The 57671-nt window shown below is 68.4% G+C and carries 46 protein-coding genes (2 of these 46 running past the window's edge); 30 read left to right on the top strand and 16 right to left on the bottom strand.

The features are described 5' to 3' along the window. Together NRB56_RS02800 and NRB56_RS40000 are read right to left on the bottom strand one after the other, a co-directional pair. Positions 1-1909: the 5' portion of an Hsp70 family protein gene (locus tag NRB56_RS02800; RefSeq protein ID WP_194290700.1), read on the bottom strand. The gene continues 377 nt to the left of window position 1, outside the view; only the first 1909 of its 2286 coding nucleotides appear in the window; its start codon is at positions 1907-1909; its stop codon lies beyond the left edge, outside the window. Between the two features lie 16 nt (positions 1910-1925). Continuing rightward, positions 1926-3812 (bottom strand): hypothetical protein, encoded by a 1887-nt coding sequence (locus NRB56_RS40000; RefSeq protein WP_153338847.1) that lies wholly within the window; start codon positions 3810-3812, stop codon positions 1926-1928. 386 nt (positions 3813-4198) lie between these two features. Here NRB56_RS40000 and NRB56_RS02810 point away from each other — a divergent pair, with 386 nt between their 5' ends. The 10 genes from NRB56_RS02810 (at position 4199) to eccB (NRB56_RS02855) (ending at position 11223) form a co-directional block, all read left to right on the top strand. Continuing rightward, positions 4199-4498: a hypothetical protein gene (locus NRB56_RS02810; protein ID WP_319942456.1), complete on the top strand. Its 300-nt coding sequence runs from the start codon at positions 4199-4201 to the stop codon at positions 4496-4498. 30 nt (positions 4499-4528) lie between these two features. Beyond that, the gene (locus NRB56_RS02815) at positions 4529-4828 is read left to right on the top strand and encodes a YbaB/EbfC family nucleoid-associated protein (protein WP_227837075.1); all 300 of its coding nucleotides are present in this window, start codon (positions 4529-4531) and stop codon (positions 4826-4828) included. 84 nt (positions 4829-4912) lie between these two features. Then, the gene (locus NRB56_RS02820; protein ID WP_153338850.1) at positions 4913-5233 is read left to right on the top strand and encodes a type VII secretion target; all 321 of its coding nucleotides are present in this window, start codon (positions 4913-4915) and stop codon (positions 5231-5233) included. Continuing rightward, positions 5230-6615, top strand: coding sequence for a hypothetical protein (locus NRB56_RS02825; protein ID WP_153338851.1), 1386 nt, complete (start codon positions 5230-5232; stop codon positions 6613-6615). The genes NRB56_RS02820 and NRB56_RS02825 overlap by 4 nt, the downstream gene beginning before the upstream one ends. 27 nt (positions 6616-6642) lie before the next feature. Then, positions 6643-6969: a PE domain-containing protein gene (locus tag NRB56_RS02830; protein WP_153338852.1), complete on the top strand. Its 327-nt coding sequence runs from the start codon at positions 6643-6645 to the stop codon at positions 6967-6969. Between the two features lie 12 nt (positions 6970-6981). After that, positions 6982-8052: a PPE domain-containing protein gene (locus tag NRB56_RS02835; protein WP_153338853.1), complete on the top strand. Its 1071-nt coding sequence runs from the start codon at positions 6982-6984 to the stop codon at positions 8050-8052. Further along, positions 8049-8867, top strand: a complete 819-nt coding sequence (locus NRB56_RS02840; protein ID WP_153338854.1) for an ESX secretion-associated protein EspG — start codon at positions 8049-8051, stop codon at positions 8865-8867. The genes NRB56_RS02835 and NRB56_RS02840 overlap by 4 nt, the downstream gene beginning before the upstream one ends. A gap of 71 nt (positions 8868-8938) precedes the next feature. Further along, positions 8939-9244, top strand: coding sequence for a WXG100 family type VII secretion target (locus NRB56_RS02845; protein ID WP_227837141.1), 306 nt, complete (start codon positions 8939-8941; stop codon positions 9242-9244). Between the two features lie 43 nt (positions 9245-9287). Next, entirely contained in the window at positions 9288-9584 is a 297-nt protein-coding gene (locus NRB56_RS02850; RefSeq protein ID WP_153338856.1) for a WXG100 family type VII secretion target, read from the top strand. Positions 9585-9720: 136 nt separating this feature from the next. Further along, positions 9721-11223, top strand: a complete 1503-nt coding sequence (eccB, locus tag NRB56_RS02855; RefSeq protein WP_319942457.1) for a type VII secretion protein EccB — start codon at positions 9721-9723, stop codon at positions 11221-11223. A gap of 84 nt (positions 11224-11307) precedes the next feature. Here eccB (NRB56_RS02855) and eccE (NRB56_RS02860) read toward each other — a convergent pair whose 3' ends face one another. Continuing rightward, a complete protein-coding gene (gene eccE, locus NRB56_RS02860) occupies positions 11308-13047 on the bottom strand; it encodes a type VII secretion protein EccE (protein WP_319942458.1) in 1740 nt (579 codons plus the stop codon). Positions 13048-13077: 30 nt separating this feature from the next. Further along, positions 13078-14901 (bottom strand): type VII secretion AAA-ATPase EccA, encoded by a 1824-nt coding sequence (gene eccA / locus NRB56_RS02865; protein ID WP_153338858.1) that lies wholly within the window; start codon positions 14899-14901, stop codon positions 13078-13080. A gap of 152 nt (positions 14902-15053) precedes the next feature. On the opposite strand from eccA, the gene eccD (NRB56_RS02870) reads away from it, so the two are divergent. The 4 genes from eccD (NRB56_RS02870) to NRB56_RS02885 all read left to right on the top strand — a co-directional run bounded on the left by eccD (NRB56_RS02870) (position 15054) and on the right by NRB56_RS02885 (position 25865). Beyond that, positions 15054-16529: a type VII secretion integral membrane protein EccD gene (gene eccD / locus NRB56_RS02870; protein WP_319942459.1), complete on the top strand. Its 1476-nt coding sequence runs from the start codon at positions 15054-15056 to the stop codon at positions 16527-16529. After that, on the top strand, positions 16526-17950 hold the full coding sequence (gene mycP, locus NRB56_RS02875; RefSeq protein ID WP_153338859.1) for a type VII secretion-associated serine protease mycosin: 1425 nt from the start codon (positions 16526-16528) through the stop codon (positions 17948-17950). Before eccD (NRB56_RS02870) ends, mycP (NRB56_RS02875) begins: the two co-directional genes overlap by 4 nt. A 21-nt stretch (positions 17951-17971) precedes the next feature. Further along, positions 17972-22000 carry a type VII secretion protein EccCa gene (gene eccCa, locus NRB56_RS02880; RefSeq protein ID WP_153338860.1) on the top strand — a complete coding sequence of 1343 codons (4029 nt, stop codon included), beginning with the start codon at positions 17972-17974 and terminating at the stop codon, positions 21998-22000. Positions 22001-22070: 70 nt separating this feature from the next. Continuing rightward, positions 22071-25865 (top strand): hypothetical protein, encoded by a 3795-nt coding sequence (locus tag NRB56_RS02885; protein WP_153338861.1) that lies wholly within the window; start codon positions 22071-22073, stop codon positions 25863-25865. Here NRB56_RS02885 and NRB56_RS02890 read toward each other — a convergent pair. Together NRB56_RS02890 and NRB56_RS02895 are read right to left on the bottom strand one after the other, a co-directional pair. After that, positions 25848-26492, bottom strand: a complete 645-nt coding sequence (locus tag NRB56_RS02890; protein WP_153338862.1) for a GNAT family N-acetyltransferase — start codon at positions 26490-26492, stop codon at positions 25848-25850. The two genes, NRB56_RS02885 and NRB56_RS02890, sit on opposite strands and share 18 nt — an antisense overlap. Continuing rightward, positions 26489-27328, bottom strand: coding sequence for a GntR family transcriptional regulator (locus NRB56_RS02895; protein ID WP_153338863.1), 840 nt, complete (start codon positions 27326-27328; stop codon positions 26489-26491). The genes NRB56_RS02890 and NRB56_RS02895 overlap by 4 nt, the downstream gene beginning before the upstream one ends. Before the next feature lie 188 nt (positions 27329-27516). On the opposite strand from NRB56_RS02895, the gene NRB56_RS02900 reads away from it, so the two are divergent. Further along, positions 27517-28017, top strand: coding sequence for a DUF4254 domain-containing protein (locus NRB56_RS02900; protein WP_319942460.1), 501 nt, complete (start codon positions 27517-27519; stop codon positions 28015-28017). 22 nt (positions 28018-28039) lie between these two features. On the opposite strand, the gene NRB56_RS02905 is transcribed toward NRB56_RS02900, so the two are convergent. Next, positions 28040-28885 (bottom strand): class I SAM-dependent methyltransferase, encoded by an 846-nt coding sequence (locus tag NRB56_RS02905; protein ID WP_153338864.1) that lies wholly within the window; start codon positions 28883-28885, stop codon positions 28040-28042. Between the two features lie 70 nt (positions 28886-28955). Between NRB56_RS02905 and NRB56_RS02910 the strand changes: the two genes are divergently transcribed. Next, positions 28956-29450 carry a helix-turn-helix domain-containing protein gene (locus NRB56_RS02910; RefSeq protein ID WP_153338865.1) on the top strand — a complete coding sequence of 165 codons (495 nt, stop codon included), beginning with the start codon at positions 28956-28958 and terminating at the stop codon, positions 29448-29450. Positions 29451-29463: 13 nt separating this feature from the next. Here NRB56_RS02910 and NRB56_RS40005 read toward each other — a convergent pair whose 3' ends face one another. Then, the gene (locus tag NRB56_RS40005; protein WP_319942461.1) at positions 29464-32166 is read right to left on the bottom strand and encodes a nucleotide-binding protein; all 2703 of its coding nucleotides are present in this window, start codon (positions 32164-32166) and stop codon (positions 29464-29466) included. 2228 nt (positions 32167-34394) lie between these two features. Between NRB56_RS40005 and infA the strand changes: the two genes are divergently transcribed. From infA to NRB56_RS02960, 9 genes are all read left to right on the top strand, one after another. After that, positions 34395-34616 (top strand): translation initiation factor IF-1, encoded by a 222-nt coding sequence (gene infA, locus NRB56_RS02920; protein WP_003886926.1) that lies wholly within the window; start codon positions 34395-34397, stop codon positions 34614-34616. A gap of 129 nt (positions 34617-34745) precedes the next feature. After that, positions 34746-34859: a 50S ribosomal protein L36 gene (gene rpmJ, locus NRB56_RS02925; protein ID WP_319942462.1), complete on the top strand. Its 114-nt coding sequence runs from the start codon at positions 34746-34748 to the stop codon at positions 34857-34859. 206 nt (positions 34860-35065) lie between these two features. Further along, the gene (rpsM, locus tag NRB56_RS02930; protein WP_019929498.1) at positions 35066-35437 is read left to right on the top strand and encodes a 30S ribosomal protein S13; all 372 of its coding nucleotides are present in this window, start codon (positions 35066-35068) and stop codon (positions 35435-35437) included. Between the two features lie 6 nt (positions 35438-35443). Then, the gene (gene rpsK / locus NRB56_RS02935) at positions 35444-35857 is read left to right on the top strand and encodes a 30S ribosomal protein S11 (RefSeq protein ID WP_153338868.1); all 414 of its coding nucleotides are present in this window, start codon (positions 35444-35446) and stop codon (positions 35855-35857) included. Between the two features lie 21 nt (positions 35858-35878). Further along, positions 35879-36484 (top strand): 30S ribosomal protein S4, encoded by a 606-nt coding sequence (rpsD, locus tag NRB56_RS02940; RefSeq protein ID WP_019929496.1) that lies wholly within the window; start codon positions 35879-35881, stop codon positions 36482-36484. Positions 36485-36613: 129 nt separating this feature from the next. Beyond that, entirely contained in the window at positions 36614-37672 is a 1059-nt protein-coding gene (locus NRB56_RS02945; RefSeq protein WP_019929495.1) for a DNA-directed RNA polymerase subunit alpha, read from the top strand. Positions 37673-37723: 51 nt separating this feature from the next. Then, entirely contained in the window at positions 37724-38245 is a 522-nt protein-coding gene (gene rplQ, locus NRB56_RS02950; RefSeq protein WP_153338869.1) for a 50S ribosomal protein L17, read from the top strand. Positions 38246-38329: 84 nt separating this feature from the next. Continuing rightward, positions 38330-39235, top strand: a complete 906-nt coding sequence (truA, locus tag NRB56_RS02955; protein WP_153339050.1) for a tRNA pseudouridine(38-40) synthase TruA — start codon at positions 38330-38332, stop codon at positions 39233-39235. 27 nt (positions 39236-39262) lie between these two features. Continuing rightward, positions 39263-39856 (top strand): DUF4291 domain-containing protein, encoded by a 594-nt coding sequence (locus tag NRB56_RS02960; RefSeq protein WP_153338870.1) that lies wholly within the window; start codon positions 39263-39265, stop codon positions 39854-39856. Between the two features lie 11 nt (positions 39857-39867). Here NRB56_RS02960 and NRB56_RS02965 read toward each other — a convergent pair whose 3' ends face one another. The 4 genes from NRB56_RS02965 to NRB56_RS02980 all read right to left on the bottom strand — a co-directional run bounded on the left by NRB56_RS02965 (position 39868) and on the right by NRB56_RS02980 (position 47409). Continuing rightward, positions 39868-40383 carry a HEAT repeat domain-containing protein gene (locus NRB56_RS02965; protein ID WP_153338871.1) on the bottom strand — a complete coding sequence of 172 codons (516 nt, stop codon included), beginning with the start codon at positions 40381-40383 and terminating at the stop codon, positions 39868-39870. 340 nt (positions 40384-40723) lie between these two features. Beyond that, entirely contained in the window at positions 40724-46402 is a 5679-nt protein-coding gene (locus tag NRB56_RS39600; RefSeq protein WP_153338872.1) for a putative T7SS-secreted protein, read from the bottom strand. Between the two features lie 24 nt (positions 46403-46426). Beyond that, positions 46427-47017 carry a WXG100 family type VII secretion target gene (locus NRB56_RS02975; RefSeq protein ID WP_319942464.1) on the bottom strand — a complete coding sequence of 197 codons (591 nt, stop codon included), beginning with the start codon at positions 47015-47017 and terminating at the stop codon, positions 46427-46429. Continuing rightward, positions 47017-47409 carry an SseB family protein gene (locus tag NRB56_RS02980; protein ID WP_194290701.1) on the bottom strand — a complete coding sequence of 131 codons (393 nt, stop codon included), beginning with the start codon at positions 47407-47409 and terminating at the stop codon, positions 47017-47019. Before NRB56_RS02980 ends, NRB56_RS02975 begins: the two co-directional genes overlap by 1 nt. A 225-nt stretch (positions 47410-47634) precedes the next feature. Between NRB56_RS02980 and NRB56_RS02985 the strand changes: the two genes are divergently transcribed. Next, a complete protein-coding gene (locus NRB56_RS02985) occupies positions 47635-48033 on the top strand; it encodes a hypothetical protein (RefSeq protein ID WP_153338874.1) in 399 nt (132 codons plus the stop codon). 52 nt (positions 48034-48085) lie between these two features. Then, on the top strand, positions 48086-48910 hold the full coding sequence (locus NRB56_RS02990; RefSeq protein ID WP_153338875.1) for an LLM class F420-dependent oxidoreductase: 825 nt from the start codon (positions 48086-48088) through the stop codon (positions 48908-48910). A gap of 100 nt (positions 48911-49010) precedes the next feature. Here NRB56_RS02990 and NRB56_RS02995 read toward each other — a convergent pair whose 3' ends face one another. Further along, positions 49011-49334, bottom strand: coding sequence for a metal-sensitive transcriptional regulator (locus tag NRB56_RS02995; RefSeq protein WP_319942465.1), 324 nt, complete (start codon positions 49332-49334; stop codon positions 49011-49013). A gap of 116 nt (positions 49335-49450) precedes the next feature. Between NRB56_RS02995 and NRB56_RS03000 the strand changes: the two genes are divergently transcribed. After that, positions 49451-50257: an S-methyl-5'-thioadenosine phosphorylase gene (locus NRB56_RS03000; protein ID WP_153338876.1), complete on the top strand. Its 807-nt coding sequence runs from the start codon at positions 49451-49453 to the stop codon at positions 50255-50257. 139 nt (positions 50258-50396) lie between these two features. After that, complete coding sequence (locus NRB56_RS03005) at positions 50397-50957, top strand: NADPH-dependent FMN reductase (protein WP_319942466.1); 561 nt, start codon at positions 50397-50399, stop codon at positions 50955-50957. A gap of 5 nt (positions 50958-50962) precedes the next feature. Here NRB56_RS03005 and eccE (NRB56_RS03010) read toward each other — a convergent pair whose 3' ends face one another. After that, on the bottom strand, positions 50963-52606 hold the full coding sequence (eccE, locus tag NRB56_RS03010; protein WP_153338877.1) for a type VII secretion protein EccE: 1644 nt from the start codon (positions 52604-52606) through the stop codon (positions 50963-50965). Between the two features lie 113 nt (positions 52607-52719). Here eccE (NRB56_RS03010) and eccB (NRB56_RS03015) point away from each other — a divergent pair, with 113 nt between their 5' ends. Continuing rightward, on the top strand, positions 52720-54216 hold the full coding sequence (gene eccB, locus NRB56_RS03015) for a type VII secretion protein EccB (RefSeq protein WP_153338878.1): 1497 nt from the start codon (positions 52720-52722) through the stop codon (positions 54214-54216). A 1073-nt stretch (positions 54217-55289) separates the two neighbouring features. Here the strand turns inward: eccB (NRB56_RS03015) and mycP (NRB56_RS03020) are convergent. Both mycP (NRB56_RS03020) and eccD (NRB56_RS03025) read right to left on the bottom strand, forming a co-directional pair. Next, positions 55290-56678, bottom strand: a complete 1389-nt coding sequence (gene mycP, locus NRB56_RS03020; RefSeq protein ID WP_153338879.1) for a type VII secretion-associated serine protease mycosin — start codon at positions 56676-56678, stop codon at positions 55290-55292. A 47-nt stretch (positions 56679-56725) separates the two neighbouring features. Then, positions 56726-57671, bottom strand: partial view of a type VII secretion integral membrane protein EccD gene (gene eccD, locus NRB56_RS03025; RefSeq protein WP_227837076.1) — the 3' portion only. The gene runs 629 nt beyond the window's last position; the window shows 946 of its 1575 coding nt (coding positions 630-1575); its start codon lies beyond the right edge, outside the window — the gene reads right to left on this strand; it ends in the stop codon at positions 56726-56728.

Raw genomic sequence — 57671 nt, forward strand, 5'->3', positions numbered from 1 at the left:
TCTGATAAACGGTGCCGGCGAATGGAATGCTCGAGCCGTCCGCCTGTCCGTTCCGGGCCATCGGAACGATGTTGTGGCCGCTCAGCGCGAATAGTCTGTGGCTCCCGGAATCGACTGCCAGCCTGGTGATCTGATAGCTCGTCGGCGTGTTCGAAACGATCGCATGCGTGGAAGTGTCCACCGCCACAATCGTCGCCGGGCCGCCGACTCCCCTGACCACATCTTCCACGGCGCAGTAGAGCACATGATCGGCCGCGTCGAGCGACATGGTGGTCAGCCAATGGCCCAGAGGTATCGTCGCGACTATCGTGTTCGATCGAGTATCGATCGTCTCGAGTGCGCTGTCGCTTTCGCCCGTGCTCACACCGACGAAGATCAAGGAATTGGCCCGATCGGCGACCAGTCCCAGAATGCGCTTGCCGACGGTGATCACTGTCGAAACCTTCTCGGTCGTCGGGTCGACCACCCAGATGGTTCGGTCGTCGCCTGCGATATAGACGCCTTGATCGGCCAGCGCGATGTAGTTGGGGTTGTTGCCGATCGGCAGGGTCGATCGCGCGGCCAACTTGGCGAGCGCCGAATCGGATTGTCCCCGCTCGCTCGAAAACCACGCGGCTGCGGCCGCCGCGCCGGCCACCAGCGCCAGCGCGATCACACAGCCGATGACGATCAGAGGTGTACGCCGGCGGGGCTTCCGAGGATCCTGCCATGGCGACCGCACATGTGCCTGTGGCGCGGATCGGATCCGGGGAGGCCGCTGCTCCCGCCCCCGGTCCGGGTCTCTGGAGTGCTCGGTAGGCCGAACTTCATCGGGCGCTCGAAGGATTTCGGCTACCGAAGTGACCAGCGCACCGCGGGCGGCTGCCCCCGGCTCGTCCGCTGTTACGGCCGGGCACAGCTCTCGCACAGCGCGTTGTACCGCAGGTATGAACGTGCAACCACCGGCCAGATGAATTACTCCGATATCGCCGGCATGCGTTGCTCCTGCGGATAGCAACGTGGCCCTCGCGAAGTCGACCGCGCGTGCGACGTCCGCGAGAATGATCGACTCGAATTGCTCTCGGGTAAGCCCGATCTCCCGGCGCGAATCTGCGAAGACGAGACCGATTGTTGCCGGCGCGTCGGTCGACAATGCCTCCTTGGCGGCATGGGCCGACGCCATCAGATCTCGGAACTCGTCTCCATTCCGATCGGTAAGGCGCGTAACGACTTCAGGCGCGGATTCGGCGAATTGTGTTTCCGCCCAACGTCTGATCGCATCATCGAACCCGCGGCCGTTGATCTCACCGGTACTCTGTGCAGCCGACGATCTCGGGTATCCGTACTCGTCGACCGTGAACACCGCTACATCGAGGCTTCCCGCACCGAGATCGAACACCGCGGCGCGGGTGCCGGACGGAGCTCGATCGAGCGAACGATGCAGTTGCAGGACCGCACGGGCGGAGTCGATCGTCCGGATCAGCTCGGGAGAATAGCCGAGAATACGCGCCGACTCGGCCAGAAGTGTGATCTGCGCCGGCTGCCAGAAAGGCGGGTGAACCAGCACGATACCTTCGGGCCGTTCTCCGCCCGCGTCGAGTTGTGCGCGACGCGTCACATAGCCGAGGACCGCGGCGAGCAGGGAAACGACCGATACATCGCCGTGGACCGTCCGCACGGTCGTGTGCCCCATGGTTATCCACCGGCCCGGTGCGGCGATCAACCCCTGCGGATCTGTCAGGCCCGAGAGCTGCGCGTCTTCGCCGACGACTATCTGCGCGGGGGACCGGACATGGACAACCGATGGCAGCCGGCTCGAGCCGGAGTCCGTGAGGGCGAGCAAACGTGGCGGGCCTCCCCCACTATCGGAACGACCTGCCACGATGTTTTCGGTGCCGATGTCGACACTCAACCAATAGCGCTGGCTCATGTGTGGTTTCTCCGCATCATCGCCCTGGCAGGACCAGCACCTTGTCGAAATCGCAGGCGACATAGACGGCGGCTGATCCGCCACTCGAAGCCAGGCCGTGGCAGGCGGCGTCGGCGCCGATCTCGATCGTATCGACAACGGATCGTTTCGATGTGTCCAGTACTGCTATCGACTCGTTCTCCGCGGTGCCACGGGTGGCATATGCGAGATGTTTGGTCTGATCGACGATGACGGCCTCGGTGAGGGAGCCGGGATTCGGTACGGTTGCTACCGATCCGGCCGTGGATGTATCGATGAAATAAATGACGTCCTTGGCGGTGGCGAGGACCATTTTGTCCGTGACATCGACTGCGACATCGAACGCTCCGTTCGGTAACGCGATATTACTGGATACCGTGGTGGTATCCAGATTTACGAGCACCAGGCCCGCGGTGGGCGTCGCTTTCGATGGTTCCAGATAGTCGCCGGCGATATATGCGATTCGACTCTGGGGATCGAGTGCGATTTTCGACGCGTTGTAGCCGATCGGGACAGCGGACTTCACGGTGAGGGATTGGGCGTCTATCACCATCAGTTTGCTGGAGGCGTTCGGTTGATTGTCGCCGGATCTCGTATTGGCGACGTACACGTTGTGGTTCGCCGGGTCGACGGCTACTGCTCGTGACGCCAGGCCCGTCGGAATCTGTGTGACGACACGATTGGTGATCGTGTCGATGACGGATAGAAGCGACTTCTGGTTCTCCGGCGGGACCGATTTTCCCCACCCGACGCTGTAAACCCGGTGAAGCGCAGGATCGATCGCGATGCCGACTGGTCCCTCGGACACCGAAACGGTGGCCGTGACTGTGCGTGTTCTACCGTCTATGACGGAGACCGTATTGTCATGCCGATTGTTCACATAGATGTTGCCGGACGTGGGGTCCACCGCGATTTCGTTGTAGTCGTCGGACATTCCGACCCGAATCGTCTGAAATCGGCCGGTACCGTCGTCGATCGCTTCCTTCTTGCCGTGCGACGAGAGGTAGACGGCGGATGCGGCAACCACCGCCAGCAGTGTCAGGGCGGCGCCGACCCAGGCCGTTGCGGTCACCGCACGCCGCCGTGGTCGTCGCTGCGCTGATCGCGGCGGGTGGCCCGACGTGCCCTGGCGGTCCGGTGCGATCGGCGGATCGACCGTCGATGATCCGTTGGCCGCGGTCGACGGCCCGACCACCGCCCCTACGGCGGCTGTGGATTCCGGCTCGTCGGAGACCGTGAGCGGCGCGATCTCTGCGAGCAGGGAACGCAGTGACGGTGTCGCGGACAGTTCGCCGGCCGGGTACAGGGTCACCAGTTCCGATTCGCCGCTGATACCGGCTTGTTCGATGGTGGCGGCGGTGAATCGGGCGATCCGTGAGGCGTCGACCGGTGCACCGCCGAATTGCGAATCTCGTTGCGATGTGACGGTGTGCAGTACACCGTTCGCCGCGGCGACGAGGACGGTCACCTCGACCCCGTCGTCGCCGGCGTCGACCACTACCAGGCGAGAACCCGAGGCGATGCGACCGTGGCCGTGGACGACTGCCGCGGGCTCGGGGATGATCCGGATTCGGTCGGGTGTGAATCCGATCTGCCGCGCTGCCCCGACGAGAATCGAAATGCGGCCGGGATCCCAGGATTGAGGGTGCGTGAGAACCAGGCCGGTCGGCGCGCCGCCGGCGCCGCGTGCGCGCCGCATCACCTCGAACAGGACTGCCGCAATGACATTCGTTGCGGGCACCGAGATCCCGTTCGGAAAACGAAAGTCATTCTGCCCCAGTGCAATCCATCGTCTCGGCTGGATGATCAGGCCGGGATGCGCGGTATGCAGGCGAGCTGCGGCCGAATCACCCGCGTGAATCACCGAATTCGATTCGACCACCACTGCGGACGACATCGACGATCCGTGGTCCGACAAACGGACGGGTTGTGGTTCGCCGTAGTCGTCGACCAGGACCGCGGTTACCGAGTCGACACCGAGGACGATTCCAAGCCGGCCCGGTGTTGCCACCCCCTGCATGCAGACCCCCTTCTTTCTGGTGCGGCGCCAATAGTACTGCGACCCGGTCGGTTCGGTGTGCGGGCCGTGTGGACGCACGGCCGGGGAAGAGCGTGCCCGCAGCCGAATACCGCTGGCGCACATGAGCCGTGGGTGCTATACCTGTTGTGCTACACAGGAGGGGAGTTAGAAGCATGGGTGATCCAGATCCGCCGGGCGAGGACTGCGCCGGTGAAGACTCGGATCGATGGCCTACATACACCGCTGCCTCGGTGACCGGTTCGATCGTGGTGCGGACCACGGAACAGGGTCTGCCGCTGGGGATTCGGATCGAGGCGTCCGAGTTGTACGGCAAGGATCCGATGCAGTTGGCCGGTGAGGTGCTTCGGTTGTGTCAGCGGTCCGCCAATCGGGCGGGGCTCGCTCGGCGGAAGCAGTTGGAGGCGGCCGGGATCGGTGCTGCGAGTCTCGCGCACAGTGGGCTGCCTACGGAGGCCGAGCTGGCTCGGCAGGAGATCGTCGAGGAGCAGGACTACGACACGGAGCCGCAGAGCTGGCTTCGGTCGATCTGACGTATCGAGGGGTGGGCAATGATCGAATCGATGGACGACCTGGAGGGTCTGGTTCGTCGGCAGTTGTATCGGATGCAGGGGTTCTCGGAGGATGTGGCGCGTGTGCGGGCGCGCGAGGTCTCCGAGGACGGTGCCATCGCGGTCGAGGTCGACGGTAACGGGGCTTTACGGAATCTCGAGTTCTCGGGTGACATTTCGCGTATGTCGCCGGAGGAGTTCGAGCGGGTCCTCGTGGATACCGCGAATGCGGCTGCGCAGCAGGCTTTTGCTCGCCTCTCCGAGTTGATCACCGACTTCAACGGCGAGCGCTCGGAGCAGGTCGGCGGATAAGCCGTCGATTCGCGAAGAGATTCTGGCGCAACCACTTTCATTTCTGTAACGTCATACGATCGACACTTCCGGGAGGGAAATCCAATGGGCGATCTGAAAGCAGATCCCGCGGCCATTGCGGCATTCGGTAGTCAGCACGCCGGGATGGCGGGGCAGGTGGCGGGTTCCGCCGCGGCGGATGTCGTGGGGTCGCTGGCCGCCGCGGTGCCGGTGTTCGGGCTGATCGGGCAGGACTTCCTGGCCGCGTTCGCGCAGGCGCAGTTCAGCTTCCTGCAGTCCAGTGCCGAGATCGCCGCTGTGCACGCCGGTATCGCCACGGGCGCGCTCGAGGGTGCGGCCTCGTACACGGGTACCGAACTCGGCAACGCGAATTCGTTCGTCTCGAGTATCGCCGGCCTGTTGTGACCACTCCGGCCGTGGGGGCGGTGGGCGGCCACCTCGATCCGACGGTGCTGGATGTGCTGCGCGGCAGTCCGATCGGGCCCATGCTGGATCGTCCGGTGTCGGATATGTTGCGGGATGCGGGATTACCGCAACTGCCGGCCATGCCGCAGTTGCCGCCGCTGCCGCAGTTGCCGCCGCTGCCCAGCATCGATCCCTCGGCGCTGATCCAGCCGGCGCTGCAACTGTTGCAGGCCTTCGGATCCGGCAAACTCGGTGGCGGGGGCCTGGATCCGACGCAGTTGCTGTCGTCGGTCGCGAACGCGCTGATGTCGACGGCGACGCAGGGGGCGCACGCGAACGCCGCGGTCGCGCCGAACTGGAACAGCGACGCCTCCGACAAGGCGCAGCACAAGAGCGATCAGGCGCAGCAGGACAGCGTGAAGGTCGCCGATCAGGGACAGCAGCAGAAGGGGATCCTGTTGCAGGCGCAGCAGGTGGTGGCGGAGGGAGCCGCCGAACTCACGGCCGTGATCCAGAAGTTCATCGCCGAAGTGGTTGCGGGCGGGGTCTTCCTGTTCACGCCGGTGGGGATCCCGTTGCTGATGGGGATGGCGACCGAGGCCGTCGGGGAGGCGACCACGATCGCGGCCAAGACCCGTGGCGAACTGACCGTGCAGACGGCGCAGATGGCCGCGGCCGGGATGAAGATCTTCATCGACGGCGTGCCCGACCTCGGTGAGGTCTCCGGCCTGGCCTCGCAGGCGGTGAATCTCGTGCAGCCGTATCTGGAGCAGGGCGCGCAGGCCGCCACACAGGTCGCGTCGGTCGGCGAACAGGCGGTGAGTCAGGCGGTCTCGGCGGGGCAGCAGGCGATCAGTCAAGGCGCGCAGGCATTGTCGAGCGCGGCGAGTTCGGCCCTCGGACCGGCGGAGCAGGCGTTGAGCGGGGCGTCGACCCAGGCGGTCTCGGCCGCCGAGAACGCGGCGCAGCTCGGTAGCGCCGCCGCCGGCGAGACGGCCGGTGGTGGCGTGGCGGGCATCGGCGGGATGCCGCTGGGCGGGACGGGTGGTGGCGGCGGTGGCTGGCAGGGCGGTGGCCCGCGGGCCGGGTTGCCCTCGCTGGGGCAGCCGCACGCACCGCGCACCGGCCAGACCGAGGAAACCGAGACCGAGACAACGACAACCACGACGACGACCGCGGCTCCCGGCATGATGCCCGGCGCCGGCCTGGCCGGGGCCGCGCGCCCGGGCGAGGGTGGATCCAACGACGAACACCGCCCGAATCTCGTCACCAGCGCTCACGGCGACGAGGTCGTGGGCACGATCGAGGGGGTCTCGCTGCCGGTGGTCGGCGCGGCCGAACCGATGCCCGAGCCACCGCCCGACAAAGAGCTCACGCTCTGAATTTCCGCTAGGAACAGGAGAATTGCCATGGTCACGAGCGATTTCGGCGGCGTGCAGTTCGATCCGGCCGCCGCGGCGAACGCGGCGGCACAGCTGGACGGGCTGGCCGGCCGGTTGGCCGGAGACCTGCAGAACGAGCAGATGAAGCTGACGGCCGCACCGGCCGGGGCCGACGAGGTGTCGGTGCGGGCGGCGCAGACCCTCGACGCCGTCGCGGAGTCCTTCCGCAACAGCGCCGACGCCGGTGTGCTCGAGGTACGCAAGCTGGCCGCCACGCTGCGGGTGCAGTCGAGCCGGCTCGGACAGCTGGACACCGACAACGCCGCCGATTTCGGTGGCGCCGCGACGGTCTGATCGAGGTTCGAGATGGTGGTGGAGCCGATGGCACCGGGATTCACCGGGCAGGTATGGGAAGCCAAACCGCCCGAGCAACTGGCGCGCGACCTCGTGACCGGCGCCGGTGCGGCGCCGACCGCGGAGGCCGGGCTCGCCTGGGCCCGGCTCGGCGCCGGCTTCGCCGCGGCGGCAATTGATTACGAGCACATTCTCGGTCTCATCGACTCCGCCTGGCAGTCGCAGGCGAGTCGCGATGTGCTGGAACGGATTCGAGCGCTGCGTAACTGGCTGGCGGAGGCGGCCGCGGCCGCCGCGGCCAACGCGGCACAGGCCGAGGCGCACGCCGCCGCCTACGAGATCGCCCGGCTGGCCATGCCGGATGCCGGTGAGGTCGAGGCGATCCACTCGATGCAGCAGAACCTCGAACAGGTCGGTACCGCGCTGGGCGCGCCGATGCTCGGCGCCCTCGCGCAGCTCGACGGGCAGGCCGATGCGGCGAAAGCCGTTGCGGCCCGGGTGATGCGCACCTACGAGGCGGCCACCGAACCGCTCGCGACGCCGTGGGAACACCAGGCCCCACCGGTCGTGGTGTCCGACGCGGCGCTCGCGGCCGAGAGCGGTACGGCGGTCGCGACCCCGGAGGCCGCGCCGGTGTCGCTGCCCACCGGTTACCCGGGGCTCGGGACCATCGACTTCGCTCCGGTCCTGACCTCGTACCGTTCTCGCAACGTCAACCGGGTCACGTCCGAGTCGACCGTGGAAAAGGTGACCACGCAACAGGTTTCGGTGCAGCCGATCGGATCGATGCCGATGGCGCCGCCGCCGCCGGTCACCGCCCCGCCGCAGTCCCGGCAGCATTTCCCGCGGGCCGCGCTTCCCGGCGAATCCGCCGCTGCCGCAGCGGAACTCGAGATGGACACCGGAATGCAGGCCGCGCCCGCGGTGCTCGGTGGTCTCGACCCCACGGCACAACGGGTTCCGACCGGCATCGAGGTCGTCAGCGCGCAGAGCGGACGGGCCGAGACGCCGGCCACGGCCGGGCAGGCCGCACCGGAGCGGGCCACCGAGGCCCGCCCCGCGGCGGGGGAGGCGCCCGCATGACCACGGTGACCAACGACGGCCTGCTGGCGCTGGCGGCCCATCTCGGCGTGCAGACCCTGCCGCTGGTGCTGGCGGCGTCGCCGCGGCACGAGCGGTACGACGACTGGGCCGCCGCCCAGGACGAGGCGCTGGCCGGGTTGCGGGCCGATCGCCTCATCGACCGGCACGGTGACGTCGAACCCGGGATCGCCACCGCGCTGTTCGTGCTGGCGCAGCCGGATCGTGAGCTCGTCGCCCGAATCATCGCCGACGACAAGCAGATTCGGATCTGCCTGGCGCGGCGTGGGGCCGAGCACGCGCTCGCGGTGCGCCGCGGCGACAGCTACGACCTCCGCACGGTGTGGGCCGACGGTTCCAGCGAGTCGCTGGCCCGGCCGATCCTCGACGTGCTGGGTCCGGCGCCGGCCGCCGAGGTGGTGAACGTCAGCGCCCCGGCCACGGAATTCCGGGACCGGCTCGACGGCGCCGGCTCGTCCGCCGACTACGCCGACGCCGTCTACGGGCTCGGTGTCGCCGACCGGGACGCCACCGCGTACGGGCTGGCGCTCGAAACCTGCCACCGGTACACGGAACTGGTGGCTTACGCGCACGCCGACGGCGTGCTGGACCGATCGCCGGGGGCCGTCGTCGTGTACGACACGGCGCGCGGCCGGATCGTCGCCACGCCCGGGGTCGCCGCGGATCAGCAGGTCTGGTCGACGCTGGCACCGGGTACCGATCGCCGGATCGGGGATGCGATTCGGGGGCTGATCGAGTCGCTGCCGGGGGGGAGGTGGCCGGCGGATCAGTCCGACGTGCACGACGTGAATCGATGAACATCGGGGGGTGCCGCTTTCGAAACGCACTTTCCGGCAACCGAAATCCACAGTGAAAGGTGAACGGCACAATGGCCGGTAATGTAAAGGCTGATTCCGCTGCCGCTGGTAAAGCGGAGCAGGGAATGGCGGCGGCAGTGGACAACATGCGTGCCACGCTGAAGCAGATCGATGGTGAGGTCACCGCCGCGGCCGGTTGGTCCGGCGATGCCCGCGACGCGTTCAATGCGGCCGCGGCCGAATGGGGCGCCGCCTCGGTGAAGATCAACGGTCTGCTCGATCGGATCACCCAGCAGGTGGGCCACGGTACCAAGCAGTACCTGAGCGCGGAGGCCGACAACCACACGGAATTCCAGCACCTGAGCGGTCTGTCCTGATCGCCTCGGACAATCCATCGGCTCGACGACTCCGGAGTAATTCATGACCAGTTTCGAATATCAGTCCGGCCCCATGACCCAGCTGGCCGGTGATCTCAACAAGTTCCACACGGATCTGCACACCTTCGGTGGCGACGTTTCCGATATGGGGAACGTCCTGGCCGCCGCCTGGGAGGGCAACGAGGGCCACGCGGACTTCCAGGCCGTCCACCAGCAGTGGGACGGCGCCTACCACGACGGGCTCGTCGCCCTGCAGAAGGTGGCCGCGGCCGTGGAGAACGCACTGCACCGCGCGCTGAGCACCGATCACTCGGTCGGCCAGGGCTTCAGCTCGCTCTGATCCCGGCGAATCGGCCGGATCAGCGGACGATGCCATTCGATCGTGCACCCCGCCCGGAGCGATATCCGGTCGGGGTGTACGGCTGTGTACAGGTGCCGATCGACGCACCACCGGACAGACAGATGAGGGAGGACCCGTGCCGGCCCAGCTGAGCACCCGCGCCCAGGTCAACGGATATCGCTTCCTGCTGCGCCGCCTGGACCACGCCATGGTCCGCCGCGATATCCGGATGCTGCACGATCCGATGCGGTCACAGATGCGTTCGCTGATCGTCGGCGCCGTGCTCGCGGTGCTGCTGGTGGCCGGGTGCTCGATTCTGGCGTTCATCCGTCCGCAGGGCACGATCGGCGACAAGGCGAAGATCGTGATGGGCAAGGACAGCGGCGCCCTGTACATCGTCGACCGCGACCAGAACGACGCGAGCCGGATGACGTTGCATCCGGTGCTGAATCTCGCCTCGGCGCGGCTGATCACCGGCAGCAACGAGACCCCGAAATCGGTGAAGGACGCCAAGCTGAACACCGTGCCGCGCGGGCCTCTGCAGGGCATCCCCGGCGCGCCCGCCGCGTTGCTCGGATCCACCCAGGGGGACCATTCGAATTGGACTCTCTGCGACACCGCGCGCGCCGGCGGGGCGAGTGGCGTGAAAACCACTGCCGTCGTGGGCAAACTCGATCTGAGCTCCCGGATCCGGGCGGCGGATCGCGATGCCGCCCTGCTGGCGCGCAGTGGCGACCGGACGTACCTGCTCTACGACGGCAAACGCGCTCAGGTGGACACGCAGAATTCGGTGATGGCCCGGACCCTGAACCTTTCGGCGCAGCCGCCGCGGCCGATCTCGCTGGGCCTGCTCGGCGCCGCCGCGGAGGTGCCGATGCTGACGCCGCCGGTCGTCCCGCACGCCGACGAACCCGGGCCGGGCCGGTTGAGCAATATGCGAGTGGGCGCCGTCATCCGGGTCGGCGGCACGGCCGAGGCGAACAAGTCGGACCTGTACGTCGTGCTCGACGACGGGGTGCAGAACATCTCGCCGTTCACCGCGCAGGTGCTCCGCAATGCCGACTCGCACGGCATGAGCGATATCCCGCAGCTGCCACCGGATGTGCTCGACGGTATGCGAATCGCCAAGGGGGACTTGCCCGTCGACGACTTCCCGGCCGAGACGCCGAAGATCGTGCGGGTCGAGGACGCCCCGGTCACCTGCATGGCCTGGTCGAAGGATCCGGGCACCGCGCCGGGCCGCAAGGACGCGGCCGAGGGTCCGTCGGATCGCGCCGGCGTCACGCTGCTCGCCGGAACGCGGCTGCCGCTGCCGGATTCGGCCACGCCGATGGATCTGGCCTCCGGCAACGGCGGCGGCAGTCGCGCCGACAGCGTGTACGTGCCGCCCGCCACCGGCGAGTTCATCCAGGCCACGGGTACCGAGGCGGGCAGTGTGCGCCGCGACGGCCTGTACTACGTGTCCGACAACGGGATTCGCTACGGCGTCCCGGACATCGCGACCGCCGACGTGCTCGGGCTGGGCCGGACACCGCGCCTGGCGCCATGGGCGATCGTGAGCCAGTTGGTCCCGGGCCCGATGCTGGACAAGCAGAGCGCGCTCGTCACGCGCGACGTGCTGCTGTACGACAAGCACTGAGCGGATCGGCTTTCCGCCGGAAGTGACTGCGGGACAGCATCTCCGGATGCCGTCCCGCAGTGGTGCCGCCAGGTGCGCGTTGTGTCAGCGCTTGCCCGCGAGATACCGCTGTTCGGTGGGTGTGGTCACCAGTTGTGCGGTGGCGCTGGCCGACGGGGTGATCACCGTGATCAGGTTGGTCGGGTTGCGGTGCTGCAGGATGGTGACGTCGGCGTTGGGCTGCCACTGCGGCGAAACTCCGGGGTACAGCGTGAGAATCGTCGCGGAGCCGGGCGGGGCGGCGGCGGTGACGCCGTCGAAGACCACCAGGGTGGCGGCGGGCAACGGCAGCCGCCCACCGGGAACGGTGTTGTGCCGCAGGCTCTGCGTGACGGAGGAGGCCAGCGACAGCGCGTGCTGGTTGCCGACGCCGGCGATCATCGCCTGCCAGGCGCCGGGCCGATTGGTGTACACGACCGCGGCCGCGCCGAGCGCGATGGCCCGCAGGATCACCTGCTGCGCGAGCATCAAACTGCCGACGATGTCGATGCGGCGCGAACCGGAACCGATGAGCGGCACCGCGATTCCGCGGCCGGACTCGTCGGCGCCGATGAGCTGCCCGCAGCCCGAGGTGGGGACCGCGAAGCCCTCCAGCGCCTCCAGCGGCCCGCGATAACCGGTTTCGCTCGCCGGTCGCACGCCGAGCGGCAGACTGTCCAGCAGAGCCCAGGACTGGCGCCGCGGCAGTTCGCGCAGGCCCTCGATCGGCGGCTGATCCGGCACGCTCGGCAGGTCGTAGCGCACCCGCGCATCCACTTCCAGTGTGCGGCGGGCACTGTCGCCGGGCGTTCGCTCGGCCGGCCGCAGCCGCACCGCCACGGTGGTCGCCAGGCTGGGTACCGCCCACACTCGAGCGAGGCCGCGGGCGTTGATCAGTTCGCTGTCGATGCGGTAGTTCACCAGGTGAACGCCATTGAACTCCAGCGACTTCGCGGTCTCCGTGTATTCCTCGACAGGGACGCCTCGTGTCAATTCCCGCAGCGCGCTGGTCATCTCGCTTGCGGTGAGCACCGAGGCGGTGATGCCGCGGGCCGCGAGCCGGTTGGCGACGCGGCGGGTGGCGGCGGTGGCGGTGCGCAGCGCGCCGTCGGATCCGCCACCGCGGTTGCCCACGGCCTTCGCGTTGGCCAGCGGGTTCAGCCGCAGCACCACCCAGACGGTCCGGTGCGCGATGGCCGGTAGCGGGCCGAGGATCTCGTCGTACATCCGGGCCAGCGGCACCACGGTGGCCGCGTAACCGGACAGCACGGCGTCGTTGCTGGCCGTGCGGGTTCCGGTGCTGACGACGTCGATGGAGTCCAGCTCGATGTCGAATTGCAGCAGGCAGTTCGCGATTTCGGTGAGTGGCAGCACCTGGTCGGTGCTCAGCGAGCCGCGGCGCAGCATGGTGAGGGTGTCCGGCGGCGGATCGATCCGTAGCATGGTGGTGAGAGTGGTTCCGTCCCACTGCAATCCGTAGCTGCCGCCTTCGGGGAGGGCCGCGTCGACCAGGGTCGGTTCCTCGGCGTCGTCGTGCCGCATCTGCCGCCAGCGGAAGGCGGTCCAGCGGCCCAGCCGCCGGCCGATCAGCAGGCCCAGCACGGCCGGTACGGCGGCGGCCGCCGCCACTGCCCACCAGGGGAGGTGCAGGGCCACGGTCACCAGGGAGGCGGCGATCGCCACCAGTGCGACCGGAATGATCAGGCGCAGTGGCAGATAGCGGAACAGCCAGGGATCGTCGGAAGACAGCGTCGCCTCGGATGCGGCGGCGTGCCGGGCCGGGGGCGCGGTCGTGGAAGAAGTCACGATGGTGTTGTCCTGCCGGATCGGTCGGGCTCAGGCGAGGCCGAGCGAGGAGAGCACGTTGTCGAGCGCGGTCGTCATGTCCGGCGCCTCGATACGCATGAGCACGGACGCGTCCGCGGCGCTCAGGTCCAGGGAATCGTCGTTGGCGAGCCGGAATTCGCGTTCCTCCTCGGCCGCCTCGATCAGGTTGCGGATGAAGCGGCCGTTGCCCGCGAGATCGACCCCGCGGCGCGGCTGCCCGCTCTGATCGGTGCTCTCCAAGTGGTAGAGCCGATCGCAGGCCGCCACCAACTGCTCCAGCGCGCCCTCGGCCAGCTCCGAATCACGGCTGCGCGCGATCACTTCGCCGATGCGGCCCAGTTCCTCGGCGGTGTAGGACGGGAACTGCAGCCGTTTCGCGAAGCGGGACGCCAGGCCGTCGTTGGCCGCGAGCAGCCGGTCGATCTCGCCGTCGTAGCCGGCGATGATGACGACCAGCCGGTCGCGGTCGTTCTCCATCCGGGCCAGGATGGTGTCCACGGCCTCGCGGCCGAACGCGTCGCCGCCGGAAAGACCCTGCTGGATCAGGGTGTACGCCTCATCGATGAACAGCACGCCGTCGAGAGCGGAGTCGATCAGCTTGTCGCTCTTGATGGCGGTGGAGCCCAGATGCTCGCCGACGAAATCGGAGCGTTTGGCCTCGATCACCTTGTCGGTCTTGATGATTCCCAGGCCGCAGTAGATCTTCGCGACCACCCGCGCGATGGTGGTCTTCCCCGTTCCGGGTGGCCCGGTGAACGCCAGATGCTGGCCGCGGGCCGCGCTGGCCAGGCCCTTCTCGGCGCGGATCTTCGCCAGTTGCGCACTCGATTGCAGCTTGGCCACCTGCGTTTTCACCGCGGTGAGACCGATCTGCCGGTCCAGTTCGGCGCGGGCCTCGGCGAGGATCTTCTTCGCCCGGTCCTGCGCGTCGGCCTGCTCCTTCTCCTGCAATGAGGGCGCCGACGCCGGATCCCAGCGGTCGGCGCGGGCGTCGATGACCTCCTTGCCGGTGATGGTGATCCGGTAGGTGCGGTCCCGCATGGCCTCGGCGTTCTCGGCGAAATCCGGTGCCTGCGAATACACCTGCTCGAACAGGGCCTGGGCCGCGTCGGCCTGGCCGGTCTCGCGCAGGCACAGGCCGCGGCAGAACATGGCCGCGGTGCGCGCGGCCGGGATGGGCCCGCTCTCGGCCTGTTCCATCCGCCGGATCGCCTCGCCGAACAGGCCGAGCTGCGCGCAGGCGGTGCCGACCATGACGTGCGCGCCGGCGGCGAGGTACGGATCGTCCCACTGCGCGGATCCGGCCAGCACGGTCATCACGTCCGGCCAGCGCTGGGTGGTGTAGTGCAGTACGCCGCGCACGTAACCGGCTATGCGATCGTCGATCTCGCGTTCCGGATCGTCGGCGCGTTCGCGGCGGAGCGCGGCGAGTTCGTCGAGAACCCGCTCGGCCTCGTCGAAGTCGCGGGCGGAAATCAATTGGGCCGCATAGGCGAGCCAGATCTCGGTGAAACTCGCGAGCGGATAGTCGATGTAGAGTCCGGGCAGGAACCGGCCCGCGAGAACCCGTGGGGCCAAACCCAATCGCCGTTGTTCCCGATGCAAACTGACGGTACTCGTCTTGTGCAGGTTGTGGAGAACATCCCGGGTGACCTCGCCGGCGGCGGCGCGGCCGAGCCATGCGTCGCACATCGTCGGATCCCATTCCGTCGCACGCGTAAAAGCGAGCTTCGCGTACTCGAGATCGCGGGTCGATTCCTGTCCGTCGATGCTCAATCCCAGGGACAGCACGCCGGCATCGAAAGCGCGCTGTGCCTGGCGAATGTCGGTCATGTCCGCGGAACCCCGAATTCGGCTGTTCTGCTTACAGTTTGCCCCATGATTCCCACCCCGGATCGTACCGTCGCGCCGAAACCGGCTCTCCGATACATTATGGACGACGGCCCCTCGTGGGCAACCGAGACTTCACAGGAGCAGATCGACACGTGACAGCACAGTCGATCGGTGGCCGCGCTGCCGCCGAACCCGAATTGTGCCGAGTGTCCGTCATCGGGGGGGATACCCAGCTCGACGTCGGGCTTCCGGCTACCGTGCCCGTGGCCGCCTTCATCGGCGACCTCGTGGCATTGATCGAATCGCGCAATCCACGATTGCCCGATCAGGAGGACGGGGGAGTACCGTCGCGTCCACAGCACTGGACGCTGGCACGGTTGGGGCGCAACATGATCGCGCCCAGTCAGACGCTCGGCGAGGCCGACGTCCACGACGGGGAACTGCTGGTGCTGCGGCCGGTGGCGGCGAAGGAATCGCCGGCGCTGTTCGACGATGTCATCGATGCGGTGGCGCGGCTGACGGCCGAGGAGTTCCGCGGCTGGTCCGCCGGCGCCGCGCGCTGGACCGGCCTGGTCGCGGCGCTGGTCGCGATGCTGGCCGTCCTGGGCCTGGCCGCCGCCTCGCGGGCCACCGGCGACCGCTGGATGGTGCCCGCGCTGCTCACCGGATTCGCTGTCGCCGCACTGGTTTCCGCGGTGATCGTGGCCCGGCGCTACGGTGACGAGCTGACCGCGACCATCCTGACCGCGTGCATGTCGCTGTCGATCTTCGGCGGTGCGGCACTGTTCGTCCCGGGGGCGCTGGGGAGTCCGCACCTGTTGCTCGGTTCGGCGGCCGCACTGCTGCTGGCGGTGGTCGGCTACCGGCTGATCGGGACCGGGCCCTCGGTGATCGCCGCCGTCGTCACGCTGACGGCGTGCAGCGGTATCGCCGCGGCGGTGTCGATGGTGTGGGATCCGGGGCTGCCGAAGATCGCCGCCGGCCTGCTCGTCGGTGCGCTGCTGCTGATTTCGCTGGTGCCGCGGATGGCGGCGGGCCTGGCCCGGCTGCCGGTGCCGCCCGTGCCCACCGCGGGTGGCGCCATCGACCCGGCCGATCACGAGCCGCGGCCCACGATCGAGGGCATCGGCGCGATCGGCGCCACCGTGCTGCCGTCGGCGGCCGGACTCGGGCAACGGGCCCGCATCGCCAACCATTTCCAGACCGGCATGCTGTTCGGCTGCACCGTGTCGGCCGGGCTCGGTGCGCTGGGCTCGGTGGGCCGGTTCGGCGCGAGTCATTGGCAGGGTGCGGCGCTGGCCGTCGTCACCGCGATCGTGCTGTGCCTGCGCGGCCGCGCCTTCGCCGATCTGGCCCAGGCGTGCGTGCTGATCTCCGGTGGTGCGCTGGTGTTCGTCGCGCTGGCAGTGCGACTGGCCGTGCTGGATTCGCGGCTGGTCCCGGTCTCGGCCGGGCTGCTGTTGCTGTTCGCGGTGGCCGCGATCGGATTCGGTGTCGTCGGACCGCATATCGAGGTCTCGCCGGTGGTCCGCCGATTCGACGAGATCGTGGAGTACCTGCTCATCGTGGCGGTGGTACCGCTGGTGCTGTGGGTCATGGATGTCTACACGGTGGCCCGGAACCTATGAGGTGGCGGGCCGCGTGGACGTGTGTGCCGATCCTCGTCACGCTGGCCGCAACGCTGTCGGCCGGGCCGTCGCCCGCCGATGCGGCGCCCGTGCGGACCGTGGCGCCGCCGGCGATCGATCCGGGCGCGCTGGGCGCCGCGCAGGCGCTCAGCGGCCGGCCGGGTCCGCCGGATCCGACCGAGCCGGAACGGTTGTGCGCCAAGCCTTTTCTGCAAGGCGCGGTGCCCAGGGATCCGGTGGTCGCGCAGCGGGCACTCGGTCTGCCCGCGGCCTGGCAGTTCAGCCGGGGGGCCGGGGTGAAGGTGGCGGTCATCGATACCGGCGTCACCCCGCACCCGCGGCTGCCGCCGGTCCAGGCCGGGGGCGACTACGTGCAGGCGGGCGGGGACGGCCTGTTCGACTGTGACGGTCACGGCACCTTCGTGGCGGGCATCATCGCCGCCCGGCCGAGTCCCGACGACGCTTTCGCCGGGGTGGCTCCGGACGCCGACATCCTCAGCATCCGGCAGTCCAGCACCGCGTTCCAGGCGAAGAACCGCGGCGGCAACGGCCAGCCGGGCAATGTCGACGACGACGGCTACGGCAATGTGCTGACCATGGCCGCGGCCGTGGTGCGCGCGGTGGATCTGGGCGCGAAGGTGATCAACATCTCTCAGGTGGCGTGCACGCCCGCGGGTTCCGATACCGCCGACGCGGCGCTCGGGGCCGCGGTGAAGTACGCCTACGACAGCGGCGCCGTCGTGGTCGCGGCGGCCGGCAACGCCGGTGGCGAGGGTCGCTGCAAGGAGCAGAACGCGATCGGCGGCTGGGAGGGGGTGACCACGGTCGCCAGTCCGGCCTGGTTCAGCCCGTACGTGCTATCGGTCGGGTCGATGGCGCCGGACGGCAGCCCGTCGTCGTTCACCCTGCACGGACCGTGGGTGAGCGTCGCCGCCGTCGGGGAAGGCGTTGTCTCGCTGGACAATCAGCCCGGCGCCGACGGGCTGGTCAACGCACTGCCGGATGCCGAGAACCAGCCACAGCTGTACGCGGGGACGAGTTTCGCCGCGCCGTACGTCTCCGGGCTGGCCGCGCTGATCCGCGCGCGCTTCCCGGACCTGAGCGCACAACAGGTGATGGACCGGATCACGCGTACCGCACACGCGCCCGGTCCGGGGCGGGACGACCGGGTCGGCGCCGGGCTGATCGATCCACTGGCCGCGCTCACCGCGCAGCTGCCGGATCGGCCGCCCAGCGCGGGGGTCGACCAGGCGCACGCCGTCGCGCCGCCGACGCAGCCGGCGGGCCCGCCCGCACTGCCGCGGCGCGTCGCCACGATCGGCACGATCGCGTGCCTGGCCGCGCTCGGAATCGGTCTGCTGATCGCGATTCCGTACCGGCGCAAGCGAAGTGGCGACGAGCTACCAGATTTCGATTCGTAGTACCGGGGAGGGACAGTTTTCATGGCAACCGAGGGTTTCGTGCGTCGTCCGCGCATCGCGCCGCCGCGCGCGCCGGGCGGCGAGGTCGGATTGACGCCGCCGCCGGAGATTCCGCGGCCGGTCGCCGGCCCGCTGCTGACGAAACTCATGCCGGTCGTCATGGTCGTCGCCGTGGTCGGCATGATGGCGATGTTCGTCATGATGGGCCGCAGTCTGCTGTCCAACCCGATGATGATGATGTTCCCGATGATGATGCTCATGTCGATGGTGGGCATGATGGCCGGGTACGGCAAGGGCGGCAAGAGCGCGTCGGAACTCGACGAGGAACGCAAGGACTACTTCCGCTACCTGGACCAGATCCGCCGGGACGTCCGGCGCACCGGGGTCAAGCAGCTGGAGATGCTGGTCTGGAGCCATGCCGAGCCGGCCGATCTGCAGGGCCTCGTCGGCACCCGGCGGATGTGGGAGCGCCGGCCCAACGATCCCGATTTCGGGCATGTGCGCGTCGGGGTCGGCAGTCATCGGCTGGCCACCAAGCTGGCGCGGCCGGAGACGGGTCCGCTGGAGGATCTGGAGCCGGTGTCGACGGTGGCGCTGCGCCGGTTCGTCCGGACGCATTCCGTCGTGCACCAGCTGCCGACTGCGGTCTCGCTGCGCGCGTTCCCGGCCATCAACATCGGCGGCCCGGCCGCGGACGCGCAGATGCTGGTGCGCTCGATGTTGATGGAACTCACCGCGTTCCACGGCCCCGACCACGTCGCCGTCGCCGTGGTCTGCGCCGATCCCGACTCGCCGACCTGGTCGTGGGCGAAATGGCTGCCGCACCTGCAGCACGCCGGTCACCGCGACGGCATGGGCTCGGCCCGGATGATGTACCAGTCGCTGGCCGAACTCGAGACCGCGCTCGCCGACGAACTGCTGGAACGTGGCCGGTTCATGCGCAATCCGCAACCGACCCAGGGCCGGATCCACGTGGTGGTCGTCATCGACGACGGCTACGTCAGCGGTAACGAGCGGCTGATCAGCGAATCCGGGCTCGACTCGGTGACCGTGCTGGATCTCACCGCGCCGGAGACCGGGCTGGCCGCGCGGCGCGGCCTGCAACTGGTCGCCGCCGGTGGCGACGTATTCGCCAAAAGCGCTGCGGGAGTAGAGAAGTTCGCGACCGCCGATCCGGTGACCGTCGCCGAGGCCGAGGCATACGCCCGCGCGCTGGCCCGGTACCGGATCGCCACCGCCGCCCAGATCGTCAGCCTCGGCGACAACAACACCACGACCGATCCGGGATTGATGGCGCTGCTGAAGATTCCGGACGCGGCGGGTATCGATCCCGCGAAGGTGTGGCGGCCGCGGGTCGGCCGGGAGCGGTTGCGGGTGCCGATCGGGGTCACCCCGGACGGCGCGCCGGTCGAGATCGACATCAAGGAGTCCGCGGAGTTCGGCATGGGCCCGCACGGGCTGTGCATCGGCGCCACCGGCTCGGGTAAGTCGGAATTCCTTCGTACGCTGGTACTTTCGCTGGTCACCACGCATTCACCGGATCAGCTGAACCTGGTGCTGGTCGACTTCAAGGGTGGCGCGACCTTCCTCGGCCTGGACCCGCTGCCACATGTCGCGGCGGTGATCACCAACCTCGAGGAGGAGATCACCCTCGTCGATCGCATGGGTGACGCGCTGCGCGGCGAGATGAACCGGCGCCAGGAATTGCTGCGCGTGTCCGGGCAGTTCGCGAACGTCACCGATTACGAGAAGGCCCGCGCGGCCGGGATGCCGCTGGATCCGCTGCCCGCGTTGTTCGTGATCGTCGACGAGTTCTCCGAACTGCTCTCGCAGAAACCGGATTTCGCGGATCTGTTCGTGATGATCGGCCGGCTCGGCCGCTCGCTGCACGTCCATCTGCTGCTGGCCTCACAGCGGCTGGAGGAGAACCGGATGCGCGGGCTGGACTCGCACCTGTCCTATCGCATCGGTCTGCGGACCTTCTCCGCCAACGAATCCCGGGCCGTGCTCGGCATCACCGACGCCTACCACCTGCCCGCCGTGCCGGGATCCGGATATCTCAAGAGCGACGCGTCGGATCCGTTGCGGTTCAACGCGACCTACGTCTCGGGACCGTACGTGGCGCCCCGGGCGGTGGGCCGGGCCGGCGGGCAGGCGGTCGTCGAGGCGCCGCCGCGGCTGTTCACCGCGGCGCCGGTGGAGATGCCGGCCACCCCCGCACTGCCACGACTCGATCCGCTGGACCTGCCACCCGCCCCGGCCGACGAGGGCATCCCGGACACCCTGCTGCAGGTGGTGGTCGGCCGGTTGGTCGGGCACGGCCGGCCGGCGCACGAGGTGTGGCTGCCGCCGCTGGACGATTCGCCCACGGTGGACATGCTGCTGCCGGACCCGGATTGGCGTTCGCCGGTCAACCGGCACGGCCAGCTGTGGATGCCGATCGGCATCATCGACAAGCCGTACGAGCAGAAACGCGACGTGCTGACCATCAACCTGGCCGGCGCGCAGGGCCATGTCGCGATCGTCGGCGGCCCGCAGTCCGGCAAGACGACCGCGGTCCGCACCATCATCACCGCCGCCGCCGCGACGCACAGCCCCGAACAGGTGCAGTTCTACTGCATCGACTTCGGCAGCGGCGCACTGTCGAGCCTCAGCGGCCTGCCGCATGTGGGATCGGTGGCCCGGGCCAACGACCCCGACCGGATCCGCCGCACCATCGCCGAGATGACGACGTTGATGAAGCAGCGGCAGGAGCGGTTCAGCCGGTGGGGGATCGAGTCGATCACCGACTTCCGCAACCGCCGCTACGCCGCGCTGGTCGCCGGCGGCGGCCGGATCCCGGCCGACGATCCGATGGCCGAGGACCGGTTCGGTGACGTCTTCCTGGTCATCGACGGCTGGGCGACCATCCGCGAGGAGTACGACGCGCTCGAACCGCAGGTGAACGCGCTGGCCGGTGGCGGTCTGTCGCTCGGTATCCACGTGATCCTGGTGGCCCGGCGCTGGGGCGAGATCCGGCCGGTGATCAAGGATCAGATCGGCACCAAGATCGAATTGCGCCTCGGTGACCCGTCGGACTCCGAGATGGATCGGCGCACCTCCGCACTGGTTCCGGTGGGCCGGCCCGGCCGCGGCCTGACCCCGCAGAAGCTGCACATGCTGATCGCCCTGCCGCGACTGGATTCGGATATGGAGCTGGCCACCCTGGCCGAGGGCGCCGCGGCCTCGAAACAGGCTCTGGTGGAACTGTATCCGGGCCTGCGCGCACCGGAAGTGCGGATGCTGCCGCACAAGGCCGAGCGCGAGCACGTGGTCGCGCTGGCCCGGGCGCACGGGTACGACCTGTCCCCGACCAGGATCGCCGTCGGCCTCGGCGAAGCCGAATTGCAGCCGCTGGTGCTCGATTTCGGCGCCGACCCGCACTTCATGGCCTTCACCGACCGCGAGTGCGGCAAGACGACGCTGTTGCGCAACATCGCGATGGGCGTCGTCGAGAACTCGACCCCGGACCAGGCCCGCATCATCCTGATCGACTACCGGCGCACCATGCTCGGCGTGGTACCCGAGGAATACCTCGCCGGCTATTCGACCGGATCGCAGACCTGCGGCAACATGATTCGCGAGATCTGCGTCTACCTGTCGCGCCGGACGCCCGGATCCGACATCACGCCACAGCAATTGCGGGAACGCAGCTGGTGGTCGGGTCCCGAGATCTACATCATCGTGGACGACTACGACATGGTGGTCACCGCCGGGGGCGGCCTCAATCCCCTTGCGCCACTGGTGGAATACCTGCCCCAGGCGCGTGACATCGGCCTGCACTTCGTCCTCACCCGCGGGATCGGCGGCGTCTCCCGGGCGTTGTTCGATCCGGTCGTCGGCGGCATGAAGAACCTGAGCGTCGACACACTGATCGGTAGCGGTCCCCGCGACGAGGGCAAGATCATCGGCGATGTCCGGCCCGAGAAACTGCCGCCCGGCCGCGGCATCCTGGTCTCCCGGACCAAGGGGCACGAGATGGTGCAGATCGCCTATCTGCCCCCGCTGTAACCATTCTCGGTGCCGGGAATCCGGCGCCCGGGGTGCGAATATCGGCCACGGTAGGTGAGAGGAACCGTCCGTGGCCGATTTTCCGATGGAGCTGGTGGAGCCGGTGCTCGGCCCGCGGCCCGACGGCCATCCGGGTGCGATGCGGCAACTCGCCGACGCGCACGCGGCGACGGCGGAGCGGAGCCGGGCGCTGGCGCAGGGATACCGGAACTCCGCCGCGTCGACCCGAGCCTCGCTCGGTGGTGACACGGGTGCGCGGGTGGCCGCGTACCAGGAGCGGATCGCGGCTGCCCTGGACGGCCACGCGGACTACTCCGACAGCCTCGCGCAGCAGCTCTACCAAGGCGCCAACACGGTCGAGGAAGGCCAGTTCACCTGGGCGGGAATGGGTGTCGTCCTGGTCGCGCAGCTTGCCGCCGATGCGATGATGCTCCAGGCCGGGGCGGTGAAGGCCGTCGAGGACCGGGCCGCGGCGCGGGTCGGCTGGCGGCGTTTCCTCGGCGGCAGGCTCGCCGGACTGGCTGCCTCCGGCCGCACTTTCATGGTGAGCCGGGCCGGGATGCTGACGACGGCGGGGGTGCTCGGCGCCGCGGCCGGTGCGGTGGTCCCGGTGCTGGCGGAGGAGCGTCAGATCCGGGCGGGGCATCGGGAGCACCTCGACGGGCAGACCGTCGTGACCGGCCTGCTCAGCGGTCTCGCCGGTGGTCTCGGCGGCGCCGCGGTCGCGTCGGCCGCCGGTCCCATGGTGCAGCGGTGGCTGGGCCGCGTGGTCCGTGACTCGCGCCTCTCGACAGTGCTCGGAACCCTGGCGCTCGGCGCGGCGGGGGGTGCCGGCGGTGCGGTTCCGGGTGTGCTGGCGGCGAGCCTCACCACAGCCGCGTACACCGGGAAGTTCAGCCTGTCCGGGCGCGAGCTGACGAACAACCTGACGATCGGCATCGTCGGCGGCATGGTCGGCGGGGTCACCGGGATGGTGCACGCGGCGCGGGCCGCGCACCCGACATTCGTGGATTCGGCTGCTGTGCACCCTGTTCCGTCGCTGCGGGGCCATCTCGGACCGCCGATCGGTGATCGGCCGGAGATCGCCGCACCGGGCCGCATCGCGGCGGGCGCCGCCACCCGGCCGACGAGTGCCCTCGGCGACCCCGCGGTCCCGGCGGCCGGGGTCGTGGGCGCAGCCGCGCCGCCCGCGACGACCGGTGGTGGACGGGGTGCGATGCGGCCCGCGGTCACCGTGCGTGGCGACGGCAGAGATGTCCTGATGATCGGCTCGCCGGATGCGCGGGCAACGACAGCCGCCGCCGATCCGGTCGGGACAGCGGATCCGGTTGTGGGGCGGGCACCAGCCTCGACGGAGGAATCGGTCGTGACGTCGGATCCGGTTGTGGGGCGGGCATCGGCTTCGGCAGAGGAGCCGGTCGTGACGTCGGACCCGGCCGTGCCGACGGCGTCTGCGGATACCGAGAAGCGCACTGTGGCAGCGGATCCGACGACAGCGGAGGCTCGGGCGGCCGAGTCGGCGGCTCCCGAACTCACCGAGAACCGGATCGCCGAGCATATGGCCGATCGCGGTACCGTCACCGTGCCGTTCGATCCGGCGGCGGCCGCGCGGCGCGAGGCCGGGAACTGGGGAGCGGCCGTCACCGAGAGTCATCGGCCGGTCGTCTTCGATGCGTCCCGGGTCCTGGGGGCGAGCGGGGTGTCCGCCGTCCCGGCCGAGCGGGTGCCTGTTCTGGTCGGCGCGCACCCGGCACCGGAAGTACCTGCGGTGCACACGGCACCGGAAGTTACTCCGGTGCATACGGTTTCGGAAGTACCGGGAAACGCCGGACGCGTCGGCGGGACAGTCGATCCGGGATCCACCGTCGCGAATCCGCCCGGCATCCACGGGAGTTCACCCGATTCGCCCGTCATGTCGGGGGATGGCGGCGGGCGCGGCCGGCCGCCGCGGTCCGCTGGCGGTGGGCGCGATCCCGAAACCGGTGGCTGGAGTTTGGGATCGGACGGCGCGGTGCCGGGCTCCGGCCGGTCCGGCCACGGGTACGACATGGCGACACCGCGCTCCGGTGGGCCGGGGACCTCGGGTGGGCACGACCTCGGACCGGCCGGCCGATCGGGCGGTGACGATGCCGGTGGGCGCAGGCTTCCTCACGACGACAACGAATTCCGGGTGGACGGCCGGGACGGGGACACCGTGGACCCCGCCGCGATGTCCGGCTCCCATTCTTCGGCAACGGAATCCACGCCGTCGCAGCGGGTACGAGTGCGGCGATCGCGGCCACCGGATCTCGATGCCGGGCCGACCGGCCCCGGATTGTCGGCCTGGGACCGGAAGGCACCGCACATGGTGCCGTTCAATTACGCTCGCCTGGACGAGAATCGGGCGGCGACCCTCATGGCGCGGGCCGGCTATTCGGTGGAGCAGGTGCCGCGGCGTAGCTCCGGGGGCCGGGAGAACATCTCGTTCCGCATCGATGGGGAGCCGTTCGGCTTCCTGCGACCGGAGACATCGAGTATGGCCAATATCGTCCAACGGCTCGAGCGCCTCGGCGGCCGGGTCGTGGTGAGCCTCCGCGAGAGCCCTTTCAGCGCAACCGATCTCGCCACCTACATGTCCTACGCACAGCCCGAGAACATCTCGGAGCTGATCGTCGTGGGCGAGGAGCACGGCGTGGAGTACGCCCGCCCGCTCTACAGCCGCGGCACCGTGCCCACGGCCGCGAACGTGCCCGACGTGTTCGCGAGGTTACGGCACGCACAGGGCGAGGCCGTTCGAATGCCGACGCGCGCAGCGGGTTACACCTGGGGTGACGTTCGCCGGCTGCTTCCCGACGAGGCCCAGCCGGAGCGGTTCTCCCGGCCGGAGCCGAATCCGGACGGGTTCGGGCCCTCCGGTATCGGGCCGGTGCAGTCCTCGGGCCACGACGCGTTGTTGCGGAGCATGATGGGTGTTCGATCCGAGCCCGCGTTCATCAGCGGCGAGTCCGTCACGGCGCTGGTCCTGCACGAGCGCAGCTACTACGCCCCGGGTGAGGTAGCCGAGCTGTCGACGATCGACTATCGCGGTGAGATGACAAGCGGCGCGCGGATATTCGACATCGACGGGCATCTGGTCACCTATCTGGGTACCGACCGGCTCGGCAACGAACGGCTCCTCACCGCCGACGGGCACGAGGCGACGGTGGCGGAACTGACCGGCGCGCTTCCGGATTCGACGACCGGAACGTCGGCGGTGGTCCTGCACGACGGGCGGTGGGTGACCGGGCTCGGGACTCCGCGGACATTCCACGATGGCAGAATCCTGACGGGAACCGAGTCCCACGCCGAACCGGCGCCCCTACTGAGCGGAAACGAGTTGTACGAGGACGTGAGTCGCGACTACACCGTGCCGTTCGATCCGGACCTGATCCATCGTGGCGCGGCCCAGGGGCACGACATGTGGCGGTTCGATCTGCCGCTGGACGCCGACGGCCGCGCCCCGGAGGTCTGGGTGCCGACGACGGACCAGGATTGGATCGCCGCGAACGGCACCGATCGCGTGGAACTGGTCGGCACCGACTACTGGCAACTGCCGGCCGACGCGCAGCGCAACTGCCAACTCTCGGTCGAGGTCGCGGTGGACGTCGCGTCGCGCCTGCGGGACGGCGGCCACGACCTCGCCGAACCCCAGGTCCGCGAAACGATCGCGGACGAGGTCCACCTGCGCTGGCTGAATCGCAAGTTTCGGACCGCGCGGCCGGACCAGCTCGAGCCGTACCGTGGCATGGTGCCGGGTGAGGGGCTCAGCGAGGCCGAGCGGGACAAGGACCGGGTCTACGCGGATATCGCGATCGCGTTGCTGACCGGGTCATTCCGTGCGGGATGACACGCACGACACGGTCAGCCCGGCATCGCGGGTGGTGATCAGGATGCGTTGCGGGATTCTCGGCGGTTCGGTGGTGCGTGCCCATGCGTCGGCGCGGCGCTCGAACAGGGCCGCCGACGGGACGAGGGCCGCCGATTCGGTGGGGCCGGGCATCGCCGATGCCGCGATCCGGACCAGGCGGAAACCGGCGCGGCGATAGTAGTCGTGCAGGGCGGTGTTGGCCGTCCAGGCGTCGAGGCGGACCCAGGTGCGGTGGCGGGCGCGGGCCAGGGCCGCCGCGTGGGCCAGCAGGTTCGCACCCACCGCGCGGCCGGCGCAGCGCAGGTCCACGATCATGTAGTGGACGACGACGGCCTCGGCCAGCTCGGCGGGCGACCACAGGCCCGCGTCGGCGCGGTCGTTGACGGTGACGGTGCCCACCGGTTCGCCGCCGGCCTCCGCGATCCAGGACTCGCCACGGCGCAGCGAATGGCCGACCGCGGCCGCGAAAACCTCGATCGACAGGCCACCCGCCTGCCGGGTCCACTGATCCGAACCGCGGGCCGCAAGCCAGGAGGCCCGTTGGAGTCGAAGTCGACAGATGGTGCCGAGATCGGCCGGACGCCCCTGGCGAATGCGGATGTTCATGGTGAACCGGGTACCAGAGAAATGCCGAAATAGTGTGAATTGCCCGGCGGCTGCGGCGTGCCGAGGGCGTTCCGGATGAGATCGATGCCGGCGTCGTCGCCGAGCTCGTAGGCCAGGCGGTTGCGGTTCGCGGTCGAGCGGTGCCGCGACACCCGGGTGATGCGGGTGGGGTTGGCGCCGATGCGCAGATGATCCAGCAGGATCGTGCCGGTGCCGACGGCCAGGACGGTGGCCTCCTCGGCGGTGGCCGGGCGAGCGACGAGCGTGTCCCGGTGCGCGGTCTCGGCGTGCCCGCACGCGGCGAGGCGGCGGGTGGTTCCCTCCGGGATGTCGTGCGGCGAGTCGATGCCGGTGTGCTCGGCCAGATCCCGCGGGTAGAAGCTCACCTCCCAGGACCAGGGCTCGTTGTCCAGGTACTGCACCACAGTTCGGGCGACCACCCACGAATCCTTCGGTACCGCCAGCCAATTCGCGACGTCGGGGCCGGCCGGCTCCATCCGGGCGCTGAACTGCTTGGACGGCTCGCGGCCCGCGGCCCGCGCGATCTCCGAGAAGATGTCGTTGCCGTCCTTCGGGCGATCCGGGCGAATGTGATGAGTGACAACGGATTCCAGCACTTCCTGGCTACGGACGATGGTGCCGCGGGAAGTGGCTGTGTACAGCAGGTTTTCGGCGACAAGGACCTGAATCGCGTTGCGTACGGTCGTTATCGATACCTGCATCCGCTCGGCCAGCTCGGTGTGGCTGGGAAGGCGGTCACCGGGCCCCCACCTGCCGTCGCGGATCTCGTCCCGCAGGACACCGGCGATGCGCAGGTACCTCGGACCGTCCACCATCTGACCCCCTGCATCTCCGTGGAGGACGTGCTTGCTCGAGGACTCGGAGTCTACTCCGTCGAGATGGTGGGCGTGTGACCCTTGACACACGGGTTTCGCAGTTTATTGTAATGAACTGTCCTGAACGAGGGTTGTAACGGCGAAGACGGCGAGGCAACGTGGCAGGTTCGGAGACGTATCAAACGGTTGTGGCACTGCCCACCGCATCTTACGGCGGCGTGGCGGTGCAAACTCTCACCAACGGCTTGGTGCCCAGCTCCGATCTACTACTGCGCGCCTGCCGTGGCCATCGCGTCATCGGTGGCCCTCTGCTCTGGTTCGCCCGCGACCTCGCGGTGCTGCACGAGCGCCGCCTCGGCGGCACCGGTGACAACGCGCCCGACCTGGAGCCCGCGGCGATCATCGAGATCGAGCGTCGTCGCATGGAGCTCGTCATGGCGATCGACGACTGGGTGCTGCGTGCCGTGCCGCAGCATCGGCTGGGCGCCACCCTGCACACCGAGACCATTGGATCGGTGATCGATCGCCTCGGCGAAGCGTCCGTGCGCGCCCATCATGCGCTGATGACGCTCGACGCCGACAACGAGGTCCTGCACGGCGCGTGGCATCGCCTCGCCGAACTGGCCGACGGTTACGACGACCTGCTGCGCGACGTGATGGCCGGCCGCCGCCGGCTGCCGACCTGGTAGTGGCGGCGACCGGCCCGGCAGGTCACGCGGCCCGCGCGCCGATCAGCCAGCAGGCGGTGGGGTAGCGCACCCGGTCGCCGTGCACGAAGTGTTCGAGTGCGGCACGCACGGCGCTCACCACCCGATCCCGGGTCGGCTCGTCGACGTCCCGCACGGCATTGCCGACCACGCCCATCCGGGAGATGTACCAGTTCAGGTCGGCCTCGGGCATGCTGCACTCGACATCGATCGGCCGGAGGTCGACATCCGTCCAGCCGCTGCCGGTCAGGATCGAGGTGACCCGGTCCCGGTCCGCGAGGGCGAACCGGCCCGGGGCGCTCGGATCGGGCAGTCGCAGATCCGGCAGCAGTGCCGCGGCGGTGCGCTCCGGGGTCGTCATGAAGGGGTTCTCGTCCGGGCCGCGCCACACGACGCACCGCAGCGCGGCGCCCGCGGCGGCCGACCCGCGCAGGTTGGCGAACGCTGCCTCCGGCTGTGCGAAGAACATCACCCCGAACCGGGAGACGACGGTATCGAACGACTCGGGCGCGAACGGGTGCGACTGAGCGTCGGCGCACAGGAATTCCACCGTGACACCGGCCTGTTCGGCGCGGGCGCGAGCGCCGGCGATCATCGGTTCGGAGATGTCGACACCCGTGCAGTGGCCCGAGTCGCCGAGCCGGCGCGCGATCGCCACGGTCGTGGCGGCGGTTCCGCAGCCGACGTCCAGGACCCGGTGTCCGGACGTGGCCGCGACCTCGTCCACCAGCAGGTCCTGGAACGGCCGCAATGCCCCGTCGACCACGTCCCGCGCCGCGACCCACGCCGCCCCCGCAGGCCCGTTCCACAACGTGGCCTGCGCATTCTCGGTCCGATTCGTCGTATCCATGTCTGCTCCTGGCTGTCCGGGGTGAACGATGGTTCCACCGTGCCAGTTGAAGTCGACTTAAAGTCAAGGCATGACGGCTGACCACGCGGACAGCGGGACCGGGCCACTGGATATCGCCGAGGTGGCCCGCCGAACCGGCGTTCCCGCATCGACATTGCGGTTCTACGAGCAGAAGGGCCTGATCGCCTCGATCGGACGGCGCGGGCAGCGAAGGCTTTTCGAGACGGCGGTGCTGCAACGGCTGGCGCTGATCGCGATCGGGCGCGGCGGCGGCTTCTCCCTCGACGAGATCCGCCGCCTGCTCGAGCCGGCCGGCACCGCGGTGATCGATCGCGACATGCTGCGGGCCAAGGCCGAGGAACTCGACCGCACCATCGGCACTCTCGTCACGATGCGCGACGAGCTACGGCACGCCGCCGACTGCCCGGCGGCCACTCATCTCGAATGCCCCACCTTCCAGCGGGTACTGCGCGAGGTCATGACCGGTGCGACCGATGCGAGCACCGTCCTCGCGGGCGGGCGATCCGGCCGGGCCGGGCGCCCGGCCGGACAGGGTTCTCGCTGACCCGCCGGCGAGTTCAGTACTGTAGGAAGCGGCGGTGATCGGTGGCGAAATCGTCGGCGACCGTGGCGGACAGCTCCACCAGTGCGCGTTTGGTGTCCTTGTTCAGCCGAGCCAGGTCGATCTCCGCGCCTTCGGACAGATGCGAATCGAACGGGATGACGTGGACCGCGCGGCAGCGGGACAGGAAGTACTCCCGCAGCTGCTGAATTCCCACGTTCGGCGAACCGGGCCGCGGCAGATTGATCACCACGACGGCATTGCGCACCAGATGGTCGTGCCCGTGCAACGACAACCAGTCCAGCGTGGCCGCGGCGCTGCGCGCACCGTCGATCGCCGAGGAGGAGATCAGCACGAGCGAATGCGCCAGATCCAGCACACCGGCCATCGCCGAATGCATCAGGCCGGTGCCGCAGTCGGTCAGGATGATGTTGTAGAACCGCTGCAGGATCCGGGCCACCTGCCGGTACTCCTCGTCGCTGAACGACTCGGAGGCGGCCGGATCCCGTTCGCTGGCAAGAACTTCCAGCCGGCTGGTGCTCTGCGAGGTGTGCCGCCGCACATCGGAGTAGGAGCCGATCGACGGGTCCAGCAGCAGGTCGCGCACCGTAGAGCGAGTCTGCAGGACCACCCGCTGCGACAGCGTGCCGAAGTCGGGGTTGGCGTCGACGGCGATCACCCGGTCGCCCCGGATGGACGCGAAGATCGAGCCGATGCCCATCGTGGTGGTGGTCTTGCCGACTCCGCCCTTCAACGACAGCACCGCGATGCGGTAATCACCGCGCACCGGTTGCCTGATGCGCGCGACCAGCTCCTGTAGCCGTCGTTCCTCCGCGGACATGCCGGGATTGATGGCGCCGCCGGACATGTGGTGCACCGCCCGGCGCCACCCCGAATTCGGCGCCTTGCTGCGGGCACGCCGGACCGGCACATCGTCCAGCGACTGGATACCGCCCGGTGGGGGGTATTGCTGTCCCGGGTAATTCGGTGTGCCCCATTGTTGTTGCGGCGGCGCACCGGAGGGTTGTGGCGGCGCGCCGGAGGGTTGTTGTGGCGGCGCGCCGGAGGTCTGCCATTGCCCACCCGGTCCGCCGGGCTGCCCGTAGGGTGCCGCGTTGCCGTCGGGTGCGCCGGGTGGTTGCCCGGACTGCGGCGCCGTACTGTAACCCGTTGCCGCGCCGCCATTTTCGTATTCTTCGGGCGCTCGGCCGGGCGCGGTGCCGAACCGGGACGGCGACGTCTCGGTGGACGGCGGCGAGGTGAATCGAGACGTGACCTCGAACTGCGGATCGCCGGTGCCCGGCGCGAGCGCGTGCGGCGGCAGGCTGCGGGCCTCGTCGGCAGGATCGCTCGGGATCCGGTGCCGCCCGCCGGTCGACGGCGGGCCGACCGCCCAGGGCGCGTTCGCCGGTTCGGCGGTACCCGGATTGCCACCGGCGAGCGGGTCGCCGTCGGGACCGACCGGGGAGGACTCGCCGGTGAACGACGCCGCACCCGGTCGGTTGCCGCCGATCGGCGCCCCATCGGGTGAGAGCCGGGCCGGTGCGCCGGCGTCGGGCGGGGGAGCGGAGTAGTCGAACCCGGCCGCGCCCGGTCGGCCCTGCGCGGCAGGGTTTCCGCCGGTGGGTGCCGGGGTGCCGGACCATGGGGCGTTCGATGCCGGTGGGTTGGCGAAGTTGGTGCCGGGTCCCGGCTTCAAACCGAAAGTTGCTGCCGCGGAGAGGGTCTCATCGGCCGACTGCTGGACCGGCCGAGCCTCGGGGTTGGCTTGCCGCGCCCGGTCGTCATCGAAGGTTCCCGCCGCGGCGGGATTCACGCCGGGCGGCACATTGCCGTAAGGCGGCCGCTGGGTTTCCGCGGGCGGTGTGCCCGGCGCGCCGTTGCCGGTGGTTGCCACCGGCGGGAGCGCCTCCTGCGGGATGCCCGTCGGAGGATTCGGCCTCGCCGAGCCGGTCCTGAAACCGAAAGTGGCTGCCGCGGAGGGGTTCTCGCCGACAACATCGCGGCTGCCGGTCGGCGGCCGAATGGCGGAGCCTGGACCGGTGCCGTCGGCAGGTGTTGTCGCGGCAGGGCTCTCGCCGGTCGGTCGGGGGCTGCCCACCGGTGGCCGACCAGGCTGCGGTTCTACGGAAGCGGCTGCTCCGGAAGTCTTGTCGCCGACGTTCCGGTCCGTATCGGTCTGTGGCGGCGCAGGAGTGTCGGACGCGGTCGCGGCAGGCAGATCGGCATCGGGTGGCGCGGGAAGTTCCGGGCGCTGCCCGATGCCGGGAGTCCCTGTGGCCGAAGGGTTTCCACCGACCGGTGCGGTACCTGACGCCGGAGAAACAAGATGCTGGGATCCGGTTGAGCTCGCGGGGGCCGGCGCGGGGCCGATTCCGGGCACGATCGACGGGTGACCGCCGGTGTGGCGGAGCGCGTCAGGCCCGGCCGACGGAAATCCGTTGCCGGGGTCGAGCGGATTCGGCCCCGGGCCGCCGGGGCGGCCGTGGTCCGGTGCGGGCGGGATAGTGAGGTCTTCGGCGCCGGGCCGGCCGGAGTTCCACTGTTCCGGGTTTTGCTCGGCCCGGTGTGCCGGGTCGGCATTTGAAGCAGTGGATTCGCCCGGCGGCAGCAAGCGTGGCGGTGCGGACTCGGAACGCTCCGGCAGTGGCGCCGTCGTGCCGATCGTCCGCGCGGCGTCACCCGGACCCGGTCGTTCCGGCAGCGGCGGCCGCGCCAACTGCGGGTCGGCCGGAAGTGGCGGCAGCTGGGGACGATTCGACGGTGGGTCGGCCGGAAGTGGCGGCAGCTGGGGACGATTCGATTGTGGGTCGGCCGGCGGTGACGGCAGCTGGGGACGATTCGACTGCGGATCGGCCGGCGGTGACAGCTGCTGAGGACGATTCGGCGGCGAGTCGGCGGGTGGCGGCGGCAGCTCGGGTCGGCCGGTGAAGCGCTCGGTCGGCTCTGCGGGAGCGAATTCGCTGCGCGCCTTCGATATCGCGTCGGAGAGTCCTTGCGTGCCGGGCTGCGTCGAACCGGGGAACGCCGGCGTTCCGGGCGGTCCCTGAGGTTCGGGGCCCGGGAATCCTTGTGATGTGCCCGGCGCGGACCCGGGAAGCCCCGGTGCTCCGGGGCCCGGTCCGGAGAAGCCTTGGGAGACATTCGATCCGGGGACGGGAGAGCCTTGGGAGCCAGCAGTTCCGGGACCGGGGAAGCCTTGGGGCGTGGGTGCGGGCCCTGGGCGCACTTGGGAGGCGCCCGGTCCGGGATCGGGTAACCCGTGCATGGTCGGGTCGGGCCAGGGAATGCCCTGGGGTGTGCCCGGTCCGGGGCCGGGGAACCCGTGTGGGGTCGGGCCGGGACTCGGAATGCCCTGGGGTGTGCCCTGCGCGGGATCGGGGAACCCGTGCGGGGTCGGGCCAGGACCAGAAATTCCTTGGGGCGCGCCCGGTCCGGGGCCGGGGAACCCGTGTGGCGTCGGGTCGGGCCCGGGAATGCCCTGGGTCGCACCCGGTCCGGGATCGGAGAACCCGTGCGGGGCTGGGCCGGGGCCAACAATTCCTTGGGGTGTGCCCGGTCCGGGGCCGGAGAATCCTTGCTGGGTCGGTCCTGGTCCCGGGAACCCCTCGGGGACGGCCGATCCGGAGTTGGAGAACTCGCGAGGTCCGGGTGCGGGGCTCTGGAATCCTTGGGGGATGTCCTGCCCAGGGCTGCGGAGCCCTTGCGGTGCGGCCGGTTCGGATCCGGAAAACCCCTGTGGGGCCGGGGGTCGCGTTCCGGGGTTCGGCACCGGCTCGTCGGGCCGCGCGTTCTCGGTGGTTGGCGGGAGCTTGTCCGGGTGCAAGCCGAGGGCATCCGGTGGGGGGAAACCCGTGGGTACGGGCCCGCCGGCCTGCGGAATCCCGGGATGATTGGTGGGCAGCTGGAATTCGCCACCGGTGCGCTGCGGCAACGGTGGTAGCTCGGCGGGCGGCATTTCCGGCCGGAAATTACCGTTCGGTTCCGGCTCGAATTGCGGTTGGCCCCAGGGCTGCTGCTCCGGAGCCTCCGGTTCGCCCTTGTCCTTACGACGGCCCCAGCCGCGCTTCTTCTCCCCTTCCGGCGCGGACCGATCGGGCTCGGACTTGCGACCGAACCGGCGGCGCGACGCGGGCTTGTCGGGGATGAGTTCCTCGTGCGGGAGGTTCTGGACCGGTGCCTCGTAGCCGCTCTCCGTGACGTCGTTCTCCGACAGCCACGGCGGCAACATGGGCAGACCGTCGTTGGGGCGACTCACGACCGGGCCTCACTGGCGTTCGCGGCGCCCGGTTCCGGTAACGCTGCGTCGCTCGATCGCTCGCTGCGCTCCTTCACCGGGTCCCCCTGGGATCTCCTTGCCTACACAAACCGACAGCCGTAGTTTACGCGAGCCGCCGCGAGGGCGACCGGTCGTATGCCCGACTCGCCGCGGCCCCGATCCTGCCACGACTCCCGTATTGCCCACCACGCGAGCCGCTTTGGGTAGCGACGCATTTGCGCGGGCCGGAACCGGTTGCGGGAAAGGCGCTGTGCGCCGCGGTCCGGCCTGGTGGGTCCGTGGCCGGCCGGACGTCCGCGCACGTGTTGCACGCTGTGGTCCGTCTGCCGGGACGGACGTCCGTCCGGCGTGCGGTGCCAGCCGGCCGTTCGCGGGCCCGCTTCGTTCCGTGTCGGCCGTCACCCCGATGGTTCGCTGCCCGAACGGCCTCCCCCGGCCCGTACGCGGAGTAGACTGCCGGTGTTCGGCGTGCTCGGGTTCAGGGGAGCCGGGTTTCGCCATGGGCGAGCGGCGGGGTTATTTGGTCGCTCGGTAGAATGCCAGGTAAGCTAGTTCGGCGGTGCATCTACCTGCTGGTTCACGCATGCTCTTGTGTGTGGTCGCCGGTGGAGACTGCTGGCCGATACAGCTGCAACCAAGCGGGTTCAGCCTAAGGGATCGCGGAGGATATGGCGAAGAAAGACGGGGCCATCGAGGTCGAGGGTCGAGTTATCGAGCCGCTGCCCAATGCGATGTTCCGGATCGAGCTGGAGAACGGTCACAAGGTTCTCGCACACATCAGCGGGAAGATGCGGCAGCACTACATCCGTATCCTCCCCGAGGACCGCGTGGTCGTGGAGCTGTCGCCCTACGACCTCTCCCGCGGGCGCATCGTCTACCGCTACAAGTGAATCTTCCCGCCGGGGACCGGTTCGGTCCCGGTGGGGCGTGGGGTTCGCCCCGGACGAGACTTCCCCAGCCGGATGGCTGGGGAAAAACTGTGTTCACACCCTGTGAACCACAACACAGATTGGACGGACGTGAAGGTTCAGCCGAGCGTCAAGCCGATCTGCGAGAAGTGCAAGGTGATCCGCCGTCACGGCCGGGTCATGGTGATCTGCGACAACCTGCGTCACAAGCAGCGTCAGGGCTGAGCCCCTGCCGGGGGTGACCCCGGTCGCGCACCAGCCAAGCACCGAACGCGGTTCGGATTGGCAGCAGAAGAAGACCTCCCAGATCCAGTGGGCATTGACGAGCTCGAAAGGGCGGGTGCCCACCTTCCCCCGGTTCGGAGGCCGGGGCCCCACACGCGGGGACGGACAGGGAGCAGACCTCCGCAAAAGAAAAGGATGTCACGACAGTGGCACGTTTGATGGGAGTCGATCTCCCGCGCGAAAAGCGCATGGAGATCGCGTTGACCTACATCTTCGGCATCGGCCGTACCCGGGCCAAGGAGATCCTGGACCAGACCGGCGTCAGCCCGGACCTGCGCTCCAAGGACCTCACCGACGACGACCTCACCAAGCTCCGCGACTACATCGAGGCCTCGGAGTTCAAGGTCGAGGGTGATCTGCGCCGTGAGGTGCAGGCCGATATCCGTCGCAAGATCGAGATCGGCTGCTACCAGGGCATCCGCCACCGCCGCCACCTCCCGGTGCGTGGCCAGCGGACCAAGACCAACGCGCGCACGCGCAAGGGTCCGAAGAAGACCGTCGCCGGCAAGAAGAAGTAGGGATAAATGCCTCCGAAGACTCGGGCCTCGGGCCCCAAGAAGACCCAGAAGTCGCGGCGCCGGGACAAGAAGAACGTTCCGCACGGCCACGCGCACATCAAGAGCACGTTCAACAACACGATCGTGTCCATCACCGATCCGGCGGGCAACGTCATCTCCTGGGCGTCTTCCGGCCACGTCGGATTCAAGGGCTCGCGCAAGTCGACCCCGTTCGCCGCCCAGCTGGCCGCCGAGAACGCCGCCCGCAAGGCGCAGGAGCACGGCGTCAAGAAGGTCGACGTGTTCGTGAAGGGCCCGGGTTCGGGTCGTGAGACCGCGATCCGCTCGCTGCAGGCCGCCGGCCTCGAGGTCGGCACGATCTCCGATATCACCCCGCAGCCGCACAACGGCTGCCGTCCGCCCAAGCGGCGTCGCGTCTAGCGGGAAGGAAAGTAGAGAACAATGGCTCGTTATACCGGCCCCATCACCCGCAAATCGCGTCGCCTGCGTGTCGACCTCGTCGGAGGCGACCAGGCGTTCGAGCGTCGCCCCTACCCGCCGGGCCAGCACGGCCGCGCGCGGATCAAGGAGAGCGAGTACCTGCTCCAGCTGCAGGAGAAGCAGAAGGCGCGCTTCACCTACGGCCTGCTGGAGAAGCAGTTCCGCCGCTACTACGAAGAGGCCAACCGCCAGAAGGGCAAGACCGGTGACAACATGCTCCGGCTGCTCGAGGCGCGTCTGGACAACGTCGTGTACCGCGCCGGTCTCGCCCGCACCCGCCGCCAGGCCCGCCAGCTGGTCTCGCACGGCCACTTCGTCGTCAACGGCGTGAAGGTCAACGTGCCCAGCTACCAGGTCGCGCAGTACGACATCATCGATGTCAAGGAGAAGAGCGCGCCCACGCTGCCGTTCCAGATCGCTCGCGAGACCTACGGCGACCGCCCGCTCCCGGGCTGGCTGCAGGTCGTGCCGAACCGGCTGCGGATCCTGATCCACCAGCTGCCGGAGCGTGCGCAGATCGATGTGCCGCTGAACGAACAGCTCATCGTCGAGTACTACTCGAAGTAAGAGCTTGCGCTCGGGCAGGGTTCGCCCTGCCGGAGCCGCTGTCCCGGCCGGGCCTTCCTCGCGGAGGTCCGGGCGGGAGTCCCAGAAACGGGCGTCAAATAGCGGGCGCCCCCGAAGGAGGAGATCCTCATGCTGATTTCCCAGCGACCGACGCTGACCGAAGAGATCCTGGCCGAGAACCGTTCGAAGTTCACCATCGAACCGCTCGAGCCCGGCTTCGGCTACACCCTCGGCAACTCGCTGCGCCGCACGCTGCTGTCCTCGATCCCGGGTGCGGCGGTTACCAGCATCCGCATCGACGGCGTGCTGCACGAGTTCACCACCGTCCCGGGTGTGAAGGAGGATGTCACCGACATCATCCTGAACCTCAAGGGCCTGGTCGTATCGTCCGAGGAGGACGAGCCGGTCACCATGTACGTGCGCAAGCAGGGCCCGGGCACCGTCACCGCCGGTGACATCGTCCCGCCGGCCGGTGTGACCGTCCACAACCCGGACATGCACATCGCCACCCTGAACGACAAGGGCAAGCTGGAGATCGAGCTCGTGGTCGAGCGCGGTCGCGGCTACGTCCCCGCCGTGCAGAACAAGGCCTCGGGCGCGGAGATCGGCCGGATCCCGGTGGATTCGATCTACTCGCCCGTGCTGAAGGTGACCTACAAGGTCGAGGCCACCCGTGTCGAGCAGCGCACCGACTTCGACCGGCTCATCCTGGATGTCGAGACCAAGAACTCGATCTCCCCGCGGGATGCGCTGGCGTCGGCCGGTAAGACCCTGGTCGAGCTGTTCGGCCTGGCGCGTGAGCTGAACGTCGAGGCCGAGGGTATCGAGATCGGGCCCAGCCCGGCCGAGGCGGACCACATCGCCTCGTTCGCGCTGCCGATCGAGGACCTGGACCTCACCGTGCGGTCGTACAACTGCCTCAAGCGCGAGGGAGTGCACACCGTCGGCGAGCTGGTCGCGCGTACGGAATCGGATCTGCTGGACATCCGCAACTTCGGGCAGAAGTCCATCGACGAGGTCAAGGTCAAGCTGCATTCGCTGGGCCTCTCGCTGAAGGACAGCCCGGCCTCCTTCGATCCGTCGAGTGTGGTCGGTTACGACTCCTCCACCGGAACCTGGAGCGACAGCGGCTCCTTCCACGACACCGATGCCGGCGAGCAGGACTACGCCGAGACCGAACAGCTTTAGGCAGTCGGGGTTTCGCAGCCCCGGTGGCCTTCCCACAAGGAGATTCCTACAATGCCCAAGCCCAAGAAGGGTGCCCGCTTCGGCGGGTCGGCGGCGCACCAGAAGGCGATCTTCGCCAATCTGGCGACGGCGCTCTTCGAGCACGGTCGGATCACGACCACCGAGGCCAAGGCCAAGGCGCTGCGCCCCTACGCCGAGAAGCTCGTCACCAAGGCGAAGGCCGGCACTCTCGCCGACCGTCGCGAGGTGCTCAAGGTGATCCGCAGCAAGGACGTCGTTCACGAGCTCTTCGCGAACATCGGACCGTCGTTCGAGGGTCGCGCGGGTGGCTACACCCGGATCATCAAGACGCTGCCCCGCAAGGGTGACAACGCGCCGATGGCGATCATCGAACTCGTCCGCGAGCAGACCGTGACCAACGAGGCGGATCGCGCTCGCCGCGTGGCCGCTTCGCAGTCCAAGGTCGAGGCGCCGGCCGCGGTTGTCGCCGAGCCCGAGGCCGCCGAGTCCGAGGCTGCCGCCGAGTCCGCCGAGGCGGAGGCGCCTGCCGCCGAGGACAAGGCCGCCGAGTAATTTCTGCCCGCTTCGCGCGGGAAGACAATGTGTCGGGAAGCCATGAAGGAGCCCGCCGTCCCCTCCGGGTCGGCGGGCTTTCTCATGCTAGCGAGAGGGACCGGGTCCGTGTCGTCTGAAGAGACCGGTGAGTCTGCCGAGAGTGTGCCGGCGGCCCGCCGCGTGCGCCTCGATATCGCTTATGACGGTACGGATTTCACGGGCTGGGCCCGGCAGCCGGGCTTGCGGACGGTGCAGGGGGTCCTGGAGGAGTCGCTGTCCAAGGTGCTGCGGGAGCCCGTGCAGTTGACAGTCGCGGGACGGACCGACGCTGGGGTGCATGCGGAGGGGCAAGTGGCATCGTTCGATTCCGCTGCCGCGGAGCTGGATCCGGCGAAGTTGGTGCATCGGCTGGGGCGGTTTCTGCCGAAGGATGTGCGGGTGAAGGACGCTCGGTTCGTCTCCTCCGACTTCGATGCGCGCTTCTCGGCGATCCGCCGGCATTACGCCTACCGGTTGACGACTGCCCCCTACGGAGCCGAGCCGTTGCAGGCCCGCAGCGTTGTCCCTTGTCGTCCGGTCGATCTCGATGCGATGCGAGCAGCTTCTCGGAACCTGTTGGGCCTGCACAATTTCGCGGCGTTCTGCCGACGGCGCGAGGGCGCGACCACGGTCCGCGAACTACAGCGCTTCGACTGGGAGTCGGTGCCGCTTGCGGACTCCCCGGGTGCTTTGCTGACCGCCTATGTGAGCGCAGATGCCTTCTGCTGGTCCATGGTTCGCAGTCTGGTAGGCGCGATCCTCGCCGTCGGGGAGGGTCGGCGTACCCCGGACTGGACCACCACTCTTCTCACCGAACGCACCCGCTCCAGCGCGGTGACCGTTGCCCCCGCCCACGGACTGAGCCTGGTCGGCGTCGATTACCCGGCGGAAGCGGAACTGGCGGCGCGGAATGTTCAGACGCGGGAGATGCGGGTGGTACCGGAGGGGGAGGGGTGTTGTGGGGGTTGAGGTTTCGTTTGAAGACAGAGAGGCGCCATGAAGACTCCGTTTCGGCAGATTCGGGCACGCTTCGATGACCGGACGGTCACGGTCTACCAAGCATTCAGCCCCGACATCGCCGGGCCGGCCGTAAAAGATGGGCGCTTCTCGTCGGGATTCAAGCGTGATCGGATGACGTGGATCAAGCCGTCTTTTCTATGGATGATGTACCGGTCAGGTTGGGGGACGAAACCAGGGCAGGAGCGTGTTCTCGCCGTCACCATGTCTCGTGCAGGTTTCGAGTGGGCACTGCAAAATTCGACCTTTTCTCACTTCGAACCTGAAATGCATGAAAGTCGCGAGCGATGGAAAGCATCGCTGACAGCCCCGGTGCGTATCCAATGGGACCCCGAGCGGGACATGTACCTTGCGCCGTTGTCCTATCGCTCGATTCAGATCGGCTTGTCCGGCAGAGCGTCTCGCTTGTACTGTGACGAGTGGACGACAGCCATTGAGGACGTTACCGATTTGGCGCACGAGGTACATCAACTCGTCCTTGCCGAGGATATTGATCGCGCTCGTGCCCTGCTACCGGTCGAGCAGCCTTATCAGCTGGCGCAGGAATTGGCTACGCATCTCGGGGTGAAATGATTGGCTTGTAGTCATTCGTTCTTGCGCCTCGCGAGCAGCTTTCTGGCGGTCCTGCGGATGACTTCCTCATCGGAGTCGGATAAACGTGTCAATGCTGCCTCTGCCTCTGGTCCCGGAATTTTCCCGAGCGCATATGTCGCCTTCCGTGCAAGTTCGGCGCCGTCGTCCACCAGATACTCCGGTGCCCTTTGTGTAGATCGCTCCAGTACGTCGACTGCTGCCGAGCTCCGCAGATCGCCGAGTAGCCTGACTACGGATTCGTGTTGCTGGTGAAAATCGGCGTCCGCCAGTTGGAGTAGAACTTGCAGGTGCTCCGAATCGTAGCCGCCGAACAGGCTGCAGACGATCATCGATAATTCGACCTCGTCTGCGTCGCGATTCTCCAAGGCCTCATGCAAAAGTGTCAGTCCAAGTTTTCTCCCGTCGCTGCATTCGAAGTGCCGCAGGATGTCGCCGGGCGTGCCGACCGGCGACTTACCGGGAGCATGTGGTAGGGACAGTATTATGCTCTTGTCTTCCGGCGTCATCGTCGCACTCGCTCGCAAACCTCGGGAATTTATGAAAAGGGGCTGGTTTCGTTATTTCTGATTGTTGTGTGACGTCCGGATATCGGCCAACTTTGTGAGTGTCTCCACAGTGTCGCCGGATACCTGGATCTCTGCGGCATGAGGTGGGTCGACGAATTCCACCGGCCGACGAGCCAAGTTGATCGAGTCGATGCGGAGATCGATTGAATACCGGGCTCCGGCCGTATCGCTCCCGCTGTATACTCGATCACCCACTCGAACGATTCCTGTAATGCATCGGACGATGCAGACAGCGGTGGTGCTGTCGATCTTAGTAACTTGATGTACCTCCATTGTTCCGTCATTTTGCATGCCTGATCGCCCTTTCCAAAAATTGTCCTATCTGACTGCTGGATAATTTCGGAGTATCCAGCAGTAGTGCCGATATGTCTTCGATGCTTATCCTTGACGGTAATTGTATTCCCATGTCTTCCAGTATGGACCTGGCAACCGGAACCGGTATGCTGACACTCGCCTTGGCGGCAAACTCCTCCGGAGTGATTCCGAGTAGAACTTCTGATTCTGCTCGTATATATCCCGTGTCCCTGATTACGCCGACTATATCCTCTGGTAGTGCGATTTGAAGGACCGCCTCCCCGTAGGAGCCTGAGTGGATGCCGAATACCGTTGCCACCCCGGGATCGGTTGATGTAGGTGTCGCACCCGCTCGCTGCATCGCCTGGCTTCCGCCGTATCCCTCGGTAGTCCCCCGGAACAGTGGCTGCTCGCACTCGTCCGGGATAAGTCCGAGGGGGTCTGTCCATCTTGTTGGATTATGAGGGTATGTACCGGGATTCGGGGAGGGCAGTAGGCCGAGAGGATCTTGTGTCAGATATCGACCGGTGTATGGATCGAACATTCGGAATATGCTGTAATGCAGACCGGTTTCATCGTCGTAATACTGGCCGGGTAATCGTAGTGGGGTGTCGGCGGACTCGGCTGTTCGGCGCGCTGATCGACCCCATAGAGATAGCGTGATTATGGAGGTTTCGCCATTTTCCGAATCGATCAGCTCGGATGGGGTACCGGATGGGTCGGTGACAAACACTTGAGTATTTGCAGTGTCATGCTTATATTGCGTGATCGGCCGGTAGGTTCCGGGTAGATACTGCCAAGAGGTATCGGATTTCAGCCCATGTTGCTCGATCAGTTGGGTCCCATCCCAAACGAAGGCAGTCTCGGTCTGCTTATTGGGGTTGCGCTCGATGCGCCGTTTGCTTGTTCGGCGACCGAGTCCATCGTATGAATAATGCCATTTCTGCCCATCGGGAGTGTCCACGTCGAGCAGTTGATCGAGCGCATTGTATCGGTATTTCCATACGTCTGGCCCGCCGGAAGCGGAGGTATCAACCTTCCGGATGAGTCGGCCCGCGAGATCATAGAAGTACTGGGTGTCGCCTGCTCGGATCAGCAGGTTATCGCGATATTCGCGGTAGTCGTCGGTGGCCGACTCGGTTTGTATCGCCCCAATGGGATGTGGTCCTCGGTCGGTTTCTGCTTGCGTAATGTTATCGAGCGCATCGTAGGAGTAGGCCTCGGTCAGGGCACCGTTGTCGTAGATACCGGTAACGCGACAAGTAGGGTCGAGAATGAATTCTCGGTGAAGGGGATCACAATTGGGGCGAGTGATGGTGTGAGTGGTGGCGTACCCGTCGGGGCGATAGATGTAGTCGTCTCGGCGAATTTGGCGGGGTGAAGGGCGGCCGGGGTTTCGGTCGAAGGTGAGGGTTCTGGCGGGGAACGCCGTGACTTCTTGGGTGGTGAGGTGGCCGGATTCGGTGAACTCGCGGGTTATTGCTATTTCGCCGGTGCGCCAGGCGGTGGTGCGGCCGAGGAGGTCGTGGGTGAAGTCGATGTGGTGGCCGTCGGCGGTGAGGGTGCGGACCCGGCCGGATTGGTCGTAGTTCCAGGTGGTGACCGAGCCGGTGGGGGTGGTGCGGCGGGTGCGGCGGCCGGTGGGGTCGTATTCGTGCCGCATGGGGGGTTGGTTGTCGAGTTGCTGGGTGGCGAGGTGGCCGGTGGGGGTGTAGGTGAAGCGGAGGGTGTGGGTTACGGATTCTTCGGTGCCGGAGATGGCGGTGAGGACTCGGCCGGCTCGGTCGTGGGTGTAGCGGAGGTATTCGCCGGTGTCGGCGGTTACGGCTGTCAGGCGGCCGAGGATGTCGTGGGTGTGGTGGCGGGTGATGCCGGTGGCGGGGGTGATTGTGGCTGTTCGGCCTGCTCGGTCGTGGGTGTAGCGGGTGGTGGCGCCGGTGTAGTCGGTTTCGGCTGTGAGGCGGCCCGATGGGTTGTATTCGTAGGTCCAGCGGTGGCCCAGGGGATTGATTACTGCGATGAGGCGACGTTCGGTGTCCCAGAGGTAGCGGGTGGTATTGCCGTCGGGGTCGGTTTTCGCCGACAGGAGGTCGAAGGCGCCGTATTCGTAGTGGGTGGTCGCGCCGGTTTCGGTGGTGTGGGTCAGGAGGTTGCCTTCGCCGTCCCAGGTCCAGGATTCGGTGTGGCCGTCGGGGTTGGTGCGGTGGAGGGGCTTTCCTTCCGGCGACCAGGTGTAGTGGGTCTGGTGGCCCAGGGCGTCGGTGACCGTTGTCGGGCGGCCGAAGCCGTCTCGGGTGATGTGGGTGGTCGCTTCGTTGTTGGTGGTGATGGTGGTGGGGAGGCCGGTGGGGATGGTTTCTGTGCGGGTGCGGATGCCTGTGGGGGAAATGGTTTCGGCTACTGCGCCGGTGGGGTGGTAGTCGAATTCGGTACGGGCGCCGTCGGCGTCGGTGGTGGCGGCCAGGTTGCCGGTGGGGGTCCACTCTTGGCGGCGACTCGTGCTGTCGGGGCCGGTGATGCGGGACGGGCGTTGAGGGGAGGCGTATTCGATCGCGAGCTTTGCGCCGTCGGGGCGGGTGATTTCCTCGATGTCGCCGGTTCCGCTGTACCTGTAGGCGGTTACGGCGCCGTCGGGGGCTGTCACGTGGAGGGGGCGGCGGTCGGTGTTGTAGTCGATGTGGGTGTGGGCGCCCATCGGGTCGACCAGGTCGCGGAGGCGGAGGTCGTTGTCGAAGCCGTGGGTGGTCACGGCGCCGGTGGAATCGGTGATGGTGGTCAGGGTGCCTGTGCCGTCCGGGAATTCGAGGTAGTCGTAGGTGCTGTTCAGGATGTCCGCGGTGCCTTGCTGGGCTACTACCCTGCCTCGGGGGTCGTAGGTGTTGAGCATGCGGTTGGCGTTGGAGTCGGTCCAGGACGTCATCCGGTGCAGGGGGTCGTAGGTGTAGGTCGTCGTCGCTGCTACGGCGTTGGTGACTGCGGCCAGTTCGCCTGCGTTGTAAATGAATTCGCGGATTGTGATCGGGGTTCCGCGGTCGATCACCCGGAGGGCGGTGACACGGTCGGCTTCGGTGTCGATCAGGATTCGGTAGCCGCCGGAGTGGATGATCTCGGTGGGGGCGCCGTTGTCGTTGTAGTGGAAGCGGATTCGGTTGTGGTGGCGGTCGGTGATCGCGGAGATGGCGTAGTTGCCCAGGCGCGCGTCGATGCCGTTCGCTGTGGGTTCTGGGGCGAAGTGGCGAGTGACCTCGGTGGTGGGGTCGTGGATTCGGTAGCCGCCGGTTTCGGTTCGGGTGCAGGTCCAGCGTTGGCTGCCGGAGGTGGGTTCGGTGGCTGTACCTGCCTCGGCGTGGGGGTAGGCGAGCATGATGCCGTCTTCACCGAGGAAGGTGACGCCGGTGTCTTCGACGACTATTCGCATGTCGAGGGTGGCGGACCAGGACGGGCCGAACCAGCGGCCGTAGCGGTAGTTGGAGCGATGGGTGCGGCGCAGGACGACCGGGAGGATGCCGGGGAGGTCGAGATCGGTTTCGGGGAGTAGGAATTCGCCGGTGGCGATGTCGACCGGGTCGCGGCCCGCGCAAGTGTCGTCGGGTGTGCGGTCGGACTTCGGGCCTGCTTCGGTCGCGTCGGAGTGGGCGCCGTGGTCGGCGTCGGCTCGATCGGACGGGGTGTGGTCGGTGGGCGGTTCGTGTTCCGGGGTGTGCGGGGTTTCCGGGTGGGTCGGGTCCGAATGGGTGGCAGCGGGTTCGGTGCCGGTGTGTGGTGCCGTGTCCGTGGGATGGACGGGGTCCGGATGTGCGGCCGTCGGTTGCGTGCCGGTGTGCGGAGTGGGGTGGGGCGGCTCGACGGGACGGGTCGGGGTGTTCGGTTGGGCGGCAGGCTGTTCCGGGTGTGCTGAGTGCGGTTCGGTTGGAGTGGTTGGTGTTTCGGTGGTGTGCGGCGCTGGTTCGGGGCGGGGGCCTGCGGCTACCGGGGGCTCGTGGGGTGCGGCGTCGGTACCGAGACTTGCGCGTGGGGCCGTGGTGTCGGGGTGGGACGGGTCGGGTGTGCGGCTGCTGTTCTCAGGGTGTGTGGTGTCACCGGGGCGGGAGGCATCCGAGGGGCGGGCTCCGTCGGTCGGATGAGTTCCGTCCCTGAGGGGTGCGGTATCGGCGGGATGCGGTCCGTCGGCGGGTCGGGCACGGCTGTCCGGGGGTGCATCCGGGTGTGAACTGTCGGCAGGGCGTGCGGTGTCTGCAGGCCGAGTGCTGTCCGTTGGTTGTGCTGTGTCTGGGCGGGTTCCGTCTGTGAGGCGTGTGCTGTCGGTGGGACGTGCTGTGTCCGGGCGTGATCCGTCTGCGGGACGTGTCGGGTCCGGGCGGGTGTCCGTGGGGCGGGTGCCGTCGGTCGGGCGTGCAGTGTCGATGGGGCGAGCGGGTTCCGGTGGGCGGGGGGTTTCCGGTTTCGGGATTGTGGTCGTGGGAGCGGTTTTCGGGGCTGTCTCGGCGGCGGTTGCGGCGTCTCGGGCGGCTGTGGCTCCGTCTCGGGCTACGGTTGCGCCTTCGCGGGCTGCGGTCGCGCCTTCTCGGGCTACGGTGGCGGCTTCGCGGGCCACGTTGGTGGCTGCTTCGGCGCCGCCGGCTCCGCCGGTGCCGACGGTCATCACCACCTGGCCGGTGATGTTGCCGAGCCATTCCGCCGGGTCGGTTCTGGCGCCCGAGAGCAGGCCTTCGACAGTGGCTTTCGGGTCGGCCATCGCGACCACCAGGCCGGCGTCGAGGTCGGACATGCCTTCGAAGTAGGCGGCGGGGTGGGTGAGGTTGTAGGGGTCCATCGGGTCGACCTGGCGGACGAACTGGACCAGGCCGGTGAAGCTGGTCAGCAGGCCCTTGTCGAAGCTCAGGCCGGCGAATTGGGCTACGTCGGCGGCGTCGGACAGGTTGTCGCGCATGCGGTCGGTGAACGACGGGGTTTCGGGGGCTTTCGCGGTGGCGGCTTGCAGGCCCGATACCGCGATACCGGCGGCGTTGTCGCGATCGGTGCGGGCCCGGTTCAGGATGGCTCGGGCGTTGTCGCGGAGCGTGGTCCAGGTGTCGGTGAGGGTGGTTCGGCGCTGCTCGTCGGCCGAGAGGTTGTTCCACCAGGTTTTCCGGCGGCGTTCCTCGGTGTCGGCCTGTTTCCATGTGGTGATGGCGTCCGCGGCGTGGCCTTGGGCGGTGGTGACGGCGTGGGACCAGTCGGTCAGGATGGTGGCGGCCTGGTGCATGGCGTCGGCGCCGTCGAACCACAGTCTCGGTTGTTTGCCGAAGGTGGTGTGGAATGCGTTGGCGCCCTTGCCGGTCCAGTCGGCTACGTCGATGGCTTTCAGGGCCTGGCCGGTTTTGTCGACCGAATCGCCCATCTTGCGGACCAGGTCGGCGGCGTGGCCGATGGCTGCTGCGTCTCCGTGGATCAGTTGTTTCGGGTCGTCTGTTTGACCCAGTTGTTTTTCCGGGGCCTCTGCGTCGAGGGCGTCTGCGGCCTCGTCGCCCCAGCGGTCCAGGTTCGCGGCCACTCCGTCGGCGCCGACGTCGCGTGCCAGGGAGCCCAGGCCGTGCATGGTCGCGTCCACCGCCTGGCCGGTGGCTTGTTCCACGCGATGTGCGACGTGTTCCGCTGCGTCGCCGATGTCGTCCAGCCAGCCCATGATTCGTCCCCCCTGGGCTCGAGACTATTTTTCGTTCATGATCTGTGCGGCTCTGGCCGCGTCGCCGGTGTCCCAGCGCTGCGGCGTCATCGAGCCCGCGTTCGCGATGGCGTCGGGGGCAACCGCGGCGATGATCTTTCCGTTGCGCACCATGTGATCGAAGGCGTGGGAGAACGACGAGGCGCTGTAGTCGGGGTGGCGGACGTCGTTGTAACTGTTGTCCGCCAACGTCTGTGACCAGGTTCGGGCGTCGGCGTCCTGATGGGACAGGTGCGGGTTGCCGGCGATGTCGGTGTACATCTCCTTGAACATGTTCGAGGCGGTCTGTTCCTCTTCGTGGTAGCGGCCGGCCGCGAGACCCAGGCTCCGGGCGAGAGCGTTGGCGCTCTGCACCATCGTGCGTACGCCCCACGACCAGCGGTCGGTGAAGGCCGAGAAGGCTTGGTGCACGGACGTTCTGCCGGCCTGCAGGCCGGTGAGGGAGATGAGGGAGAAGCCGCGGCCGGAGGCGCCGGTCTCCTTCGTACCCAGGCCGGACAGTTCGCCGATGATGCCGTTGATGCCGTCCGCCGCGTTCGTCAGGATGGCCGGGTCGATCCGGATCTTCTCGCTCACTACCGCACCCCCGGGGTGTTTCCGTTCCGGTCGGACAGGGTGGGCGGCAACGCCATCGGTGTCGCGCTGCCCGGATCTATGACGATTCCGGTCGGATCCGCCTGTGCCGCCGCGTAGTCGGTGAGCCGTCGGCCGCGCAGGGTGTGGAACTGGTGGTCGGCCCCGGGGTCGGCGCCGCGGGCGAACAGGTAGTGGCACAGCGGTTCCACGGCGGTGAACACGCAGATCCAGGCGATGCGGGCGTAGCGCGAGGTGTACAGCCGGTCGTCGTCGACGAGGGGGACCAGGACGGCCGCTTCGTGGAATGCGGACAGCAGCAGTTCGGGCTGGCCGAAACCCGCTCGGAACGCGTCGATTTCCGAACGCAACGCGGAGAGTCCGTCGGTGACCATGGAACAACCCCCTGCCATGAATCCCGCAGTGCCGCCACGGTACCCGATGGGCCGGTGGGCGACAACGACGGTTGTGGCTGCCGGGTCCTCGCGCGCACAGTACGCTGCTGGCGTATCCACGGGCAGCGACGGCCGCTCCGGTCGACGGCTGCCCGTACCCGGTGCATGATGAGTTGTTTCAGTGCCCCAGAACAGGAGTCGAGAGTGGCATCGTGGCGGGACCGAGTGTCCGAACCAGCGCAGGAGGATCTCGACGGGCTGCTGGACACGGCACTGACCCTGGCCGAGGGGCGGCTGGAGACCACCGGCGCCTTCTCACCGTTCGCACTCGTCGTGAAGGTCAGCGGGGTTACCGACATGGTCGCGTTGCCGCCGATGACGGCCCGGCAGGCGCAGCAGATGAGCTACGAGGTGCTCGGCGGGATGCGGTCGGAGATCCGGGCGGCGGCGGTCGTGCTCGGGTCGGCGCTGCCGGAGTCGGGGGCCGAGGCGATCGACGTGTTCCTGGAGCATGCCGAGGGCATCGCCCTCAACGTGCTGGAGCCGTATCGGCTGGACGACGACGGTGACGTCGTGACCGACGGGCTCGAAGCGCACACCGTGCGGCGTCGCATCTGGAATTGAACACTCGCTACGGGTGGAATAGCCCGGTACGTTTTCGTGGTTCCATCGGGACATGAGCATTCATGGACGGTTCGCCGTATGGAGTTACTACGCGAGTTTCACCCCCGAAATCGCCGCTGAGCTGGAAGGTCTCGGGTACAGCACGCTCTGGCTGGGCGGATCGCCGCCGGCGGATCTGCCGGTGATCGAGTCGTTGCTCGAGGCCACCGACACGCTCACCGTCGGCACCAGCATCGTCAACATCTGGAGTGCGCCGGCGAAGCAGGTGGCCGAGTCCTTCCATCGGATCGAGGCCCGATTCCCCGGCCGGTTCCTGTTGGGAGTGGGCGCGGGGCATCCGGAGCAGGACGCCGCTTTCCGCAAGCCCTACGACGCGCTGGTCGAATATCTGGACGAGTTGGACGAGGCCGGGGTGCCGAAGCAGAGCCGGGCGCTGGCCGCACTCGGGCCGAAGGTGCTGGAACTGTCCCGGGATCGCACCGCCGGCGCGCTGCCCTATCTGACCGTGCCGGAGCACACCCGGCAGGCGCGCGAGATTCTCGGCCCGGACGCGCTGCTGGTGGCTGAGCACAAGGTCACCGTCAACACCGATCCGGCCGCCGCCCGGGACACCCTGCGGCCGCGGATCAAGTTCTACTTGAAGCTGCGGAACTACGTTGCCAACCTGCGCCGGCTCGGTTTCACCGAGGAGGATCTCGAATACCCGGGCAGCGACACGCTGATCGATACGCTCGGGCTGCACGGCAGCGCGGACGAGGTGGCGGCGGGTCTGATCGCGCATCTCGAGGCGGGTGCCGATCAGATCGCGATCCAGGTCACCGATGAGGACTGGGTGCCGGTGCTGCACGCCCTCGCTCCCGCACTGATCGGTCGCTGAGCGATCAGCTCACAATCACACTGAGCGATCAGCTCACGATCACACTGAGCGATCAGCTCACAATCGCGCTGAGCGATCAACTCACGATCACGCTGAGCAATCACGGGTTGGCGCGGACCAGGCGGCCGATGGCCTCGGTGGCTTCCTTGATCTTGGCCTCGGCCTCCGGTCCGCCCCGTACGGCGGCGTCCACCACGCAGTGGCTGATGTGGTCCTCCAGCAGGCCCATCGCCACCGCCTGGAGGGCCTTCGTCATGGCCGCCACCTGGGTGAGGATGTCGATGCAGTACTTCTCCTCCTCGACCATGCGCTGCAGGCCGCGGGCCTGACCCTCGATCCGGCGCAGGCGTTTGAGGTAGTCGTCCTTGGCGGTGATGTAGCCGTGACCCGCGTGGTCGGGCGCGGTCGTCTGGTCCTGGCTCACCGATGTCTCCTCGCTCGCGCCACGTGATACCCCCCTAGGGTACGCTACGCCGCGCTGCCCGTCCTCAACTGGGGCGATACCGAGCGGCGCCGGGGAATACGCGAGAATACGCAACCATGAGTTCTCCCCGCCCCGCGCTGGCCATCATCGGCGGCAGCGGCTTCTACGACTTCTTCGGCGACGACGCGACCACGCTCGAGATCGAGACGCCCTACGGCGCGACCGCCGCGCCGATCACCGTCGGCGACGTCGACGGACGGCAGGTGGCGTTCCTGCCGCGGCACGGCCGCAAGCACGAGTACTCCCCGCACACCGTGCCGTATCGGGCCAACATGTGGGCCCTGCGGTCGATCGGCGTGCGCCGGATCTTCGCGCCGTGCGCGGTGGGCAGCCTGCGCGCCGACTGGGGGCCGGGGACCGTCGCGGTGCCCGACCAACTGGTCGACCGCACCTCGGGCCGCCCGCAGACCTATTTCGACAACGGCGGCATCCACGTGTCCTTCGCCGATCCGTACTGTGACGAACTGCGCGCCGCCGCCACGAAGTCCGCGGTGCCGGAGCTGCCGATGAAGCCGGCCGGGACGATGGTCGTGGTGCAGGGCCCGCGGTTCTCCACCCGCGCCGAGAGCCGCTGGTTCGCCGGGCAGGGCTGGGAGCTGGTGAACATGACCGGATTCCCCGAAGCCGTGCTCGCCCGTGAACTCGAGATGTGCTATGCCGCAATCGCTCTGGTGACCGATCTGGACGCGGGCCTGGAGGCCGGTGAAGGGGTCAGCGCCGCAGCCGTTTTCGAGGAGTTCGAGCGGAACCTGGTGCCGTTCAAGAGGTTGGTGCGGCACGCGGTCGCCACCGTCGACGGTACCGACACCTGCGAGCGCTGCCGTGTGCACGACGGTGTGACGCTGCCGTTCGACCTGCCCTGACGGTCCGGCGGCGGTGTCCCGAGCCGGTGGTCGATCCGCATCGGGCCGGTGCCGGCCAGGGCCACGTACTGCCACCTGCTCGAGTTTCGTGATCGGCACCTCCCCGCACCGGCACGTCGCACCACATAGGCTCGCTCGGGTGAACAGTCCACTGCGCCTGGAGGTCATCGTCGCAAGCGTGCGGCCGCAGCGGTTCGCGCCCGTCGTCACGGAGTGGTTCCTGCGGGCCGCTCGGGCGGATCCGGCCTTCGACGTCGGCGTGCTCGATCTCGCGCACACGCCGCTACCGGTCGACCTGACCGAGACGCCCGAGGCGGCGGCGTATCGCGAACGGCTCGGGGCCGCGGACGCTTTCGTCGTCGTCACCTCGGAGTACAACCACGGTTATCCGGCGGCCTTGAAGACCGCGCTGGACACCGCGAAGCACGAATGGCGGGGTAAGCCCGTCGGTTTCGTGGGTTACGGCGGACTGTCCGGGGGGCTGCGGGCGATCGAGCAGTTGCGGCAGGTGGTGGCGGAGATCCATATGGTGTCGATCCGGGAGACGGTCAGCTTCCATCAGGCGAAGCGGCGGTTCGACGCGGACGGCAACACCGACGACGGGGCCGCGATCGACGCGGCCGCTCGACTGTTGCGCCAATTGGCTTGGTGGGGAAGGCATCTGCGGGCGGCGCGGGCCGCGGACCCCTATCCGGGCTGAATCGGCTACTGATGGGCCAGCGGCCGGGTGCCGCGCGGGCGGTTGATGTAGGTGGTCTCGCGGGGGATCGAGACCAGGGTGAGCTCCACTTGCGCTGTGCCGGTGCGCAACACGACGTGATTGCCGATCGCGCCGGGCTGGTGGATCGACAGATCGGGTCTGGTGGCGGGCCAGCCCATCGGGTCGCCGGCCACGTAGATGGTGGTGACACCGGCGTGCGGCGCGGGGGCCAGCACGCCGTCGACCACCGCGGCGGTGTAGCCGGCGTCGCTCTGGTGGGTCTCCACCGCCAGTGCCAGGCGGTCGGGATTGCCGATCGTGGTGACCAGCTGTTCCCAGGCCTGCGGCCGGTCGGTGCGGACCAGGACGCGTTCGCCGACGGCCAGCGCGCGGAACACCAGCTGCTGCGCGAGATACAGCTCGCCCGCGACGTACACCGTCGAGATACCTTGTCCGACAAGGCGGATCGCGACACCGTTGCCCTGCTCGTCGGAGCCGATCAGCTGGCCGCAACCGGAGGAGGGCAGGTGCAGCGCACCGATCACGTCGATCGGGTACTCGGCCATCGGCACCGTGTCGTCGAGGCCGGGGATCCCGATCGGGAAGTGCGCGAGCAGGCTCTGCCGGTGCCTGCCGTGCAGCGACACCATATGCCGGTAGCGGAGCTTCTCCGGCAGGTCGCGGGTGGTCAGGCGCCAGGCGGCGCCGATGCCGACCGTGTCGGGGGAGCTGCCCGGGCGCAACCGGACCGAGACCGTGGTGCCGAGCGAGGGCGCCACCCACAGCAGCGCCAGCAGATCCGTCCCGAGCTGTTTCGGATCGACCGCGCCGCCGATGTTCACGGCGCTGCCGAGCGCGGCGTGCCGCCAGCGGTGCCGGATCGTGCGGGGGTCGATGCCCGCACTGACCTGTAGCACAGCCTGTTTGATCTCGGGGGCGGTGAGGATACGCGAGGAGCAGTCGGCGTCCTCCAGCGCGCGCACGATGCGCTGGGTGGCGATGGTGACCGCCCGGCAGGCGCCCTCCGCGCCGCCGCCGCGCCGGTCGGCGGCGCCCGGACAGAGCAGCGTGTCGAAGCTGATCGCCAGCCACACCGTGCGATACGCGGTGGCCGGCAACGGCCCCAGCAGCGTCTCGTAGATCGCGCCGGCCGGGGTACCGGACCGGCTGCGGTGGCCGTGGCTGATGATGTCGATGCCGGACAGCAGAATGTCGTGCTGGGTCAGGCATTCCGCCAGTTCGGGCAGCGGCAGCAGATGCGAGGCGTGTACGGACCAGCGGTCGATGCGGGTGAGGCCGCCGCGCGGCGGCAGCACCTCCACGACCGCCACGACCCGGCTGCCCTCCCAGTACAGTCCGAGCGAGCGGCCGTCGGGACCGCGGAAGTCGACGGTGTCGCCGATCGAATAGTCCTGTCGCGCCAGGTAACGCCACCAGGTCGCGAGCCAGCTCGACAGCGTGCGCTTGCCGATCGGGATCAGCAGCACCGCTCCCGCAACCACCGCCGCCGGCAGCGCGTACCAGCCCGGCAGGCCCGCGGCGTACCCGATCAGGCCCACCGCCAGGCCGAACAGCTGCGCCGCCACCAGATTCGGCAGCGTGATGCGCCCGAGGAGCGGGCGGTTGCGTATGGCGTCGAATTCGGCCATCGTCGTCTCCCGGACACCTGGCGCCCGGCCCGATCTCGATGGCCGAGCTGAACTTCACGTGCTGTGAACTGTACTGTGTTCAGCGAACCTGAGCACCGTCCGGGGGAGGACTCATGCCGTCCAAGCCGACCACCCGTTGGCAGATCAGCGGTTATCGCTTCCTGGTCCGGCGGATGGAGCACGCCCTGGTGCGGCGCGATGTGCGCATGCTGCACGACCCGATGCGCTCGCAGTCCCGGGCCTACACTGTCGGCCTGGTCATAGGCTGTGTGGCCCTGGCCGGTTGCGGCGTGCTGGCGCTGCTGCGGCCGCAGGGCACCATCGGCGACAACAAGATCCTGATCGGCAAGGATTCCGGAGCCGTGTACGCGGTCATCGACGGCGTGGTGCACCCGGCGCTGAACCTGTCCTCGGCGCGGCTGGCCGTCGGCGCGCCGGACAAAGCGGTGTCCATCAAGGAATCCGAGCTGGCCAAGAAACCGCGGGGCCCGCTGATCGGCATCCCCGGCGCACCCGCCTCGCTGAACTTCGGCACCGACGGCAAGGGCCGGACCTGGACGGTGTGCGACGAGTTGCGCAACGACGGCAGCAACGCCCTCACCACCACCGTAATCGCCGGAAACCCCGTACTGGGCGACCGAGCCACCACCCTGGACAAGGGAAAGGCGCTGCTGGTGCAAGGCCGAGACGCTACCTACCTCGTCTACGACAACCAGCGCGCCCGAGTCGACATGAACACCCGCGCGGTGGTCGACGCGCTGCGCATCCGAGGCTTCACCCCCCGCCCGATCAGCGAGGGCCTGCTGAACGCGATCCCGGAGGTGCTGCCCATCGTGGCGCCGAAGATCGCCGACCCGGGCGGGGTACCGATCAAACCGGTAGCAGGCCACCGCAACGGCGACGTGGTCTACCTGGCCACCGAGAACCAGAACTACGTGGTGCTGCGAGACGGGCTGCAGCCCGTGTCCCCGCTGACGGCAGACATCATCCGCAACTCCAACCCGGCCACCTCGCCGGACGCGCAGATCACCGGATTCGACCGCTCCAACACGAATGTCGTTGACCAACTGGCGGTCTCGAAATACCCGGATGCCGCCCCGCAGATCGTAGACGCCAAGGACCAGCCGGTCGGCTGCCTGTCCTGGAAACCGTTGAGCGGCGCGGACAAGGCCGACAACAGCAGGCACGCCGACCTGGCCGTGCTGACCGGCCACGCGCTGCCGATCCCCGACAACGCCGCCCCGGTCCGCCTGGCACAGGCCGACGCCGCGAATCATGGTGCGGAGCAATTTTATTCGACCCCCGGCACCGGAATCTTCGTGCAGACCACCGGCATCGAGCCGGACAGCGCCCGGAGAGACAGCCTGTTCTTCATCGCCGACACCGGCGTCCGATTCGGCATAAAGGATGCCGAAGCGGGCAAGGCCCTCGGCATGGACCCCGAACACGCCAAACCCGAACCCGCACCGTGGCCGATCGCCGGTCTGCTCGCCGCCGGCCCGGCACTGGGCCGTCAGGAGGCGATGGTCGCCCACGACGGCGTCGCCCCCGACCCGAATCCGGCCCGGCAACTGGTGAAGTCGCGCCAGGACAGCGCCGGCACCAACTAGCTGTGTTTTGGCCTCTGCTTTGCTGCGGTGGGGTCGCGGGGGTCTGGGACTCGGACAGGCTTGGGGTTGGGCCTGCTTGGGGGTGATGGGCTGTGTTTTTGGCCTCCGCTTCGCTCCGGCGGGTTCGCGGCCCTGCGGGCCCGATCCTTCCCTCCTCCGGCTCCTCCGCTTCGCTCCCCCGCCTCCGTCAGTCCAGGATCGGGCCGGGCCACGAACAGGAGCGCTACGCCTGCGTATCGGTGACCGCATTCAGGGGAACGGGGTACACCTGCGGAACGGTGACCGGATCATGGGGAGCGGGATCGTTGGGTCTGTGTATCGGTGATCAGAGGCGAGAAGGAGTTGTACGACTGCGGGTCGGTGGCTGGGACGCAAGCCGGGACGGCACGAAGGACGCGTCGGCTCTGCGTAAACCACAGGCCGATTCGGCACGGCAGCCGGCTGTCTCGGTGTCGGCCCGTCCCCGGTCATCAATTCGCAGCCCCAACGCTTCCGCAGCCGCCCCGTCAGCAATTCGCAGGCCCAGTGCTTTCGCTTCCCCCAACCCGGTCACCAATTAGCTGCCGTACGTACCCCAGTCCCCGTGATCCGGTCACCATTGCCGCAGCGGTACGTACCCCAGTCCCCGTGTCCTGGTTATCATTTCGCAGCGGTACGTACCCCAGTCCCCGTGTCCTGGTTATCATTTCGCAGCGGTACGTACCCCAGTCCCCGTGTCCCGGTCACCATTGCCGCAGCCGTACGTACCCGACTCCCCGTGTCCCGGTCACCATTTCCGCAGCCGTGTGTACTCCACTCCCCAGGACCCGGTCACCATTTCCGCAGCCGTAACCCCGTTCCCCTGAATGCGGTCACCGATACGCAGGGGTAACCCTCCTGTTCGCGGCCCGGCCCGATCCTGGACTGACGGAGGCGGGGGAGCGAAGCGGAGGAGCCGGAGGAGGGAAGGATCGGGCCCGCAGGGCCGCGAACCCGCCGGAGCGAAGCGGAGGCCAAAAAACACAGCCCGTCACCAACAAGCAGGCCCAACACCAAGCCCCAACAAGCCTGTCCCTGACCCCTCACACCAATTCTCAATCCTCCCGTACACCGAAGCGGCGACGCAAGGGAAACGACGCCAGGTACCCGAGCACCAGCAACACCGCGATCACACCGGTACCGATCAACGCCACATTGCGCGCAGTGTCGTCCGCCCCCGGCGGCGCACTGGGCACCGGCAGCTGCCAACTCTGAGCCCCCCCGGAACGCTTCGCCGGCAACGTGTTCGGAACCTCGGCCGTCAACGCCTGAACCGGATCCACAGTGCCGTAACCAAGATACGGATCCCACCCCTCAGCAGGCGCATGCGCAGTGGCCTCGATGCGCTGAATCACCTCCAACGCGCTCAACTGCGGGAACCGAGCCCGCACCAGCGCCGCGACCCCCGCCACGTAAGGCGTGGCAAAACTGGTCCCCGAAACCGCCGACTGCTGCCCACGTTTGACGAACCCCCCGGTAGTCCCCCGACTGTTCGGATCGGCGAAGTTCACGTCCAAAGAGGTGATGTTCTCACCCGGAGCAGCCACACCGACCCAAGGCCCAGGCACGGTGAACTTCGACGGCTGCCCATTCCCGTCGACCGACCCCACCGACAGCGCGTACTGGTCGTACCGCGCGGGCGAGACATTCATGGTGACCTTGCTCCACGGATCCGCCGCCGGATCCACCGGATCCTGCACCGGATTCGTGCCCCGGCACACATCGTTGTTGCCCGCGGCGACCACCACCACGGCATTCTTCTCCACCGCCGCGTATTGCAATGCGGCGCCGAGGTCCTCGTCGTGCAGCGGCCCGCTCGGACAGGTGGTCTCGGAGACGTTGATGACCGTCGCGCCCATATCGGCCGCGCGCCGGATCGCCCACGCCATGGTGTGGGTGTTGCCGTAGCCGTCCGGCAGATCCTCCGGATTCTTCTGCTGGGAGCGGCCTTTGGCCTGGAAGAACTCGCTGGACTGCCGAATGCTCACAATGGTGGCCTCGGGCGCGACCCCGGCGAAGCCCTGGCCGGGCACCACGGCGGCCGCGATAACCCCGGCCACGGCGGTCCCGTGCCCGTCACAGTCCTCGGTGCCGTCGGACCGCGAGACGAAGTCGCCGCCGCCGATCAACCCGGGCAGCCGCGGATGGCGCGCCACCCCGGTATCGATGACCGCGACCAATTGCCCGGCGCCACGGGAGAACTGCCAGGCCCGATCGAGGTTCAGAGCCCGCTGCGCCGCGGGAACGGCCGGTCCGTCGCCACCGGGAACGGTGCTCACGCAGGGCGCGTTGGCCGGTTGTTCGGTGTCCTCCGGCGGTCCCATCGGCGGCCCCGGCGGCATCAGGCCCGGGACGACCGGGGGCGGCCGGTCCGCCGCCGCGCCGCCGGCGCCGAGCGCGACGCCACAAGCGACGGCGAGTACGGCGGAGACGAGGCGAAACATCGTGTGGCCGCAGCGCTTTCGAGGCCGTATCGACAGGACGCGCGAAGTCACAGCGAGCGAACCAGCGAGTACAGCTCGACCACCCAGAACACCAGGGGCAGAATGGCGGCCACGAACGCGTACTCGAGCAGCTCGATCGCGCGGCGCAGCGGAGGCGTCGCGGTCTGGTGCGGCACCGCGGTGCCCATGATCAGCGCCGCGATCACCATCACCATCGCGGCGCCGAACACCGCCAGCGGCTGCCGCAGGGTGAAGGCGGCGACGCACATCATGATCAGCAGTACGGCCGAGCCACCGGCCAGCAGCACCACCGCCTGCTCGGCGCCCGCGTAGGTGCGGCTGCGGAACAACAGCACCGCCGCGCACACCAGCGCCAGAGCGATGCCCGGCCAGTACGGCGAGCCGGCCCTCGGGTCGGCCGCGGCCATCGCGCCGGCGACCGTGACCAGTGCGGTCGCCGCGACCAAACCGGCCAGATACATCCGGGCCCGTTCGGATTTCGCGCGCAACACCTCCATCGTGGGCAGCGCGCGGTGGTCGTCGGGATCGTCCTCGGTCGGGTCGATCGGGGTGCCGGGGGAGGGGACCGGCGGCAGCGGCAGTTTGGCCAGCAGCATCGAGATCCGCGGCGCCAGCGACAGCGCGCCGAGCGCGAGCGCCGCGGCCCCCGCGCCGATCGCCCGGCCCGGCTGGGTGGTCAGCAGTCCGACCAGCGCGGCCGGGACCGCGAACACGGCCAGCGTGGAGGCGCCGATGAACAGGGCCGATCCGGCGCCGCCGACCCGCCAGGCGAGGACCGCGACCGCGCCGACGAGGACCGCGCCGAGCAGTATGTTGGCCCAGCCGTATTCGCCGTGCTGCAACGGCACGATCAGCATGCCCGCGCAGAACGCGCTCGGCAGCGCGCAACCGCCGAGGATCATCGAGGTGGTCGGATCCGCGTACACCCGCGCGAACACGATGCCCGACACGACCAGCAGCAGCGCCACCAGC

Source organism: Nocardia aurantia (genome assembly GCF_009604425.1).
Lineage (GTDB): Bacteria > Actinomycetota > Actinomycetes > Mycobacteriales > Mycobacteriaceae > Nocardia > Nocardia aurantia.

What these genes read in the sequence shown, in the direction of transcription:
- NRB56_RS02965 (WP_153338871.1), bottom strand. Translation starts at nt 40,383, where the DNA reads ATGACGCCGGAAGACAAGAGCATAATACTGTCCCTACCACATGCTCCC.
- NRB56_RS02960 (WP_153338870.1), top strand. Translation starts at nt 39,263, where the DNA reads ATGAAGACTCCGTTTCGGCAGATTCGGGCACGCTTCGATGACCGGACG.
- infA (WP_003886926.1), top strand. Translation starts at nt 34,395, where the DNA reads ATGGCGAAGAAAGACGGGGCCATCGAGGTCGAGGGTCGAGTTATCGAG.
- NRB56_RS02910 (WP_153338865.1), top strand. Translation starts at nt 28,956, where the DNA reads ATGACGGCTGACCACGCGGACAGCGGGACCGGGCCACTGGATATCGCC.
- eccCa (WP_153338860.1), top strand. Translation starts at nt 17,972, where the DNA reads ATGGCAACCGAGGGTTTCGTGCGTCGTCCGCGCATCGCGCCGCCGCGC.
- NRB56_RS02830 (WP_153338852.1), top strand. Translation starts at nt 6,643, where the DNA reads ATGGTCACGAGCGATTTCGGCGGCGTGCAGTTCGATCCGGCCGCCGCG.
- rpsK (WP_153338868.1), top strand. Translation starts at nt 35,444, where the DNA reads ATGCCTCCGAAGACTCGGGCCTCGGGCCCCAAGAAGACCCAGAAGTCG.
- NRB56_RS02990 (WP_153338875.1), top strand. Translation starts at nt 48,086, where the DNA reads ATGAGCATTCATGGACGGTTCGCCGTATGGAGTTACTACGCGAGTTTC.
- eccB (WP_153338878.1), top strand. Translation starts at nt 52,720, where the DNA reads ATGCCGTCCAAGCCGACCACCCGTTGGCAGATCAGCGGTTATCGCTTC.
- NRB56_RS02840 (WP_153338854.1), top strand. Translation starts at nt 8,049, where the DNA reads ATGACCACGGTGACCAACGACGGCCTGCTGGCGCTGGCGGCCCATCTC.
- eccA (WP_153338858.1), bottom strand. Translation starts at nt 14,901, where the DNA reads ATGACCGACATTCGCCAGGCACAGCGCGCTTTCGATGCCGGCGTGCTG.
- NRB56_RS02850 (WP_153338856.1), top strand. Translation starts at nt 9,288, where the DNA reads ATGACCAGTTTCGAATATCAGTCCGGCCCCATGACCCAGCTGGCCGGT.
- NRB56_RS02980 (WP_194290701.1), bottom strand. Translation starts at nt 47,409, where the DNA reads ATGGTCACCGACGGACTCTCCGCGTTGCGTTCGGAAATCGACGCGTTC.
- mycP (WP_153338859.1), top strand. Translation starts at nt 16,526, where the DNA reads ATGAGGTGGCGGGCCGCGTGGACGTGTGTGCCGATCCTCGTCACGCTG.
- NRB56_RS02845 (WP_227837141.1), top strand. Translation starts at nt 8,939, where the DNA reads ATGGCCGGTAATGTAAAGGCTGATTCCGCTGCCGCTGGTAAAGCGGAG.
- NRB56_RS02890 (WP_153338862.1), bottom strand. Translation starts at nt 26,492, where the DNA reads ATGAACATCCGCATTCGCCAGGGGCGTCCGGCCGATCTCGGCACCATC.
- NRB56_RS02895 (WP_153338863.1), bottom strand. Translation starts at nt 27,328, where the DNA reads ATGGTGGACGGTCCGAGGTACCTGCGCATCGCCGGTGTCCTGCGGGAC.
- NRB56_RS02905 (WP_153338864.1), bottom strand. Translation starts at nt 28,885, where the DNA reads ATGGATACGACGAATCGGACCGAGAATGCGCAGGCCACGTTGTGGAAC.
- rpsD (WP_019929496.1), top strand. Translation starts at nt 35,879, where the DNA reads ATGGCTCGTTATACCGGCCCCATCACCCGCAAATCGCGTCGCCTGCGT.
- truA (WP_153339050.1), top strand. Translation starts at nt 38,330, where the DNA reads ATGCTAGCGAGAGGGACCGGGTCCGTGTCGTCTGAAGAGACCGGTGAG.
- NRB56_RS03000 (WP_153338876.1), top strand. Translation starts at nt 49,451, where the DNA reads ATGAGTTCTCCCCGCCCCGCGCTGGCCATCATCGGCGGCAGCGGCTTC.
- NRB56_RS39600 (WP_153338872.1), bottom strand. Translation starts at nt 46,402, where the DNA reads ATGGGCTGGCTGGACGACATCGGCGACGCAGCGGAACACGTCGCACAT.
- eccE (WP_153338877.1), bottom strand. Translation starts at nt 52,606, where the DNA reads ATGGCCGAATTCGACGCCATACGCAACCGCCCGCTCCTCGGGCGCATC.
- NRB56_RS02945 (WP_019929495.1), top strand. Translation starts at nt 36,614, where the DNA reads ATGCTGATTTCCCAGCGACCGACGCTGACCGAAGAGATCCTGGCCGAG.
- NRB56_RS02835 (WP_153338853.1), top strand. Translation starts at nt 6,982, where the DNA reads ATGGTGGTGGAGCCGATGGCACCGGGATTCACCGGGCAGGTATGGGAA.
- NRB56_RS02820 (WP_153338850.1), top strand. Translation starts at nt 4,913, where the DNA reads ATGGGCGATCTGAAAGCAGATCCCGCGGCCATTGCGGCATTCGGTAGT.
- rplQ (WP_153338869.1), top strand. Translation starts at nt 37,724, where the DNA reads ATGCCCAAGCCCAAGAAGGGTGCCCGCTTCGGCGGGTCGGCGGCGCAC.
- NRB56_RS02815 (WP_227837075.1), top strand. Translation starts at nt 4,529, where the DNA reads ATGGACGACCTGGAGGGTCTGGTTCGTCGGCAGTTGTATCGGATGCAG.
- mycP (WP_153338879.1), bottom strand. Translation starts at nt 56,678, where the DNA reads ATGTTTCGCCTCGTCTCCGCCGTACTCGCCGTCGCTTGTGGCGTCGCG.